The following is a 57,671-nucleotide window of genomic DNA, read 5'->3' as shown; positions in this document are numbered from 1 at the left end:
TGGTACACAGGGTTTCCGGCAGGACATGTCCTGCGGTGAGCAGGAACCACATGGCGACGAACTGCATAATGATGGGCATGACGAAAGCGGGGCGCAATCCCTTGGGAATGACGCGGTACTTGCCGCCCATGGCGAACATGCCTAAAGGGGCGCCTAGAGCCAGGGCGATGTTTAGGCCCAGGCTGGGCAAAAAAGTAATTGCACCGATTGCTGCAGGAATAATCATAACTCCAAATATAGTAACCCCAAGTAGGGGTACAAAAAAAGACGCTCTTCGGAAAAAGGAGGTAACCAAAGAGCGTCGAGGGAGTGTTTGTGTTTGGGTACCGTTAAAGTACATATTATTCCGGATGGAAAACATCTAAAACGTATTTTTCTTGGTTACCGAAGTATACAGGAATATGCCTCGAAAATGGTAAAACATGCGGTTTTTTAGCTAAAAAAGCCATTTTACTTGAACGATTCCGTGTACGGGGTGGAACTCTTTGTTCCGTATTTTCCTAAATGTGACCAATAATTGACTTTGGATATGGTTGGTTCCGACTGTGGTTTCCGTACGGATTTGGGTGTTTTTCCGGGGGGATCCCTTGGGGAATTGTAGGACCATACGGGCCTTGATTTGGTCCGCCGGATGGTAAGTCAAGTATACCTGGGACTGTGGGACGGAAAAGCCTTCGCCTCGGGTATGGCGACTCTTGATGGCCCCTTCCAGAGTGAACTGCTGAAAATATCCGGAGGTGAGTTTTACCCGCAGGTCGTTTTCCGGACAGTGACTTTCCGCCTCCAGGCATGTTATGCTGAACAGTCCCCGCAGGGCGTCAGGGCCAGACTCGGCGGAAACTTTCAGTCGGCCTTTAAGTGCGTTCGTCGGGATGTCCGCCCGCCCTTGGCTTTTTCCGGTGGCGTCGTTTTCCTGCGGGATGGAGACTTGGGCGTTGGCAGTCAGCCTGCTGTTCCATAGGGCGGGAACGGTTGCGCTGACCTGCTGGGTTCCGGTGAACTCGTTCTTCAGGAGAGTGGGGGAGAGCCTTGCGATTTCAGGAATGTCCGTCCCGTGATAGTAGGCTGTCGTCTGCCAGGAAACCTTAACGGCAGGCGGCTTCCCGCCGGTTCCGACGGTAGATGACTTCCCGTTGGTTCCGCCGGCGGACTTGGCGGTTGATTTCTGATGGAGCCGTAGTTTCAGGAGGGGAGCGTCCTGCCCCCGCTGGTACCAGCCTGCAAAATCCAGCCAAGGCGTCTTCAGCTGGATTCCGCCCAACGCAAGTTCCCGTGGCCTCCGGAAACCATCCCAGTAAAATAGGCTTGCGGTGACGTTCTTCTGGAATTTGTACCCTAGGGAGGTGTTCCAATGGAGTGCTGTGTCCAGCGAGGCTTGCAACTGGAATTTCCCCACCGGATAGAGAATGCCTGTACCCCACAAGGTGTCGGTGGGAATCTGGCTGTGTAATTCTCGGGTGGAAATCTGCCCGAAATAGGCTTCGCTACCGTGGTTCTTGTAAGCTAGCTGGGAGTGGGTTCCCAAGTGCAGGGAATAGCGGTAGAACCGTATGTTCAAATCCGTGAAATGCCGCTCCAGCATTCCTAACGAATCCATTCGAGCTGTCCAGGAAACGTAACCCTCCGGCGTAAGGGAGGGCGCGATTCTTTTCTGTACGGTCTTTTCCTCTTCGCATGATTCCAATGCAAGCGCTTGGGACAGGAGGCATGCCTCTTCAAAATTCCCGTCCTGAATCAGATCCAGAAGTTCGCCTGCCTCTTCTGCCGTAATCAGGCCGTCGTCCCACCAGTCAAAAATCTGGGATTCCTGAAGGGGGGTGTGGTCAGCGGTTGCCCAGGTCGTGAACATTAAAGTAACCAGCAGGATTTTCTTCCGAAATTTCATTTTGCAAGTCCGTGTACAGTCGTTCATAAAAAACCTCTTCCTATACACGTTCTTTTGCCCCCATTTGTACGAAAAATTTTCGTAAAAGTTTCGGGATTTCTACTTTTGGGACATGGCAAATTCAAACTGGTCAAAAAAATCTGGAAAGTCCTGGAGTAAAATTCCTTCCCGCATGCCTGCCCGCGGTGCAGATGCACTGGGTAGCGCCTTTGTGCCACACATGAAGGCTCCCCGCACGGAATTTCCGCTGTTCAACGGCAAGCGCGTGAAGCCTTCCCTGGAAGGTCTGGACAAGCTTCTGCATTACTATGGTGTGGAACTTCAGGAAGAAACTCTGAAGCAAATCTGGGAATACCACCAGTTGATCCGAGCCAACAATGAAGATCAGGATTTGACTCGCCTGAATGCTTTTGAAACGATGGTGGAGCGCCACTATGCGGACTGTACCTTGATCAACGCCTACGTGGAAAAGTGGCCCGCCCGAATGATTGACGTGGGTAGTGGCGCTGGTTTCCCGGGGATTCCCCTGAAGATCGTAAATCCCAAGATTAATTTGACGCTGTGCGAACCTCGTCCTAATCGAGTGAATTTCCTGAACATGGTCATCGAGAAGTTGGGGCTTACAAACATCGATGTCTTTGGCCACAAGGTTACTAGCCATAGCATGACTATCCCTGTGGATGGCGTCATTAGCCGAGCCTTTGAACTGATGGAAAAGACTTTCCCTCGTCTTCAGAATTCCCTAAAGATAGGCGGTCGCGTATTCTTTATGAAAGGCCCCGCTGCTGCAGATGAACTGAAGGCTTTGCGCCCCGAGGATTATGGTTATAAACTGCTGGAAAAGCATTTCTACACCATCCCCAACAGCACCCAGGAACGCTCCCTCGTTATCTTTGAAAGGGTTAAATGATGCAAGGGGACTTTGTCCCCCTGGACCCCCTAAAAAAGAATTCGGCCTTCCAAGCAACGCTTGGTTGGCCTTTTCTTTTTTGAAGAAAATACTGCGGCTCGGAAAAGCGTGTGCAAGCACCCGCACTTCACTCGCCTTACGTATTTTTGCTTGAGCGCCGCTGAAGCGACTCCTCAAGAAAATTCGGGGATTATAAATCGGGATTGCGAAGATGCAGGGGGCAGAGCCCCATTCAATAAACTCCACCAGAAGTTCAATACCATAACAAATTGAGGAGGTACTTTAGTACCCCTCAACGAGCGAGGCAAGGAAAGCAAGTGCAGAGCACTTGTGAAGCCGCAGACTAGCGACGGGGTTCCAAGGGGCAGAGCCCCATTCAATAAACTCCACCAGAAGTTCAATACCATAACAAATTGAGGAGGTACTTTAGTACCCCTCAACGAGCGAGACAAGGAAAGCAAGTGCAGAGCACTTGTGAAGCCGCAGACTAGCGACGGGGTTCCAAGGGGCAGAGCCCCATTCAATAAACTCCACCAGAAGTTCAATACCATAACAAATTGAGGAGGTACTTTAGTACCCCTCAACGAGCGAGACAAGGAAAGCAAGTGCAGAGCACTTGTGAAGCCGCAGACTAGCGACGGGGTTCCAAGGGGCAGAGCCCCTTGCGTCATTATTAGAATTTAAACAGCATGCCGAAGCGCATCTGACCGTCGCGAACACCATCGTTATCGCCTACGTCCTTGATGGTGGCGAAGTCGAACTGAAGCATGTCAGACAGCATAAAGCCGAAACCGAAGTCCACTTCGTTACGTTTACCGGTTCTATCGTACAGGTAACCTGCGCGGAGAGCAATGGTATTTGCGTAGGTGAATTCAGCACCCAGGTTGAATACGCCCTGGAGAAGAGAATTCTTGGCGGTAGTCAGGCCTTCGCCTCCGCGTTCGGGATAGAGGATAGACTTCCAGCAGGAAATGTAGAAGGGTTCCGGATTGCCCTTGTTGTCATCGTACACCACTTCGCGGTTGTAGTCGGCTGCAATGACTAGCTTGTAATCTGCAAGTGCCAGCACTTCGTAGGAAAGTCCCAGACGCCAAGTCAGAGGAATGGGGTCTTCGATGGTCTTGTCTACGTAGTAAACGCTAGGGCCGATGTTTGCAAGAACCAATGCCAGGTTCAAACCATCCACAATCAGGTTCTTCTTGAGTACGCCAACGTCGAAAGCGTAACCGAAGGTGGTTGCATCCTTTTCACCGGTGGAGGCGCCGGAGCTCAAGTCGGAGTAGAAGAACTTGATGGAAAGACCCAGACCCCAGTCACCGGGGAAGCGGGTACCATAGCTGAAACCGCCTACGATTTCGGAACTGTTGTAAGCCACCAGGTCATCTGCGTCCACATCGCCAGAGGCAACTGTGGAACCGAAGCTGACGAAGTTCACGAAGAAGCCCATGGTACCCCAGTCGTTCAGAGGAACGGTCATGCCGCCGTACAGGTGGTACAGGTCGGGGATGTTCAAGATGGGCAAAAGCTTTTCGTAGAAGGCACTCAACTGGTAGTCGGCATCCTTGAACTGTTCCATACCGTTGGCGGTACTGAACCAGACGTCGTTACCTTGAGGGAGAACGGACCAGACCTTGTTTACGGAGAGACCGTTGCCAGAGTGATAGTGAACCCATTCGTCCTGGACTTCACCGCTGGCTTCTTCTTCGGCGGTGCGTTCCAATTCGGCCTTACGACCGCTGGCGGTTGCGTAGTTGGGCAGGTGGCGCCATACGCCCTTGTCGGTGGCGATCCAGATGCCGCCCTTCTGGTCTACGGAAATGTCGTTAACGTTGTTGTCTGCAAACTGGACTTGTTCCCACTTGCGGAGGTTGAAGTGGGAGAGTCCGCCCTTATGGGCTGACCACACATGGCCGGAACTATCCACGGCAAGTGCGGTGGGATTCAAGTCCATGACGCCGTCTTCTTCGGTGAACAGGCTCCAGCGGTCCTTGTCGTTCACGCTCTTCTTGGGAACCAGACGTGCAACACCAGCACCGTCTGCAGCTACAAAGAGTTCCTTACGGCTTTCGGACCAAACCAGGGCCTTGATGTTCTGGCTGGGAAGGACCTTGCCCTTCTGTTCGAACTGGCCGTTACGGTAAACGAAGAGGCCGTTGTCGGTACCGATCCAGATGGAGGCGCCCTGGCTTACCAAGGCGTTCACTCGATGAGAGCCCAGCTCACTGTCGTAGTTCTTCCAGCCCTTGCCGTCGAAACGGTACAGAGACTTGGGGGTACCTACCCACAGCTTTTCGGTGCGATTTTCGTACAGGATGGCGGTGATGGTGTCCTTGACGATCAGGTTCCAGGGCATCTTCACTTCGATGACGTGCTTTTCGTCTTCGGCAGTCTTGATGTCGTTAAAAGCCTTTACCTGGCGGAGGTTTTCTTCCAGACCACGTTCGGAACCAGCGTAGACCTTCACGGCGTCCTTCACCTTGGCGTTACCCTGGAGAGTGATGGAGTGGTAGTTCACCCATTCTTCGCCATCAAATTTCAAAATACCTTCGGCGGTGCCAGCCCACAGCTCGCTCTTGCTAAAGAGGCCTGGTTTGGAACGGGAGGCCATGCGGGTAAAGTAGGGAGCAGTCTTTGAGTCTGCCTTGTAGCTCATGCGCCATTCGTCAGCCAGAGGGCCGAAAGCCAGGCCTGCCGGGTTGTAATACATGGCGGTTGCGTCATCTGCAAGGGCCGCACCTGCTTCACCCATACCCAGCTGGCGGGCGCCAACAGGCATTTCAAGAGTGATGATTGCAGAACCTGCAGAGAATGCCAGGGCCGGAGCCAGAAGAAGAGCAGGAAGAAGTTGTTTACGCAAGGTGCCTCCAATCCGGTACGTCGTAATTGCTGCCGCGGGACGGAACCACAGCCTTCCAGCCGGACTTGCTGGGATTTTCCCAGGGCTGCTTGGGCAGGAGTCTGCAGTCGCAACCAAGAACATAGGGCGGAAGAATTTCGGCGTGGTTTCTGATCTGTTCGCGGGTAATAAAGTTGTCTTCGCTGACGAAGTGGCAGTATTCCTTGCCCTTGGGCCCCAGCTCGATGCGGTAAGTGGCGGTTCCGTTCTTGTCCCCTTCGTCCACCGTGCGGATGGTTTCTTCCATGGTGGCGTTCCACTGGGCAATCAAAGCTTCCTTCTGGTCGGCACTAAGATTCTGAGTGTCCAGCCAGGAGCGGAGAGACGCTTCCGAGGGCTTTACTGCAGTCAGGGATTCCCTGGCGGGGCGAACCACCACAGCGTACTGACCAGACACGTCGATCACAGGCTTGGGTTCGTCTTTTTCGTTTGAACTGTGGATCACCACGTAGGCGCCGATGGCGGCCAGGATGATGGACAGCACGATAATTGCGATAACAATGACTATTGATAGCATATTCAATTCCGTTTGGGGTTTTTCCCGTACTCTCAAAAACTAGCATTTTCTATTTTGTGGGATAGGAGATTATATGCCGAAACTAAAGATTTTTCTTGTACTGTTGATGAGTTCCCTGTGCTTTGCCGTCCCGTTTAAAACGGAAACCGTAAAGGAAGGCGCTGGTGATCCCATTCGTTCGGGTCAGCTGATCAAGGTACACTATAAAGGTTACCTCTATCTGGATAGCGCAGCAATCGCTGCCGAAAAGGCTCGCCTGGTGGATTCCCTCCGCGTTGCAGATTCCCTTCGCCTGGCAAATGACCTGAGTGCGGAACAAATTGCTGGAGTGTCAAATCCTGACAATTCAAAAAAGAAGGATGCTAAGAACGCTCCCGCCGATACCGCCAAGACCGAGGACACCTCTGCAGCAGTAGATACGGCCAATGTGGGCAACAAGCTGTTTGCCGATTCCTACGAAGGTGGCGAACCTCTGGAATTCACTCTTGGTATGGGCCAGGTGATTCCGGGTTGGGAAAAGGGCCTTGTGGGCATGAAGGTGGGTGAAGTCCGTAAGCTTTACGTTCCTTACCAGATGGCCTATGACGGAAACTCCCTGGATGGCATTCCCGCCTATTCCGACCTTTACTTCGAAGTGGAACTGGTTGCCGCCGAAAAGCCCATGGAACCGGATGTTTTCCCCAAGAATGTGGAAGGCCTCAAGTGGCGTGAAGTTGCCAAGGGCTTGAAGATTAACGATGAGAAGGTTGGCTCCGGAAAGCCCACTGCCATTGGCTCCGTTCTCAAGGTCCACTATACTGGCTGGCTCCTCTCTGGCCGTAAGTTCGGTAGTTCCAAGGACATGGGTAAACCCCTGTCAGTGATTCTTGGCAACGGCAAGATGATTAAGGGCTGGGAACAGGGTCTGGATGGCATGCGTGAAGGCGGCGTTCGCTGGTTCCGTATTTCTCCCAATATGGGTTATGGTGCTCAGGCTTTCTCCATGATTCCTCCCAACTCCACCTTGATTTTCCGCGTGGAATTGATTTCCTCCGAAGTGGATGAAGAAATTGCGGAGATGATGGACTTCTTCCCGGATACTACGACCTTGAAGATTGAAAATGGCTCCGAAGGTCTTCGCTACGCTATCATCAAGGAAGGCGAAGGCGAACCTGCCCAGAAGGGCATTAACGCCAAGGTCCATTATACCGGCTGGCTTACCAACGGTTACAAGTTCGATAGCTCTCGCGATCGTGGCCAGCCCTTCGACTTCCCCCTGGGTGGCGGCCGCGTGATCCGTGGTTGGGATCTGGGCGTTCAGGGCATGCTTCCGGGCGAAAAGAGAATCCTTATTGTACCTCCGGGACTGGGTTATGGCAGCCGTGGAGCGGGCCCCATTCCGGGCGGATCTACCCTGATCTTCGCTGTGGAATACCTGGGCGAGTAAATTCATACAAAACCTATAGCATTTCAAGGAAAGGACCTTTGACGGGGTCCTTTTCTCTTTTTACTTTTGTAATATTGAAAAGAGGTTTTCATGAGAATTTCTACAAAGGGTCGATATGCTTTGAGAGTCATGGTGGACTTGGCCAGACAGGGTCGGGAAAACTATGTAAAGCTACAGGCTTTGTCTGCAAGACAGCAAATCTCTGAAAAGTACCTGGAAGGAATTCTTGGAACGTTGGTCCGCGCCAAGGTCCTGGAAGGCTCCCGCGGCAAGGGTGGTGGTTACCGCATGCGCTGTGAACCCACCGAATGTACCGTGTGGGACATTTTGAAATTGACCGAAACCTCTGTGGCGCCTGTGGCTTGCCTAGATGATGAGGAAAACCGTTGCGAGCGCGCCTCTACCTGCATTACTCTTCCCGTGTGGAAGGAACTGGATTCCCTGATTCGGGGCTATCTGGAAAGTGTTACCCTGGATCAGTTCCTGAGAAACTTGCCTGAAAATGAAGGGGTAGTTCCCGATGGCAAGCAGTGGAGTTGCGGATTGTAGTCATGGAACAGACCTTCGTCTTTTCAACAGTTCTTGTAGCCAATTGCTTTGGCATTTTCCTGATTCTGGTCCTGATCGCCAGTAACGCCTGGCGCCTTAAGGATAAGACTCCGGAAAACCGCAGCATTGTTGCCTTAAGCGGGCTTGCGTTCCTGGGGTGTATCCTTGATCCTATCGTCTGTTGGCTGGATGGTGTTCCCGGATTTGTTTCCCATTACGTAAATTACATTCTGAATGGATTGTTGTACTGGGTCGACATGCTTAGTGCTTTTGCCTGGTTCATGTTCATGGTTAGCCACATGCAGTTCCGCCTGAAGTTCGTCCACAAGGCTATCTTGGGGGCGTTCCTTGCTCTAGGCATCTTTGCCATGATTGTGAACTGTTTTGTTCCCATCATCTTCTACGTAGATGACAATAATCGCTATGTTCGTGAATTTGGGTACTACCTGTATGTATTCATCTGTCACGGATTTGTGATTGATAGCATGATTCTTTACTTGATCGCTCGCAAGAGAGGGGGATTGCTCAAGATGTTCCCCTTCTGGATTTACATCATGCCTTTTGTGGTAGGGACCGTTTGCCAGTCACTCTTCTATGGGGTGTCTGTTCTTTGTGCTAGCTTCGCTGTGTCCATTGCGGGTGTGCTTGCAAGTTTACAGAAAAACATGATTTACAAGGACGATCTGACGGGGGCTTTCAACAAGGCATATCTGGATTTCATTTCCGGCCAGTTCGGTAAGGAGAAGAACAAGATGGTGACCGTGATTCTCCTGAACATTAATGGTTTCAAGACGATTAATGAAAATCATGGACGTGATGTGGGGGACCGTGTTCTTCGTTCTCTGTCCCGCCTGCTGAGCCATGCCGTCGGTGAAACAGGAAACGTCATTCGTTATTCCGCTGATGAGTTCATCGTGCTAATGCATTCTCGTACGGCTATGGTGTCCAGTGTAAGCATTGCTCGCATCAAGGCGAACATTGCGGACTATAACAAGCTTCGCGACTGCCCCTGCAAGATTACGGTGCGTATGGGTGCTTTCGAAATGGATTTCGGTAAGCACAGTATCAACTCTAAGTTAAACGAAATGAGCCAGGCCCTATCATGACTTTACTTCCTGCTGATATAGATCGTCAATCATTCTACCAGTCCAAGTATCGTTTCTACAGGCGATTCGCTTACTGGGTGGTGTTCCTGTCTGTGATGTGCATGCCCATGTACTTCGTTTCGGACTGCCAGCTCTTTGGACGTATGGCTTGGGAAACTCTTCCCGCACGTCTGGTTCCTTTCCTTGGACTGCTTATTTTCATCAAGATTGCCCGCAGTACCCGTTATTACAAGCCCATGGTAGTTGCATCCTATGGTGTGCTTCATATGATTCTGCTCTGTACCATGTGGGCTGTCTATTTCCTTCCGGACAAGACTCATTTTTCTGAAGGGGCCTGCATTACTCAGCTGCTGTTTTTCGCGGTAGGCTTCGCTGCTCCCTGGGCTTATTCTACCATAGCTCATACCCTGGTTATCGTCTTCATTCTGGTGAGCCATCCTATTGTTCAATACCAGAATCTGGATATCATCTTGTCCTTGAACGTTCCCTGCTGGATAGGCATTTGCGGATGTCATTTCTTTATGGAAAAGCTATACGTAAAGCACTATACTATGTCCGAACGTCTGCGTTACCTGTCCCTCTACGATGAACTTACTGGCGCACATAACCGCAACGTGACAAAGACTCTTATTCGTAGGGATGGAACTCGCTTTATCGACGAATTTGTGGAACCTGTTAGCCTAGCCATGTTCGACATTGACCATTTCAAGCAGGTGAATGACGAGTATGGTCATCCCTGCGGGGACCGTGTCCTTAAGGAATTTGCGGCTACCGTATTGGAATCCATCCAGAAGAAGGATTGCTTCGTTCGCTGGGGTGGTGAGGAATTCATCTTGATTCTTCCCCAGACGTCTATTGAACGTGCCCATACCTTTGTGGATGATATTCGCCAGAAGTTCCAGGACAGGAACAATGGCGTATGCCCCGTAACGGTATCTGCAGGTATTTCTGGTTATGATGGTGAGAATTACAAGCTTGCCATCGATAATGCGGACAAGGCGCTCTACCAGGCAAAAAATCAGGGCCGTAACCGTGTGGTGGTTTACGACCCTTCCATGAACTAATTCAAAAGTTCTTTTAAATCACTAGATGCCGTCGATCTCGACGACTTTCTTGTTGTTTGTACTTCCCAGCACAACACGAACGTCGCGCTTTTTCACCTTGAAGTGTTCGGCCAGAAGTTCGCAGATGGCTTCGTTAGCGGCGCCTTCTACGGGAGGTGCCTTTACTTCTACCTTGAAGCTTCCGTCAGGCTGGGGCGTGACGGACTCTCGCTTGCTGCGGGCGTGTACCTTGATGTTGATCTTCATGGTTGTCGCTCTTGAAAGGGCGGCTTAGGCCAGTACGTTACCGGTAGGGGGAACCTGTCTTCTGGGCTGCTGCTCCAGGGCTTCCAGTTCACGCTGGTCGTTTTCCATAGCGGAAAGCAAGTCTTCCTGACCCTTGATGAGGGAGCGGCAACGGATGAAATAGTTGGCGCGGATCTGCTTCAGCTGTTCGATTTCCATACGGAGTTCTTCGGCTTCGCGCTTGGTGCTCTCCACTTCGCGGACGGCGCGGGCCTTGGCTTCGGCGATGATGATTTCCGCTTCCTTTTCGGCAGTGGCCTTCACTTCGTCGATGGTGCGCTGCATGGTAACCACGGCGTCCTGGATGGTCTTTTCAATCTGGCGGTAGTAATTGACTCGTTCTTCGGCTACCTTCAGGCGTTCGGTCAGGTCGGTACGGTCTCTGGACATTTGTTCGAAGGCCTTGGCTGCTGTGTCGAGGAAGGCTTTCACTTCGGCGGGATCGATGCCACCGAGGCTTTTCTTGTGGAAAGACTGATTTCGAATGTCAAGAGGTGTAAGTTCCATATTAGACCTGCAATTTCTGAGCCGAAGCTATTTTGTGGAATAATATAATAAAAGCCAGAAAGTGCCGCACGGGATAAAACAATTTATATTGTATCCAAAGGAGAAATATGGGCACACTTAAATAGTTTATCAAACAGCAGCAGACTTTGGAGCGTCGGCTGTTCTGGTCCATCTTGGTTGTGGTGACCTTGGTGGCTACATCTTCTGCGGTATTTACCATATTCGAGGGGTTGAATATGACCGCGTCCCTTTGCAGCATTGGCTGTGCGGCGGTTTGCTTGGTGGTTGCATTGGTTGCGGTGCGAACTTCCCTCTATGACCAGTGTTACCTGGTGCTTTGCTGCGTACTGACCTGTTTCATGCTGCCTTTGCTGTTTCTATTCTGCGGGGGCATTACTAGCGGCATGCCACTCTACTGCATTACGGCTACTGCACTTTTGGCCTATGCAAAGCGCGGGTACCCTAAACTGATTGCGTTCCTTGTTTCTGTGGCGGTCCAGGTGACCACACTTGTAGTGACCTGGCGGCAACCAGAGCTAGTGTTTATGGAATTGAATAGGGATGACTCCTACTTGGACATCCTAGTGACTGTAATTCTTACGTCCATTACGCTTTTTGCGGTGGGCGCTGTGGCCATGCGCTCTTATGCCGTGGAACGAGAGTCCAAGGAAGAACTGCTGGCCAAGCTGGACTACCTGTCCATGCGAGACCCGCTGACGGAAGTATATAATCGTCGTTACCTGATGACCTTCCTGGAAAACGAGGTATGGCGTCGTAGGGATTCCTACTTCTTGTTCATGCTGGACCTGGATGGCCTGGAACATCTTAACTATGGCTATGGACATGCCTTTGGGGATCGCGCCTTGTGTGCGGTAGCCCAGCTTCTTATGCAGAAGAAATCCTCCTCGGGGAAGGAATGCGTGGCCCGCTGCGGAAGTGGCTCCTTTGTGTTCGTGATGGAAGATTCCTCGGAAGGGGAGGCCCTTGCCCGTGGGGAACAGATCCGCCGGGATGTGGAAAACATGCGCTTTGAGGAAAATTCCATGGTCCACTTGACCATTTCCGCTGGGTTTGTGACTTGTGGTAACCGCAGTCTCCTGAATGCAAAGCTTGCTCTGGATAAGGTGATGGAACTTCTTCAGGTGGCGAAGTCCCTCGGGAAGAATCAAATCCGCAGTATGATGGACGGCTAGGGCGAAAAATAAAAATGTTTATAAATTGTTGATAAGGTGAAAGGGTGGCTGTGGAAGACCGAAATTCGGCTGTAAAAGTTGCTTTTATCAAGATTCCACCCCTTGATTTATCATGAATAATTACTAACTTTGCAAACCGAAAAATTTTTTTGGACTTTTAATAAAGGTTACTACAATGAAAAGAACTTTCCAGCCTCACAATCGTAAGCGCGTCAACAAGCATGGTTTCATGACTCGTATGGAAGACCGTTGGGGTCGTGCTGTCCTGAGCCGTCGCCGCGCTAAGGGTCGCAAGCGTCTGACCATCAGCGACACTATCTACAAGAAGTAATTTGGGAATTGGCTCGTGGCCAGTCTACGTTCTTATAGGCTGCCCAACCAGCCCGCTTACCGGCAAGTAGCCGTCCAGGGAAAGTACGTCCGCGGTTCATCGTTTTCGATGAGGTGGATTGACAGTCCGGACGGTTTTTGTCGTTTCTGCTTTTTAGCAAAAAAGAAAAACGGCAACGCCGTTTACCGCAACAGGTGCCGCAGGTTATTGCGACCGCTGTTTTATGGGATGGTTCCCCATATTTCAAAGCCCGTCTGGGCGATGATCATCGTGAACGATAAGGCCGAAGAAGTGACTTCGGAACGGTTCCGCGAAACAGCCGAAAAAATCTTCAAGAAAATGGAATGGAGCCAGAATGCAGACTCCGCCAACCAGAATGGATAAGATCCGTAATATGGCTAGGGGCATGATGATTGCGCCTATCCGTCTTTACCAGGTTATTCATCCTTATTTTTTCCATGGCGTCTGTAGGTTTCAACCGACCTGTTCTCAGTATGCAATTGAGGCTATCCGGGTACACGGAATCCTCAAAGGTTTCTATCTTGCGGTTTTTAGAATTTTAAGGTGTAACCCCTTCTGCAAAGGCGGTTACGATCCCGTACCTCCTAAAAAGGAAAGAAGATGAACAAGAATACCCTCGTCGGAACCATCCTGGTCGTAGCGATCATGGTTGCCTGGTTTGGCTTTGGCCTTTCCGGAAAGCAGGCTCCCGCTAAAGAAGCTCCGGCAGCCCCTGCTGCTGTCGCTGCTCCCCAGAGCGAGACCTTGGCTCCTGCAGCACCCGCTGCTGTTGCTGCTGCGCCTGCAGCTGTAGCACCTGCTACCGCTGATTCCGCAGCCTCCGATTCTGCAGCTGCAGCACCGGTCAAGGTGATTGAACCTCGTACCATCGTGGTGGAAACTGAAAAGTTCATCATGACTCTTACCAACAAGGGCGGTAAGGTCCAGAGTGTTGTGGCTAAGGTTCTTCCTGATTCCACCGGCGCTTTCCCGGAACTGATTCAGGATACCAACCTGGGTGCTTTGAACTTGAAGCTTGGCGCCTTTGACCTGGGCTCCGTTCTGTTTGACGCTGGCGATGCTCCCGAGAAGATTGTGGTGGAATCCGATACTACCGTTCAGTTTGTCTTTACGGAAGGCAACAGCAAGGTGATTCGTTCCTTCGGCTTTACTAAGGATGGTGTTGCTGTTCGTCAGGTAAACAAGTTTGTTGGCTTCCAGCCCCGCGGTTATGAACTGGCCATGGACGGTGGCCTGAAGGAAACGGAAGTGATTCCCTCCGGCAGAAGCCTGGGTGGCAACTCCTACTTCTTTAGCGAAATCATCTATAACAACACCAAGAACGTTGAACGTGAAATGAACAAGGATGGCGTACTGGAAAACGAAACCGGTCGCGTCAGCTGGGCAGGTCTTCGTCGCAAGTACATCGCCATGACCATGCAGTTCGATACTCCGGTGGCCGCTTCCATTAGCGCTACCCCCATGAAGGTTCTTGAAAACGATGCTGATCCGGGTACTTACAAGCTTACTCTCCGCGACGAAGTTCGTTCCGACTCCCTGGCATACAACCTGATGGTTCTCCCTCTGGAATGGAACCAGCTGGAATCTCTGGACAAGGACTACGAGAAGGTGATTGTCAGTGGTTGGCGCTGGTGCGGTGCTGATGTGTGGTTTGTCTGGATTTGCAAGATGTTGCTGAAACTCTTGAACCTGTTCTACAGCATCATTCCTAACTATGGTATTGCCATCATTATCGTGACCTTCATTGTCCGCGGTATCACCACTCCGTTTACTGTCAAGCAGATGAAGTCTACGGGTGCCATGAGCAAGCTGAAGCCCCAGCTGGACGAAATCAACGTGAAGTATCGTAGCGATCCTCAGAAGAAGCAGGCCGCTATTATGGAACTGTACCAGAAAAATGGCGTGAACCCCATGGCTAGCTGCACCGGTGGCTGCTTGCCCATGTTCTTCCAGATGCCGATCTTTATGGGCTTGTTCTTCGTGCTGGGTCGCGCTATTGAACTGCGCGGTCAGCCCGCCTTCCTGTGGATCTCTGACTTGAGCCGTAGTGACGTGGTGCTGAGCGGTTTCAGCATTCCGTTCATCATGCCTGCGGGTCTTGCCCTGCTCCCCATCATCATGGTGATCACTACCTATTTCCAGACCAAGGTGACCATGGGCTCTAATGCCGGTATGGATCCTGCCCAGGCCAAGATGATGACCTGGATGATGCCCGCCATGATGTTCCTGTTCAGTGCTGTGATGCCCTCTGGCTTGGTGCTCTACTGGATCGTTTCCAACATCTGGAGCATTGCCCAGTACAAGATTATCCGTCGCGATCAGAATGGTTCCAACACCAGCAAGACCGTGAAAGGTAAGAAAGTTCAGGATGCACAGATCGTCAAGTAAGAGTTTTTAGGTGAATTCTTAGAGAGCGGGTCTTTTTCGACTCGCTCTTTTTTTATTTTGTAGCTGATAAATAACAACACGGGGTTAGTTATGAATAACAAGGCTCTTAAGTTTTTGGCCTCCGCAGCTGTTGCTGCATTTTTTGTCGGTTGTTCTTCCGACAGTCACGCTCCCAGCACTCCCAAGGACGAAGCTCCCGCAAGTAGTTCTTCTGTGAATCTAGATGAACTGCTGGGCCTGAGCTCCAGTTCTGCAGAAACTCCCTCTGCAAAGAGTTCTGCAAGTAATGCAAAGTCTTCCAGTTCTATCGAAGGTGCTTCCAAGGTAAGTTCCTCCTCTAAGGAATCTTCTGTGGTTAAGCCGGTGGAATCGGATATTGAACGCTCCGCTTGCGACAGCAAGATGAGCGATGTAGAATTGCAGGCTCTGGATGCAACCAACTCCAAGGCGTTTGAATTGTTCAAGACTCTGGGCAATGAACGTTTTGCTGACGCTCAGGAATTGAGTGCCGAAGTCAAGCCCATGTATGCCAAAATCCTGCAGAAGTATCCCAACAGTTGCGGTGCTCAGCTGGGTTATGCCGTTTCTAGCCTGGTGGATTTGATCAACAATCCGGAAGTTAAGAAGTTCGTCGAGACGATTAACGACGCTGACGAAGCAACCTGGCTTTACGAAGGCACCCTCAAGACTTCCAAGTTCCTGAAGAGCTTTGCGAATAGAGCGGGTGAATCCATTACGATTAATGCCCAGAACATTATTGCAACTCAGGTCCTGCCTGCCCTGGATACCTCCATCGCCTATATGCAGAATGTCCTTGCACAGGATGATTACACCATGCAGTTTATGGCGGATGGCAGAAAGCGTGAATTGGACAAGAGTGAATTTGGCCCGGCTCTTGGCGCGATGTTCGGCGCAAAGGCTGTGTTCACGATGGCTGTTAGCCTGAACTTCGAATTTGACGAAAATGGTTCCTATGACTGGTTCGCAAATTACACGGACGTTCGCCTTACGGATGTGGGTGCTCATTCTGCAAAGCAGACCGCTGCTATCCGTTTCCTGAGCAACTTGCTGGGTAGAAATGGCGTGTTCTCTGCTGTAAATCCGGGTTGGGAAAAGCAGTGGAATTCTGTTCCCGCCTTGCTGGATAGCGCCCTTCGCGAAACTCGCGCTGGCTTGAAGTATGGTATCAACGAATCTATGGATGAAGGCTCCCAGATCTACGACATCTACGTTGTGGGCGATGGTGCCGATGCTGACGTAAGCGTGAAGGACTTGCAGGATGCGGTAAGTGCCATTGACGTAATCCTGAACGAAGTCCTGGATGGTCCTTATATCATTGACTTTGGGGATGTCAAGGGCGATCTGGATTACAAGCTGACCGTGGATATCAAGAAACTCTTTGAAAATACCAAGGGCTACGAACCGTTCCTTCCGTATTATTCCTTTGAAGATCCTTCTGACTTTGGTACCTTCTACTTTACGGATGCCGAGGGTAACAAGGTTTCTACCCTCCGGGATTTCCAGGGCGATAATACTCACTTGACGGAAGCTAACGTCTACAACAAGCTGTACTTCCCGGATCCGTCCTTTGGTGGAATCTTCCCCAAGTTCAAGACTCAGAAGGATGTCTGGGATTTCCTGATTCAGTTAGATCGTCTGTAATTTTCTCTGCATGATGAAAATTCTTCTCGGTTTACTGCTCCTTGCTGTGAGCAGCTTCGCCTGGAATACAAAGGCCCTTGTGGATTGCAACGGCCTTTTTTTGCTTGACCAGAAGGAACGAAAAATCAGCGGTTCCGCTTGCATTGTTTCCGATTCCACCCAGGTGAAAAACTGGATGGTACAGGGCGGCTTTGTCCATCTGGGATTTGAGGGCAGCTGGAAATATGATGGCATGAACGAGTATTACACCTGGACTCTTTCCGGAAGCAAGGACTTGAATCTGGGATACGCTACCATACAGTCGGATTTCAAGCATGTCAACTTTCGCGTGGACGTAATGTCCTTGCCTCTTTTTGTGGCATCCACCCACTGGGACACCTTTGACTCTACGGTGTTTGCTGGCGCCTACTATGGTCGCGGTCGTCTGGACTCCGTCAACGTGAAGTGGAAATCTGCTGCCGCCTTGAATATTATTCCCGTGGTGGAAGGCGCTTACGAAAATACGTTCCAGTTTAGGCGCTTTACCCTAGGTTCAAAATTAGGTAACCATCAGGTTGATGTGGGCTTTACCTATGGAGATACTGATCCTGTTACAAATCGGGAAGGTTATGTGTTCAGCGACTCGTCCGAATTCTGGGCCGTTGATCCTTCCTATTCCTACAGGAACTTTCCTCATGAGTTCTCTGCAGACTTCATCTACATTTACGCTGACCAGCATTTCTTTGGCTTGCTGCGGGAAGACGGAAGTGAAAAACGTTTCTTCTATCTGCCTGCAGGACTTGATGTAAATTTGCTTCACCTCAATTACAAGCATTATTCTACTGCGGACCCAAATAGGGATGCCTATTGGGAAGCCCGTGGTACTTATGCCCAGCTGGACTTGAACATTCCTTGGGAGGAACGCCGGTTCTATGAGACGATGGCTCCCAATCGTGCCTTGACCAGTTCCATTATCAAGACTCTTTCCTTTAGCGTGTTTACCCGAAGTTTCCGCGTGTATGGAACGGGTTCCATATACTTCGGGGATCTAGGTTACGAATATGACTGGGACATTGTGAAAGGTGGCTGGCATTTGAAACCGCGGGTAGGCATGGATGTGTTTTATGCGAATGCTCATGCAGAATTACGCAAGCGTACGGAAACGTCCAATGTACTTTACGCCAGCCATTACACGGATACCTTAAGCTGGGATATTGATGTGGTGGGCTCCTTGGTCTCTTTGGGCTTTGGCTTTGAAACTCCCAAGGAACATTTCTTCTCTTCCATCGATATTTCTCAGGTGGTTCCCTTCTATTACAATCTTGAAAAATATCCGCCGGTAAAACAGAAGGTTGTGATTCCGGAAGATAATCCAGAAGCCCCCGTAGTGGAAGATGTCCCAAACGTAAGAGAAGATAACGTCTCTAATGTGAATAAGTTCTTCCAGCTTTTTAGAAACGGCTTTATGATAAGAGTTAAAGCTGGTTTGTTCTTCTAGAATGATTAAAGTGCTAAATGCAAAAAACTCCCGAGTGTGAACACCCGGGAGTTTTTGATTGAATTGAGGAGGATTACTTGAATTTCATTACCTTGGAGGTATTGCCCATGCGAACCATGTAGGTACCGCTGGTGGGAACAGTGAGCTGTGCACCATCGGTGAGCATTCCCTTCTTGATAAGCTGGCCCTGCATGTTGTAGATTGCATAGCTCTTGCTGGAGGGAGCGCTCTTTGCCATGGAGCCGATTCCCATGACAGCCTTCTGAAGAACCTGGCCTGCCTTGAAATTGACGGTAAGTTCGTTAATTCCGTTCAGGAGGATGGTTGCTTCGTTGGAGCTTGCGTTCAGGTCCTTCGGATCCAAGAAGACGTACAGAGTGTCAACGCCATCGTTTCCAATGATTCGGCTTGAACCATCAACACAGAGGTATTCGTCCTCTCCGATTTTTTCGTAGAGATGAACCCTAGGATTGTCTGCATCGGCGAAGTAGGTTATTCCTACGGCATCATCAATACTTAGATAAGCATGATTTTCTGTATCGTCAAGAATTGTGGAAATGTAGATCGGGGTGGGGACACCTGCGACAATTTCCGTTGTGGCCGTGTAGTGGAGTCCCTTTAGCTGATTGCCGTTGGAGTCCAATACGTCGGCTTCTGCTGTAGCCAGAATGTTGACACCACCTGTAGAACGGAATGTTTCCATTTTTTTTGTGCGACCATTGATGGATACTAACAGAGTCCATCTGCCGGGTTGAATGGAGAGTCGTTTCTTGTTCACCTTAGGTTCATAAGGGTTGGTCAAGTCGATTCCGGGTACACTTTCCTTGCCAGAAGTAAGATGTGTTGTTTTTCCTGTATTCCAGTCAGCGTTAGATATCAGATAGTACTCAATATTGGAACCCACAAGTTCTTCTATGTCCTTGCCACATGCGGTTTCATCAAACGTGCTGTAGCAAATATCATAGGCTGTTGTATTTTCCGATACATCACGATGCTTATTGACAGTGATTGCAACTTTGTTTTCGTCACTGCAGTTCCCATCAACAAAAGGATCGAAGGTATACCAGCCAATTTCTTCGGTACCATCAAGGAGCTGATCCTCGTCTGAGACGAAGTACAGGGTTTCCTTATCGTATGCTTTAAAGAGCGAGGCCAGGGGAATGGCGGTCACAGCGGAACTGGATTCCCAGTTCCCCTTTAGACCGATCACGTTATCACGATTTGCATCGTTGCTGGGGTAAAAAACGACGTTGTCTGAAACTTCGCCTTCAAAAGTGTAGGTAAACCAGCCGCACCTATTGGGAATTTCGGTCATGGCCTTACCGGTCACGCCTCCATCCATTGAAATCATAGGTGTCTGGGATTCCCAACTTTCATTGTCGGAAGGAACGAGTACGTTGATTGTCTTGCCGGCAAATGCGCTTGTTGCGCCAGCGAGTAATGCAGCAGAAACTGCAAAAGTTCTATATAACTTCTTCATATAGCCTCCTAATGTTTTTTTATCAGGAACCCAACCTGATAAACAATGGATTATTTCCCATCATTGTCAAACATAATGTTTTTTTTAACAAAGACAACCGGTTTTTCCGTTTTTGCAAAATAGCGTGACATGTATAACGAAAAAACGGATCCTTTGGGGGATCCGTCTAGAATTATTTGTATTCGTCGCCTTCGAGCGTCTTGCCTAACAGTCTGTACTTTGTCTTGATGGCCGTTCGAAGAAGGGGCCAGCCCACCTTCTGGAAAGGTTTTTCCCATAATAGGTCCGCCGTTTTCTGTAACGAGCTGTTGACAGGGCGGGGGAGCCATTCCTCCTTGAAATCTTCTGCTAGGCCTGCATCCAGAATGTGCTGGATGTAATCTGCATTGAGGGAATCGTAAGCATCCCGACGGATAAAGTGGACCTTTTCCATAAAGTTGAAACGATTCTGCAGAAGCTTCCGCTTGACGAAACCCGCTCCCTGGGAGATGATTTCGGGATAGCAGAACATGACGGGACCGGTCGTCTTGTACAAGGCTTCCATCTGGATTTCTGCCTCATCGAATGTATTGGCGAGACCGATTTCCAGCTTGTGGACTACGTCATAGAAGTTGTCCTGCTCGGGAATTTCCATCATGTGGAGGTAGAACGCACCTAATGCGGGTTGCTTCATATATAGGAAGAAACTCTGGAGGTGCGGTCTCACTTCGTTGTTTTCCGTCAGGGAGACTACGTCAGCCGGGCTAGCTTCTGCCCTACGGATGTAATCGCCAAACTTGTTCTGGTAATACACCATGGAGTCGTTGATGAGCAGGAGGCGCTCCAGGGATTGCATTCCCATGGGGGCCTTGTCCTTCAGGTAGCGTCGCCACATGCCAAAGTCAAACCCGTGGTTTTCCGTCAGGTACAGTTCGATTTTCCGTTCGGATAGAAAATCCAGAGTGTCTTTGGAAAACTCGCGCCTGTTTGTCAGCAGCACTACATGAAAGCCAGTCTCTGCCAGATGGGTAAGCGCAAACTGGACATAGCCGGGGAGGGTATCCCCGGTTTGATAGCTGGCATATAGTGCAAGTCTGGTGATGTTGACCATGGTGACCCTAATTAGCGACGACCGCGCTTCTTGTTTTTAAGCCTTGCGGCTGCAGACATGCCTACCTTGCCGCCACGAGAGGAGCGAGGTTCTTCGTCGCGACTTCTGGATCCACGGCCCCCGCGGGAGGATTTGCCACGGGCGTCACGACCAGAACGTTCAAAGCTAGGTGCGTCTGCGTCAGATCCGCGACGGCCACGGCGACCGCGGTTCCCTACGGAGGTGAATGCCGGTTCGTAATCGTCATCATCGGGCTGGCTGACGTATCCCAGAGCTTCTGCGGCTTCGGCACGGTCCATACGTTCGTTGAAGTTTCGTGCGTCGTTGTCCACATCCTGGCGCGTGCGGCGCTGCTTCTTGGGCTCGGGAGAAAGCTTTTCGATGAGGCTAAAGTCTACCTGGCCGCGGAGAGGATCCACACGGAGTAACTGGACCATCACCTTGTCGCCACGGCGGAAGGTGCGACCGCTGCGCTTGCCGAATGCAAGACCCTGGTCAGCGTTAAATACGTAGAAGTCATCGCCGGCGATATCGCGGTAGCGCACAAGGCCTTCGGCAATGGGATCTGCGATGGAAACGTAGATGCCCCATTCTTCAATGCCGTTGACGGTGGCTTCGAAGTTGTCGCCAATACGGTTGCGCAGAATGTAGCTGCTGCAGACCTTGATGGCGATACGTTCAGTCTTCATGTTCTTGATTTCGTTTGCGGAAATCAGGTCACAGACTTCGATAACGCTTTCCTTACGTTCTGCGGAAATTTCCTTGCCCTTACGAGCCAGTTCACGATGGCACCACAAGTCGGCATAACGACGGATGGGTGAAGTGAAGTGGCTGTAGTCCTGCCAGTTCAAGGCGAAGTGGCCGAAGCTATTGGAGTCGTAATGAGCCTTCTGCATGGAACGGAGAATTCGGTTGGTGAGGGTTTCATCATCACCCGCTTTCTTAATCAGATGTTCGTACAGCTTAAAGGCGGTGGGATTCAAGTTGGTATCGCCACTGCGGGGCTTGCCCAGCTCGCGAAGCATGACGGGAGAACCCTGGAACAGGTTGGGGTACATATAGTACAGTTCCATAATGTCCTTGGTGTCCGGAGCTTCGTGAATACGGTAGATGCCCTGGAGACCGCGCTTCTTCAATTCCTTGGCGCAGCAGTTGTTGGCGATCAACATACATTCTTCCACCCAGCTGTTGGAAATGTCTGTGGTGCGGGGATAGATGTCGATGGGCTCGCCCTTTTCGTCGAAGTGGCATCCAAATTCCGTGCTCTTGAATTCCAGCAGGCCATCCTTGGTGCGGTTCTTTTTCAGCTTTGCCGTCACTTCTGCAAGGTCCTGCATATCCTTGTCGCCCTGTTCCCAGAGGGCCTTTGCCTGCTGGTAAGTGAGGGAACGGGTAATGCGGACGATGCTGCGATGGAAATCCCAGCTAAGTACGTTGGCGTCCTTGTCCAGGATAATCATGCAGGTGTGTGCACAACGATCCACGTCTTCGTGGAGGGAGCAAATGTCACTGGACAGTTCATCGGGAATCATGGGCACTGCAGTCCAGGGCAGATACTGGGTGTAGCTACGTTCCATAGCTTCGTAATCCAGAGGGCTGCCTTCCGGTACGTAGTAGCTCACGTCTGCAATATGGACGCCCAGCTTGTAGCCGCCGTCTTCCGTACGTTCCACAGAGATGGCGTCGTCGTGGTCCATAGCCCCTTCCGGGTCAATGCAGAGAATGGTGGTCTTGCGGTAGTCCACACGGCCCTTGAAATCCTTGGCGGTGGGAGCCTTCAGGCCGGCCACGTAGTCGCGAATTTCCTTGCTGAATCCCTTGGGAAGGTTGGCGTCATCCTGGAACTTCTGGGTGATTTCCTGCCAGGTCATGGATTCCAGTTCTGCGGAATGATCCACCTTTGCCAAATAGCTGTGCTTGCGTTTGGGATGGGGATAGAGGGTGAAACTGATGGTTTCCCCTTCCTTGCCCGGAGCCTGCTTGCGGTGGCACATCTCGAATTCTTTTTCCGTTTCCAGTTCCGTGACGATCCAGTCTTCTTCGCCTACCTGATGGAGGATACCGCGGCGGACGCGGGTGCTCTTGTCGTCGGTGGTCTGGCGGCGGCTACGGGCTGCCGGACGGCGGTTGTCCCCGTCGCTGATTTCAGCCATCTTTTTCAGGCGCTTTTCACGCTTCTCTTCCAGAGATTCGCCATCGCCGGGCTGGTATTCCTTGTTGCTGGTGCGCTTCAGGAGACCCTGCTCCACCATTTCGGCAAGCAACTGCTTAAATGCAACTTTCTGTTTCTTGGGCAAGCCCAGGGCGGCGCGCAGGCGGCTGCCTACCATAGGTTCGTCGTGGAGAATGGCGAGGATCTGATCTTCGCTAGGTAACTGCATAGCCATTTTAAGCCTCCTTTTGTGCATCGCTTGCACATGCCGCCTGCTTGTAGGGCAGGGCGGACTCAATCAAATCTTGTACTTCATCCCTCAATTCGGCCATGGGTTTATCGGCATAATCCTCAGGCTTGATGAGGGGATGGATGACCACCTTGATCTGGCCCGGATAAATGGCCCACTTGACCTTTGGCAGTATTTTATTTACATCTATTAATGTAATTGGTAAAATGGGAAAATGGTACTCTTTCGCCATGCGGAATATACCATTTTGGAATTTCAGCAGGTGACCGTCTACGCTGCGGTGTCCTTCGGGGAAAACGGACATGTTGTAACCCTTTTCCAGACGGCTGTTGACCATCTTGCCCATGCCTGCGTTCTTACGGGGGTTGGTGTGGACCGGAATGCATCCGATGGCGCTAAGCATTGTGCCAAACACGGGTGCCTTCCAGAGGGCCGCCTTGGCAATGAAAATCGTGGGGGAGACGGCTAGCCACAGGACGCTAATGTCCATAAAGCTGGTGTGGTTAGCCACCATGACAAAACCCTTCTTTTCGGGAATGTTTTCTGCCCCTTCCACTGCGATGTCGATGCCGAACAGGCGATGAACCTTTGGCAGATAGAAAACGCAAATCTTGGTGATGTCACTCCATTGTCTGCGGATAAAACCCTTATAGATGAGATAAGGGATCCCGATGACGCACATACCCCCGAAAACGAGGACGTAATAAAGAATTGCAAGTAAAAAACGCATGAAGTTCAATCCTAATTCAAGGATAATCTATATAAAAAAAGCCCGCGGGAACACAATGCTTGTGATTAAAAAAGTTTGAAAAATAGGTCGGACAGGTTATATTAAAAAAGATGACTCTTTCCAAGGAGATGCCTATGTCAAAATGCAGATATTGCAATTCTTCCAGCTATGGTTCTGGCTGCCCTTATAGCCCGACAAAAAAGCATGAACACAATGATGATTCCTCTCATTGTGAGTTTTGTGGTTCGTCTAGCTATGGATCAGGTTGCCCTTACAGCCCGGTCCGCGTGCATCGTCATGGACGTGGTGCAAAATGCATTTGGTGCGGTTCGTCAAGTACCGGTTCCGGCTGTCCGTATAGCCCCACTCGAATGCATGAACGTTAATGTTTAAACAAGAAAGTCCGCATGAAGCGGACTTTTTTTGTGATTACTTAATTTTCCAGTTCAGCTTCTGGCCGGCTGCTAGGGGGACGACTCCGTTGACGATTTCGGGAACGATCCAGGATTCCTTCACTACTTCAATCTGCTGGGTGGTGCGGGGCAGACCGTAGAAGTCTGCGCCGAAACCTGCGATGAAGTTGGGGAGCTTATCCAGGGCGTTTGCGTTTTCGAATTCCTGAACCAGGAGCGGGATTGCTACGGGGGCGCTGTAGACGCCAGCTGCCCCGCAAGGACATTCCTTTTTACCCTGCTGGTGCGGGGCAGAGTCCGTGCCCAGGAAGAACTTGGGATTGCCGCTGAAGGCGGCTTCTCGAATGGCGGCACGGTCTTCAGGCCTCTTTGGCAGGGGCTTGCAGAAATGATGAGGCCTGAGGGCGTCTCCAATGACGTCATCCAGCGTCATCATCAGGTGATGAACGGTAAAGGTGGCTGCCACATTGGCGGGAAGGCGCTTCACTGCCTCCACTGCCTTTGCGCTGGAAAGATGCTCGAAGACAATCTTCAGCTTGGGGAACTTTTCTGCCAGAATTTCCACGCGCTTGATGAAGGCGGGTTCACGATCCAGGCAGAATTCGCCCGGTTCTTCGCCGTGAACGCACAATACGAGACCAAGCTTTTCCATCATGGCGACAACCGGGAATACGGCTTCAAAATCGCTAATGCCATCGGCGCTGTTGGTGGTGACGCCTGCGGGATAGTACTTGCCGGCGACCACGCCTTCTGCCATCATATCCTTCAGGTCCTGTTCTGTGTAGTTGGGATTCAGCTTGAAGGTCATGAGAGGCTTGAAGTCCGGACGGACTGCAGCGGCGGCATCCAGAATTTCCTTCTTATACTGGGCGATAGATACTGCGGATGTCATTGCAGGAACTGTGTTGGGCATGATGATGGCGCGGCCAAACTGGCCCACCAGATCACGAACGTAACCGGGCATCAGGTCGCCCTGACGAAGATGTGCATGGAAATCGTCTGGTAAAGGTAAGAACATAGCTTGAATGAAGAATGAAAGGTGAAAGATGAAAAATGAAGGGTGAAATTAATGGAGGGCGGAGGATTGCTGGGTGCGCATTTCGCGGAACAATTCTCTAGAAATTTCACTATCGGATTCAACCCAGTAGTCAAAGCTTTCGGGTGCGGTCAAGACTTTTCGATGGAGGAAGCAGATATTGCAGTTCAGTTCCTTGGCCATCAAAAGGTCGTGGGTCACGATGATGATGGTGGTTTTGAACAGAGTACGCATGTTGTCAATCAGCGGTAGCAGGTTGCGTCGGTTGTAGTTGTCCAGACCTGCGGTTGGTTCGTCCATCAGCAGCAACTTCGGGTCCATTGCCCAGGAGCGGGCGATGGCCACACGCTTCTGCATACCTACAGAAAGCTGGTGAGGGAACAAATCCGCTTCGTCACGGACTCGCATCAAGTCCATGGCCATGTTAATTTTTTCGTCGATTTCCTCGGGGGAACCCATGCGGTGGTAACGGAGGGGCAAAGCAATATTGTCTCGAACCTTCAGGTTGGAAATCAAGGCTCCGTTCTGGAACACTAGACCCACCTGGCGTTTCGCCACTTCCAAAGCGGTTAATCGTTCCGGGGGGATGTATTCACCGAAATAATAGATGTTTCCTCTGGAGGGTCTTACCAGACCTGCGATAATTCTCAGGAGGGCGCTCTTACCCTGGCCAGAACCACCGCCAATACACAAGGTCTCGCCCTTTGTCACCGTAAGGTTTGCCCCTACGATCAGCTCATTCTGAGGGTCGTTTTCATCCTTGCTGAAAAATTCTAAGGCGCGGGGTTTCGAAAAGAACGTGCCCGCTAGGTCCTTGTATGCCAGGTGAATATCTTCCAGTCTTAGTGCTTCGTCAAACATTAGATGAGGTTGTTAATGTTGTTCATGTAGTCGACAAAATAGAAGATGGAGAGAATCACGTCAGCGCACACAATGTAGAGGAAAGACTTAATCACGGAACGGGAGGTTGCCTTAGGAACCTGTCTCACGTCACGGGGAATGTTCAGTGCCTGGTAGCAGGCGTTGGTGGTGACAATTGCACCGAATACAATGGGCTTCAAGATGATGAAAATAAAATCACTGATGGAAATCGCCTTGATGATTTCCGTAGTCATGTAGCTCCAGGTCAACTGCAAGTTCAGTGCGTTACCTGTCAAGAGAATGGCTCCCTTTGTTGCCAGGAATCCGACTCCAAGTGCGGTAGAACTGAAAATGATGTTCATGAACACCATGGCGATACAACCGCCAATCAGACCCGGCATCACGAGAAAGCGGATGGGGTTCACGCCCATGGTGGCCAGGGCGTCCACCTCGGAGTTGATCACCATACTTCCAATATATGTGGTCAGGGAGGACCCGCTTCGACCCGCAATTAAGAACGCGGTAAGAATGGGGCCAAGTTCACGAATGATCACGATGACCAGCATGTCACCGATAATATCGGAAAAGCCCATCTTGCCCATCATGGTCATGACTTCAATAATGACCGCGGTTCCAAACAAGGTGGCCACCACAAACAGCACGGGAAAAATTTCCACACCCGTAAAGAAGGTCTGGGCGATGACGTTTCTTGCATCGGTCTTGAAGTTTCGATTCTTGGAAAAAATGCTAGAGATTGCACGGCAAAACAGTGTAAACTGCTGACCAAGGGGGCGTCTCAGGATAAACATGCCAAGACCGTGGAAGATTCTTCCCGGCAGGCTAAGCTTGAAACGTTTTTTGGTCTGTTGCGTCAGCATAATTACTTAAGTGCTTCTAGGATGTCTTCCCAAAGATAGTCAAGTCCAATTTTTTTGAGGGAGCTGACGCAGAGCGGGTCGGCATCCAAATCGAAATTTTCGCGGATTTTCTTCATTCCCTGGGCCAGTTCGGTCTTGTTCACCTTATCCAGCTTGCTGGCGATGATCAAAACGGGACATCCGGATTCGCGAATGCTTTCGACGGTCTCGATGTCAATGGCGTGACCGCCGTGGCGGATATCTACCAGATAGATTAGACCCTTCAGGTCCTGGCACTTCTCCACGTATTCGCGGATGAAGTCGGACATTTCGTCGCGCTTGTTGTTGCTGACCTTGGCGTAACCTACGCCCGGAAGGTCCACCAGATAGAATTTCTTGTTGACACCGAAGAAGTTGATTTCGCGGGTCTTACCCGGAGTGGAACTGACTTTCACCAGGTTCTTGCGGCCCATGAGAGCATTCATGAGGGAAGACTTGCCCACGTTAGAGCGACCCAGGAATGCTACCTGGGGGAGGCGTTCCTCGGGAAGTCCCTTCAAGCTGGTGGCTGCCTTTACGAATTCGGCGGAGGTAATCTTGAAGTTGCCGATTTGGACTACAGCTTGGGCAGTCTGCACTTTAGGCGGTCTAGCTTTTTTACCCTTCAGCTTGGGGGCCATGGGATGTAGCGTCTTGGCGGGCTTGGCAATTTCTGTCATAAGGATACTCTCCCTTCGAAAGCTCGTAGCATGGTGACTTCATCAACAAATTCAAGTTCGCTGCCCATGGGAATACCGCGGGCCAGGCGGGTACGCTTTACGCTGGTATTCTGGAGCATGCGGTCAATCATGAGTGCGGTACTGTCCGCTTCCGGACTGGAACCTAAGGCGAGTACCAGTTCCTCGATGCCTTCGTCCTGAATGCGCTTTACCAGGAGGGGAAGGTGGAGCTGCTCCGGACCGATGCCGTCCAGCGGGGAGATGACACCGCCCAATACAAAGTACAGCCCCTTATGGACGCCAGAGCGTTCAAAGGGGATAATGTCGGAACTCTTCTCGACGACGCAGATGGACTTTGCTCCAGTTCGTCCCTTGCAGGTCTCACAGATTTCTTCATCTGTAAAAGCAAAGCAGTTGGGGCAATGATGGACCTTGGTGACGGCGCTAATTAGGTTGTCCGCAAAACGTTCCACGTCATCCTTGCGCTTGGATAAAATATGGTAAGCCAGACGTCGGGCGGTTTTCTGCCCGATGCCAGGAAGGCTTGCAAATTCCCCAATAAGGGTGACGAGGCTCTGCGGTTCTGCGTTCATCTGTTAGTTCTCGGCCCAGCTGTAGGATTCGGTAATGCTGTACTTCAATTGAATAGCGGAAATGCTCAGCTCCGTAACGATGGACTGGATTGCCTGGCTGTCATCCAGTTCCACGGCGTCTGCCAGCTGGAGGAGCTGTCCCAGACGTCCGGTGCGGTTCAGCAGGGCTTCCTGCATTTCATCGTCGGTAGGTGCGTCGGGAAGGATGGTTTCCAGCGGGGCACGGACCAACGCGTCCATACGGCTGAGCAGACCCACCATAAATGCCTTGGCGCAGAAGTCGTCGTTTTCCGGATCCATCTCCCGGGCCAGGGTTTCCAGGAACTTGGCTCGATGGCTGGCGTTCTGGAATAGGGGCGATGCCTGAGGGGTCATGCCCAGCTCGGGACGTGCGTACAGCATGAGCATCAACCATTCCTGAATGTTCCTCATGCCCACCCAGACGATGGCGTCCTTTACGGTTTCAATTTTACTGTGCTTGGTATCCGTGTTGGAGTTGACGAAACGCAGCAGGTTGGTGGCGATGTCCTGATTCTTGTTCAGGTTGTCGCACAGGTCTTCCAGAGAAGGGCGGGAGCGCAACAGCAGAATCAACTGGAGGATTGCTGCGGAGGTTGCGTCGATCTTGCGGCCAGTGACCAGTTCCGGCTTGGCGAAGAAGAACCCCTGGAAGTAATCGTAGCCTGCATCCTGACAGCGCTTGAAGGTAGCTTCGTCTTCCACCTTTTCTGCCAGAAGTTTGATGTCCAGGACCTTAAAGAATCCTGCGGCCTTGGTCATGTCTTCCAGGCTGTTGTCCACCACGTCCATTTTCACATAGCTGACGTAAGGGAACAGAGGCTTGAATCGCTGTATAAAGTCTTCGTTAAAGATGAAGTCGTCCAGGGCGATTTCAAAACCCAGGGCCTTGTATCTCTGAATGGCCTTCACAACGGCTTCGTCCACATCCACGTCTTCCAGAACTTCCAGCACAAAGCACTTGGGGTTCAGGAGTCCGAACAAATTGTCCAGCAGCATGTTGCGGCTGCAGTTGACAAACGCCTTGTTGTTGCCAATGAGACGCTGGATACCGATGTTGTTCAGTACGTTTTCCAGCACCTGGGCTGTTGCTAGGACGTCGCTGGCAATAATCGCCGTATCGCTGGTCGGAGAATCTCTGAACAGCAATTCATAGGCGAAAATCTTCCCGTCCCGATCAAGGATGGGTTGGCGGGCTAAATAAGCGAGTGATTCCATTAAATGCGAGCGGACTTGATACCGAAGAGCAGGATGCTGCGTGCACCTGCGTCCCACAGCTTATCCATGATGGCGTTGGCATCTTCCTGGGGCACCATGGCCTTTACGGAGTACCAGTCGCGACCGTGGAGCTTGGCGACGGTAGGAGCGTCCAGACCCGGGGTGAGGGCTACGGCCTTGTCCAGCACTTCGGCGGGGCAGTCGTATTCGATCATCATGTAGGACTGGGCAACCAGCTTACCCTGGATTCGGCGAATCAGAGTGTTGACTTCTTCAAGATCGGTCTTCTGGGGGTTGCAGTAAAGGGCTGCATTGGAGCGGAACAGCGGTTCGCCGATAATGCGGAGGCCTGCCTGCTTCAGAGTAGTACCGGTTTCCACAACGTCTACGATAGCGTCGGCAACGCCCAGGCTAACGGAGATTTCCACGGCACCTTCCAGAACCACAAAGTTCATGGGCTTCTTGTAGTAAGCTTCCACGATGTTGGGGAAGGAGGTGGCGATGGTGGAGTTCTTCAGTTCTTCCAGAGACTGGATGGGGCTTTCGTTAGGAACTGCGGCACACATCTTGGAGGCGCCAAAGGGCAGGTCCAGAACCTTCACTGCCGGGCTCTTTGCTTCGGCGTTGAAGTCGATGCCGGTAATGCCAGCGTCGATGATGCCGCGGCCAACGTACATAGGAATGTCGCTGGGGCGCAGGAAGAAGAATTCGATACCGTTCTTGGTGTCGATCTGAGTCAAAGTCTTGTAGGGCTTGGATGCCTTGTAACCGCAGGCCTTCAGAAGTTCCTGGGTGGGTTCAAAGAGCATGCCCTTATTCGGGAGAGCTACCTTAATCATAGTTTAGCGTACACTTCTTCGAGGGTGAGACCTTTTTCTGCCATCATGCAGGCTACATAGTATAGAACCTGGGAAAGTTCCAGGCACTGGTCGTCGCGAGTTTCGTAGCGAGCAGCCATCCAGCTTTCGCCGGCTTCTTCCACCAGCTTCTTGCCGATGCCGTGAGCACCCTTCTTAAAGAGTTCAGTGGTGCTCTTGCCTTCGGGCATGGTTCTCTTGCGTTCGCAAACCAGCGCGTAGATTTCTTCAAACGTCATAATTGACCTCGTTTAGTTATTTCTATACGAGACGAAATTTAGAAAATCCGCAGGATGGGGTCGCTTGTGATTTTGCGATTTAGTCCTTATAATAGTTCCATTGAGTGTATGGGGTTGGTTAATCCCATTCCCTCAAAATGGTTGTGGCTCCGTCATGGGGCATTTGCTCCGGGTAATCCTTTTCGTTTCTAATGTTCTTTTCTCTCTGGATTCGATCGGTCTCGTCGTTTTCCATATCGTAGAACCTGCTGAATATCCCAGTCTTTGTATCGATTACCCCATGCATATGCAAGTGGTCTCTGTACATGACGACTTCCTGGAATCTTTTGGCCATATGAACCTCCTTTAGGGATACTCATATAAACTAAATGTTCTGAAAATGGGTGGGGTCGCTTTGAAAGCGACAGCGTTCTGGGGACGGAAATAAGCTTTAAGAACAAAAAACAACCCGTCCTTTACAGGCCGGGCTGTTGCCAAGTTTTTTGCGGTTTGTTTTAGAACTTTGAGATTTTTCCGCTGGAAATCATCTTGCCGTTCAATTTCACCTTTACCATGTAGGTTCCCTTAGGTAAGAGTTCCTCATGGACCTTGAATATGGATTCGCCTGCAGGTACGTCGGCGGAATGCCCGACACGCATGTTGCCTAGCATGTCGAAGTAATAGACTTCGGCAAAGCCCGCTGTTGCTGTACGGAGAACTCCGGTATGGACGTTGTAGCTGTTGATTCCCTGAACCTTGGCGGCTTCTATCGCAGTTGGACCTTCAATGTGATCACGATAGAGACAAATGTCCGCTTGGTCGAAATAGAACAGGTCTATGTTGGGGCCGCCCAAGGCAGAAGTAGATGTCAGCTTGATTACGTTCTTGCCTTCCACAAAGGTCACCTTCACTTCTGTTTCCGCCCAGTTGGTCCAGCCATCCGTGGAGCTGAATTCAATTTCGCGAACGTCCTCGCCATTGACGGACAAGGTCATATTACGTGGGTCTGCGCCGCCGTTTGCAAAGCGGATGGTTACCACGACATCTCCGGCTTTCTTGGAATACAGTTCCCATGTGCCGTAGCTTCCAACTGCGTTGTCGGAATTGAAGTAACCGCTATCCAGCCAACCTGCATTATATTCTTCATAAACGCCCTGCATATCGTCCGGTACCGCGGCGTTCACTTCGGAAGGATAGTTCGTTGAAACTGTCGGCTTGCCGCCCTCGCTGCTGGAGGATTCCTCGGGTACATAGACACTGCTGGAAGATTCTGGAACGGAGGGGTCCGTGACCACAATCTGACCCGAGAGAGATGCTGCGTCACCAGTACCGCCAACAGTTGTAGCCGTAAAGGCGAACGTGCCAACTTCCGTAGGAGTGCCGGAAATATAAATCTTCTTGTCGGTGGTATTAAGAGTTGCTGTCACGCCTTTAGGAAGGCCTTCTACCTTAACGCCTGTGCAGTTGGTGTAAGCGTAAGCGAAGTCAGCGATGGCGGTGCCTAACACCACCGTCTGGCGGCTAGATCCAGCGCCATTCTTTGTGATGGTTGCGGCCGGCATGACCACTTCACCAGAGGTAGATACGGTGTAAATATCTGGCTGCTTCAAATTTTTCACCATATCCGGCAGGTAGTAACCTGCGTGAGGCGGCTGGTTATAAGCCACATTCTGCCAAGCAACGCTTACACGGTACTGTGAATCATGAAGCAGTGTATATAGGCGAAAATCAGTCTTTACCGGAGTAGAGAAAATGGTCAACAAGGAAGGGTCTGCGCTGGAGCGTGCAATAAATTCTTCGCGCCAGTCACCGAACAGGTCCGCAGAAATACAAGGGTTGGCTTTTGTTGAATTATTCAGGGTGGAACTATTTACGTTGTAGAAACTGAAATAGCGGTCCACTGCCTTGGAAGTAGAATTCCACTTTTCAATCTTGCCACCGCTGCCGCCGCTACCTGTGGCGTCCAACAGTTCATCCTGCAGGTCGCCATCAAAATAAATGCGGAAATTGACAGAAGGCTTGTTGGTGCCAAGCAGTTCGCCCTTGACGGTACGGACGCCACCGCTTGTACCTGACCACATTTCAAAACCACGATTTGTTGAATCAATATCTGCGGCAAGACCGCGGCCGTTGTCCACGCCGTCGCCGGTTTGTTCCGTACCCCAGATTACCTTGCCATCGGGGCCGCGAAATTCTTCGGAATACTTGTTTTTCTTTTCTTCGTGAACACTGTAAACTTCAAGACCTGTACGATCCGGATCCATGTCGGAAAGATGCATGGCATCGCCGTGACCAAAGCCGGTGCGATACAGCAAGGTTCCGTCGGCTTTCAATGCTCCAGAACCGTAAACGATTTCATCCTTGCCATCGCCATTGATATCGCCAACGGAAAGATTATGATTGCCTTCGCCATAAAGGCCCTGGCCTGAAGTGGTTGCGGAATACTGCCAGCGGTTTACCAGCTTTCCATTCTTGAAATCGTAGGCGGCAACGAATGCCTGGGTATAATAACCTCGGCACATGATCAAGCTGGGGTGTTCCCCGTCCAGGTATGCAATTGCTGCAAGCATGCGGTTGTCTCGATTGCCATAAGTGTCGCCGGTAATCTTGCCACGGGCGGGCCAGTAATCGATAGTATGAATTGCGGCGCCAGTAGTTCCGTTGAACACCGTCAGGAATTCATTACCACTCATAATGGTTCCGGTAGAGGTGCGGTAGTCCTTGGACGCGTCGCCAATAACCTTTCCTGCACCGTCAACGGTTCCATCGCTGGTCTTTGCGGCAATTTCTGCAATGCCGTCACCATCCAGGTCATAGACCATGAATTGGGTGTAGTGAGCGCCTGCGCGAATGTTGCGACCAAGATCAATACGCCACAACTTTTGTCCATTAAACTTATAACCATCCAGATATACGTTGCCTGTATAGCCGGACTGTGAGTTGTCCTTGGAATTGCTGGGATCCCATTTCAAAATGAATTCCAGTTCACCATCACCATCCAAATCACCCACGCTCATGTCATTGGGCGTGTAACTGCATGTGGTGCCGTCTGGCATGGTCAAGTCCTTAGGAACATCCACAGAAAGATTGGCGTAGGGGAAATAGGTGTTGCCAAACTTATAGGTTTTATCGTACACGAAAGATAGACCCTGGGCCTTTCCCTCCACTCCATCCACCACGGGGGCGACCGTATAAACGGAAGTTGCCTTGCCGGAGGCATCCAGATAATTGGTTGCCTGGGTTCCACTCACTGTGGCGATTTTAGTGCCGTCGCGATAAAGGTTGAAAGCGGTCGTCGGTTTTTCGGTGCCCAAAAGGCGCCAGCTTACCAGCATTCCGCTATTGACATTTGCAGCCACCAGGCCTCGGCTCAGATTTTCCATCTGTCTAGCCGCATTTACCTGCGTAGCCAAACCAAGCCCTAGCCCAAAGGCTAAAGCGGTCTTAACGAATCCATATCCCATAAACACACTCCAATTGGGACTTTGGTCCCTAATGATTACAGGAAATCTACTCTTTTTTATAGAATTGTGCTTCTTTTGGAGTGAATTTTTGTTGTCTTGGGACAACGACTGGGCTGGCGATATCCCGTTGCCAATCAAAACTGCGTGGACAAAACAGCGCCCTTGTGGTCGTCATAGGCGATGGGGACGATGATGAACTTTGGGGCTTCGCTCAGGATGACACGCGGAAATTACATCTGTTCCTTGATGAGGCCCACAATCTTTGCGATTGCAACTTCGGGATCCAATTCCGTGTCGCCGCCGGCAGCGCGAACGTGGCCGCCACCGCCAAAGTTGCTGACCACCTTGTTTACGTCTACGAAGTAGTTGGAGCGGAGGCTGATTTTGTACTTGCCGTTGACGGGATACAGGAAGACGGTGACTTCGGTGCCGCTGACTTCACGGAGGGTGTCCACCACGGTGCCCATTTCAAAAGGCTTCACGTCGTAACGTTCCATGTCGGCGGGGGTGACGTAGGAATAAACCACCTTGCCGTCCAAAGCTAGCTTGGATTTTTCCAGGGCGAAGCCGGTAATGAGCGTCTGCTTGTAGCTGCGGGTGTAGTAAGTTTCGTTGACGATCTTTGCGAAGTCGCAACCCTTGTCAATGAAATCGCCCACGGCGTTCATGGTGCGCTTGCTGGTGCAGCTGAACTTGAAGGCGCCTGTATCGTGAACCACGCCCAGGTACATGCAGTTGGCAGCGTTCTTGCTGATCTTATCCTTGTTCAGCTGGTAGAACAGAACTTCGCTGGCGGAACTTGCTTCCGGTTCCACGATGTTCACGTTACAGAGGTTCAGGGGATTGCTAATGTGATGGTCGATATTGCAGGTGAACTTTGCCTTGGCCAAGCATTCTGCGCCCTTGGCGCCGCAACGTTCAAAGCTGGGGGTGTCCATCAGAAATGCCAGGTCGATTTCGCGACCGTCGTATTCCAGCTGGGTCTTATCCGAACCGTTCAGCAGGCGGTAACTATCGGGGAAACCTTCCACAAAGACAGTGACGTCAATTTGGGGGTAGTTATCCTTGATGTAGTTGTAGAGACCTAGGGTAGAACCGATGCAGTCTCCGTCGGGGCGGACATGGCCAAAAATTGCAACAGTGCTAGCCTTTTCAAGCATTTCGTCAATCGTCATAAAAACCTTCTTTTTGATGATATATAGAAAATTGTATTTTTAGAAAAAATAACTGAGGACTTTCATATGCAGAATGAAACTCTAACGACCCTGGAAACCCGCCGTAGCTGCCGTAAGTTCAAGCCGGATATGATCACGGACGAAGAATTGGAAGCCGTGATCCGCGCAGGTACTTTTGCGCCTTCCGGAAAGAACCAGCAGTCTTCCATTATCATCGCGGTTACCAACAAGGAAATGCGCGACCAGATTGCGGAGGAAAATCGCAAGATCGGCGGTTGGGATGAGGGGTTCGATCCTTTCTATGGAGCACCCGTTATTCTTATCGTAATTGCGGACCGAGATGCAAACAACGGTTCCGGAACTTACATCAATGACGGAAGTCTCGTTATGGGCAACTTGATGAACGCCGCCGCTAGCATTGGCTTGGGTAGCGTCTGGATCCACCGTGCTCGCCAGGAATTCGAGAGCGAGTTCGGCAAGTCCATTCTGGAAAAGCTGGGCATCAAGGGAAACTACGAAGGCATTGGCCATGTGGCTCTGGGATATCGCTTGACTCCCGTCCCCAAGGCTCTGCCCCGTAAGGAAAATTACGTTTATTATATCCGCTAATCTTCGCTGGGCTTTGCCACGAACCGGCAGAACCGAGCGATCAGATCGTTTTCCACGTACTCCTCCTGAATCTGGAGGAGTCTTTTTTCTATACCGTCAATAGGGCTATTGGCTCTTTCGTAATAGAGATCCGCTTCCTTTGGAAATTCCGGATGGAACTGTACGCCCCAGCAGTTGCGGATGCGGAAGGCGTGATGTTCTTCCTGTTCGCTGGTGGCGAAAACCTTTGCTCCCGGGGGAACTTCCTCGGCGCATTGGTAATGGACGCAGTAGAAGGGAACCTCCTTCTTGCTGTATCCTCCAAAGATTTCGTCGTCGCTTACGATGAAGGAGATTTCCTTAAGACCGATTTCCGGGCCTTCGGGCTTGGGGGCGGCCTTACCACCCAGCAGGTGAGCCAGGAGCTGGTGACCATAACAAATTCCAAAAACGGGTAGGAAGGGGCGGGCTTCCAGCAGGTCCTGCAGCGTATCAAAGCAAAGCGCATGGTCTCTATCCGGATCCGTGACCATGTCGTGGGAACCGGTAATGATGATTCCTGAAATTTCGTGAGACCTGACGTAACGAGGTAAATCCTGGTGGGACACGATGGCGGTGGATGTTTTCAGTTCCTCGGGAACTCTTTCATAAATCCATTCGGAAAAATCCCCAATGCGTTCTACAAGATCCGCATAGGTGCTGCCCATGTCTAAAATTATCAGGTTCGTCTTCATACTTGCGAAGTTAGGAAGGGCCTATTATTTTGGAAAGTGGCCAAAAAATGTTTTTTTACGGATATTTTTGGCGGAAAAGGACTTTTCTTTACACTTCTTTTCTATTTGGGGGATTTGTTGATTTTTCTGTTCCAGAATGTGTAATTGTCATTTTTTATTTTATATCCGTATGAAAAAGATTTTGATTGTTTTTGCCTTGGTGATTGTTGCTGGTCTTGCCTGGTTCTTGATGCCTTCCAAAGGAACTTTGGAATCCGAGACCTTGGTGTCAGCGGGGTCTCAGGAAAAGGAAGTGACGTTGTTTTCTGTTGCCGCTGATGCCAATATGGTGATGGTTGCTTCCGTGGGGTTGGGGAAAGAGGAACGTCGCAAGGTGATTAGCGGCCGTCTTTACGAAAATTTCGTACAGCTTTTGAAGACGAATGGCGGGTGGGCCGCTCAGGATACCTCCAATACGGATTGCAAGGTGGGTGCTCGTTTGGAGTTTTACCGCGATACGGTCCTGTTGGGAGAATTCCGTCTGACGGACCGCATCCGTCGCGATGATGTGTTGGGCGCGTGGGTTCCTCGCCGCATTGCCAAGATCCACAAGTTTCTGAAAGATCAGGGTGCCCAGTTTATGGGCTGTGGGGACAACGCTCCCGCCGAAAGCGAACTTCAGGACTCCGCCGGAAGTGCAAGGCCTGTGCTGACCATGCCTCAGTTTGGCGCTGCCCGCAAGGCAAAGAAAAATATGGAGCGTGATTCTATCCGCAATCGTGTGGCTCAGTCCGCCTCTGAAATTTCAAAGCTGGATTCGTCCGTAAAGGGCATGTCTGAAAATGCAGTGAATATGCTGGAAGAAATGATTCTTCCTGCGGATACGGCTGTCGGTGAACCTTTGGCAGAACGTTTTGCCCGCTGGAATCGCGTGGAAGTGGTGTTCTTTGATTCCAGTATGGCAACCCAGGCGGAAAAGTCATTTGCTCTTGATGAAAAACAAATGCAAACTCTTGCGGGCTTGCTGAAACGCCCGACTCTGGAAACCTTCGCCATGAGCGAAAGAGCTCCTACGAAAAACGATGTCGTGATTACTTTGTACAAAGACTCCGCTCCCGAAATGGAACTGTGGGAGATGAATGACCAGAAATTCAACGTTTTGCTGAAGCGAACCATTCAACCTTCGGGCTATACCGAAAATGAAGGATTCTGGATTTCCTCGGATCCGGCTGCCCTTCAAGCCTTCTTTGAGGGATTGAAATAAGTTTCTCTTCTTTACGATAGCTTTGTTCTTTCTATATTTCGCCCCGAATTAAGAGGTGAAAATAATGAACAAGTTTATCAAGACCGCTCTCGTCTCTGCCGCTGTGGTGGCTGCCAGCTCTGCTCTGGTTGCCTGCGCCCGTGGCAATCAGATGAATAAGCCTGAAACATTCCAGAACAAGACTGGTGTCATTGGCGTATTCCGTCAGGCTGCTTTCTACTGTTCTGATATTGCTCCCCAGTATATGACCTTGGGTGAATCCAAGATTCTTGTGAAGCCTAGCTGGAGCAACGAACAGGATAACCTGTTCTACAGCGAAATGAAGCCGGGTATTGCCACCCTGTATTCCTACGAATATACCTGCTCCAATGAAGAAAGCAAGCTGGTGCTGGATACTGCAGACAATGGCAAGAAGGCATTCCCCGTTTCCGTGAAGATTCCCGAATCTGGCTTCTGCAAGATTGTGATTTCCTTCCTGGAAAATGACAAGCTGTTCAATCATGATGACGATTTGCTGTCCGAACAGTTCATGCAGAATGAAGTAGCCCTGAAGTATGGTGATGTTCCTTACTGCGATGTGATTGACACCAAGGGCAACACGGTTTCCTTCATGGATCGTGACTCCCTGAATCGCGCTAATTACGAAACTGCTCTTGAAGCCTCTCGCAACTTGACTGCTGAAGATGCCTACCCGCTGGTGGCTCTGGATGGTCGCGGTCTTGCTCAGACCAGCGGTGACAACTCCCAGGTGGTGTTGGTCTCCTGGCACAATGATGCGAACAAGTATACTGACAATTCTACCGTCAAGCTGGATGGCGAAACCCTGTGGGCATTTGCCGACAAGGAATTCCTGAAGTGGTTCCAGGAAAATAACGACAAGGTGACCAACTGGAATCTGCGACTGAAACAGCTCTTCGGTAAATCTCCGGATTTCGATGCTGGTTATTTTACTGTTTATTGGGCTAACGTGAAGGATGTGTTCCGCCCCGCCTATGTGCCTGAAACGGGTGACGTGATGATGAATGCCGCTTTCTCTTCTAGCTTTGAAGAAGACACCAGCGATAACGCCATGTGGTTCAAGAACTGGTTCCAGGAAACGGAACACAAGGCAAAGTCCAGAGATGGTGGCTTTATGTGGACTCGTTTGGGTTACACCTATGACTGGGGCCGCACCGATGGTGGCAAGTATGGCCTGACCGAATTCATCGTGAGGGATGGTGCTGAAATCGAAGTGAAGTTCACTCGCGGTACCAAGGGCTTCCTGAACTGGATCAAGGATCGCAAGTTCTAATTAGATCCCTGAGTTTGCCGGAGGGCAAGATTACTTTTGGACGAGGACCCGCCACAACTGTTGGCGGGCTTCTTTGTATTTGCGCTCGAAGGCGGTTTCCGGATGGATCGGCTGGAAGGCTTCGCAAGTGATGGTGGGCAAGATTGGTGAGTCGGCCGAGGCGTTGCTGTCTGCCAGGATGCGGGCGGCTTCTGCAAATTCCCTGGCGTAGATTTCCCAGTTGGTACGTAACTCCGTGACGTGTCCCAAGGCCATCATGGTGGAAAAAATGGGATGGAGGTGGAACCTGCGGGTGGCTTCACTTTCCTTAGGCCAAGGATTGGGGTAAAAGACTGCGTGATGCGGGATGGTCCAGCGGCCAGCCTGTACTTCGTCCAGCGCCAAGCGCCAGAAATCCAGAAGTTCTCCGCGGACCCAGAATGCATTGGCGGGTACCGCGAGATTCTCTTTGTCATTCTCGCGAAGGCGAGAATCTAGCGGTGAAACATTTTCTAGCTGATGTTCGTTTCCCGCCTTATTCAGACGGACGGCGGACTTGTCGATCCCGATGACGGGTACGCCTGGAAACCTGCGGGCCAGATGGAGGGTGCTTTCTCCCGTGCCGCAACCGGAGTCTAGAATAACGGGAAACGCTCCCTTCGCGATTGGATCTGTAAGATCCCCGGTCGAGCCGGGGATGACAACTGGAATTGAGCCGGTGGTCTCATAAAAATTCTGGACGAACTGTCTTGCGGACTCAAAAGCCTCGCGGGTATGGTCTGCTACCGGGCGTAAAAAACGGGTGGCTGCATACTTGCGAACCACCTGTTCAAGATTTTTATAAATGTCCGTCTGGTTAGATGTGACGGCTTTGGGATTGTAGCTTTGGCTGCAATCTTTATCGCTCATTAGCGTGCCCAAATCTGCTGGCGATCGCCGCCAATCAGTTTGATGTCATCCAGCCACAGCTCGCTTACGGGCGTGTCTTCGCCATCTGCCGGTTTAACATACTTGAAGAGCCATGCAATCTGGGTAGCGCAGGTCAAACTTGTACCAGGTTGTACATGTTCGGCGATGGGCATGGTAAATGTACTCCAATCATCGTTGGGTTTGAACTCGCTTTCGAAGATGACATTTTCCTTGTATTCTTCGGTAGAGTCTCTGTCGGGAATGTGCATTACCTTAAATACGAGGGTGGCTGCGCCCTTGGCTCTGAAGGAAACGGATTCAACGGAGGAAATGTCGTTACATAGCTTCTTGTCGCTCTTGCCGAGTTCTACTCCTATAAGTGCCCATCCACCATTGTTGATAACCATTTGAACGTGGGCTGCGATGTTGCCGTTTTCTTCCTTATCCAAGGAGATGAGACCGTCTTTAGTCAGGTTTTGCGCTTCAACAGCGTCTTCTTCCATGGTGAAATACCACCAACCACCGTCATAGGTGTGGGGCAGCATAAAACGGTGCTGGTAATTGCTGTCCTGGAAGTCTTCCAGGAGCAATGCTTCCTTTTCTTCTGCAAAGGACTTTGCTTCAATTTGTTCGCCGGCTTCCACTGCCACATAGGACATGGAGGTGTCGATGGATTCACTGGGAACGAATACCAGGCTTATGGCGCCTGCAGGTAAGGAGTTGATTGTGAAGTTGCCATCTACAACGGGGGCGGAATGGTCCATGCCGCGAATCTTGATGGTACCGTTACTTTCGCTAACCTTACCAGAAACACTGACGGTTTTTTCCAGGGCGGCAAGACCTAATTCCTGCTTGTTACCATCGTAGTCAATACTCATCTGGAGCGCTTCATCACCTTGGGTTGCTTCCAGAATGTAGCTACCCTTTGGCATATCGGGAATGGTGATGTTGCCGTTACGATCTGCTTTGACGATGCGTGCACTAGCTGCGCCATCCAGGCTTTCGCTGTCGATAATCTTGATCTTTGCCGAGGTGGCAGGCTTTGCGTCTGCGGTCAAAAGCTGTGCGGTAATGGCGTTGCCCGCTTCGGAACCGGAGGGACCGCCACCTGCGACTTGGCTATCAGAACATGCTGAAAGACCAAGGCCAAAGCCAAGGACTGCAGAAACAGCTAATGTTCTGTAAGACTTATGCATGTCCAAAAGATATAAAAAATCGCTGAAGTGTCTCATTACGCCCCCTTCTTAGGAGGCTCAGAACCCGTGCAGGGGTCGTCCACCTTGTTGGACAGGGGGTACATTGCGATGTTCAGTGCATAGACGCGATCGGCACGTTCGCTCTTGCGGGCAAACTGCAGGAGGCCACGACGGAATTCCTCGATACGATGGCGGATTTCCGGAAGGTCGGACTCATCGGCGGTAAATACCACGCTGGAGATGTCACGATCGTCGGGCTTATGACGGTCAATGGATTCCAGTGCCAGTTCCAGAGTGCGTCTGTGGAAGTCTCGGACGGCAGTGCTCTTCACTTCGCCGCCGGTACTTACGATCTGGTCTGTAATGTTCCAGCCGCCGTTTCCATCGGGGACAACAAGGCCCAGCTGCTTCATGACGCCCAGTGCATTGCGGGCTTCGTCCTGAGAAATAGCCGGAGTCAGGTTGGCTGCCAGCTTGTTCAAATCGCTGGTGTCCTTGGTAATGCCAATGAGGGCGCGGAGAGCGGCGCATGCCCAGCTACCGAAGTAGGAAAGTTCCGGCGTAGAAAGAACGCGGGTTTCCAGGGAGCGCAGTTCCATCAGGCGGTAGTACAGTTCAGAAAGAGCCTGCTTCGCCTTGGTCTTGTTAAAACGGTAAAGAGTCTTGAAGTATTCGGCACGACGGTCGTCCAGACCGCAAAGGCGGATAAACACCGGCAGGGTGCTTTCGTTCAGGTGGCCTTCCTTCTGGAATACACGAACAAGCCAGGCCGGGTCAACGCCGGTCTTTTGGCCGAGATAGCGGTATGAGGTGAACGGATTGTCCTTTTTAGTCTCGACAAACCAATCTCTCAAAAATTCGCGATATTCTAGATACTCTAATACTTCAGGCATGTTCATAAATTTATACAAAAGTAGTTATCTAGAGTTCAACCTTAAAGGGGGTGTTGAGAAATGCCGTTGAAATTTTTTCAACAGGTGTTGTAAAACCCGTATTTTACGAAAAATGGCGATTTTGTTGAAAAATCGCCATTTTTCAAGACGCAAGGGGCTTTGCCCCCTGGACCCCCCAGGACATTTGCTACGCAAAGTCCTGCCGCCTCGCGTTCCACTCGGCGGTTTAGAACGTCTAAATGCCTAGGCGAGCGGGCGAAAGCCCGCAAAGCCATCTCGACAGCCTTTGAGGAGGCGCTTTAGCGCCCCTCAAACACAAAAGGTCTGCGCCCCCCCCCTACATCATTATAATCCCGGTTTCGCGTTCCGTAACTGTACAACAGGCGTCGTCGAAGGCCTCGGGGGTGGCGATAATGACCACTTCTTCCTTGGCGCGGGTGATGCCCGTGTAGAGAATCTGGTTGGTGAGCAGGGGGTGACCCTTCTGTTTGGGTAGGAACATGGTTACGTGCTTGTACTCAGACCCCTGGGACTTGTGGATGGTAATGGCAAAAGCCGGTTCCAGGGAGTCCTCGGGCAGCAGGGAGAGGGGGTAAAAGACGAAATCGTCCTTCTTCAACATGAGGTAGGGACGTTCCTCGTGGAAAATCACCACTCCGGTGTCGCCGTTATACAACTTGTACATGGCCTGATTCTGGGTGAGGATCAGGAGCTGTCCCGGGAAGTACCTGCTTCGCGGGGGGACGAAATCCGGTGCGAATCGGCGGCAGTAATTGATCCAGTGACCGCGAATTTTCTTGCAGGCCACCTTGTTGAGGTTTTCTACCCCGCAGGTGCCTCTGCGTTCTGCGGAAAGTAATCGCAGGGAGAGGGTCAAGTTCCAGAGTTTTTCACGAATGCTGTTTTGTTCGTCTCTCTGCTGTTCATTCAGGAGGGAAGCGTCGGGGATGATTTGTTCTGCAAGTTCCGGCAGGATGCTGAAGGGTTCCAGAGTTTCGCAAACCAGATTCTGGACCTGTTCCTCGAACAGCCCGCCCATTCCATCCAGAGATTTCAGCAGGATTTTGTCCTTGGGTTCTGTGCGGTTTTTGTGTCGGGCGGCTTCGCGGACTTTTTCCTGAATTTCCAGGAAGGAAACGGGACCGGTTTCGGATCCTTCCGCACGGGCCTGGATGGCGTGGGCTAGCTGCCCGATGTTTGAATCATCGGTAAAGCGGTTGGACTTCAAGAGCTTCACCACAAAATTGCGACTCCTATTTTGATGGGAGAGGATTTCTCCCAGAACAGCACCTGCTTCCACAGAAGGGAGCTGGAACGGATCGCCTAGAATGAAAATGCGGGAGCCCGCGGCAATGGCCTGCAAAAGAGCGGCGAACAGCGAGATGTCAATCATGCTGGCTTCGTCAATGACGAAAATGGTCCTTTCGCTGAATTGGGTTTCGCTATTGTAGTAGAACTTTCCTGTTTTGGGGAGGTACTTGAGCAGACGATGGATGGTGTAACTTTCAAGACCTTCCAACTTCTTGAATATAGGACTGTTCTTAAATTCGTCATTGATGTCGGCTAGGCCGCCTGCAATACTTTCGCGCATGCGGTCGGCGGCCTTTCCGCTGGGAGCTGCCAGCTTGATTTCCCAATCCTCAAGGTACTGAGGGTTGTTTTCCAGAAGATTCCACAGGATGTAGAGAACCACGGTGGTCTTGCCGGTACCGGGGCCGCCTGTAATAATTAGATTTTCCTTTTGCCCGCGAAGAATGGCCTGAGCCTGCTCTTCGTTAATTCGGAATTCTCCTTGAGGATTTTCTTCGTTGGTGAATCGCGGATTCTTCTTGTGGAGTGTAGCTACCTTCTGGGTGCATTTCTTTACGTCGGCTTCGGGGAAGTTCTTGCCGTCGGTAAAGTGAGTAGTGGCTGCGTTTTCGATGGCAACTTTTGCCTTGTAGTACTTGGTGGCGAAAATGAAATTTTCCTTCACCACGAAAAGTTTGGTGGTGCCGTTCCAATCAATGATGTTGGTGTACTTGTTTTGACGGATGTCTACGATGCCTTTTTCCACTACGGATTTAAAATCACTGGCGCTGGGCATTTCTGCGGCGTCAATGCTTAGCATCAATCCGTTCCACTTGGTTTCCCATTTCTTGTAGAAAATTTCGGGATCCAGGGAAAAACGGGTATTGCCCTCTTCCTGGAGGGATAAAAGCATCAGGAGATATTTCTGGGCGTCTGCGGAAATGTCGGGCTGTAAATCCTGTACGAACTTTTGAAGGTGCGCGTTAATGGCGGCGATACCTCGGGCCTCTCGCAGCAAGTCGAAGAATTGAGAGACAGAACCATTTGTGATGATATCCTTAGTCATTGTCTTCGTCTCCTTCCTGTGCTTTTTTCTTGGTCATCAGACTCTTAATTTTATCGAAGGCTTTTTGCAAATCGTCAAATGTTTTCCAGGTGTGGGCGTAAATGCCGCTGCCCTTGCCCTCGCAGGTGCCGCGAAGGAAGACGTAGTAAATACCACCGAAGTGCTGATTGAAAATTTCTTCGTCGGATTTTTCCGAATAGAATTGCTTGAGCCACTTGATGAGGCAATAGCTGTAAAGAACTCGCTGGATGGAGTAGTCCTCGTCTACCTTTGCCTGGACGGCTGCATCGCTGTAGATGTCGTTTTCAAGGACGTCGGATTTCCAGTCCAGAATGCTGTAGCGATTATTGCGGACAAAGACCATGTCCATAAAGCCCTTGAACATGCGGACGATATAATCGCTGGCTTCGCCACATTCTGCAAGAGTGGCATTCACGTTGAATTGACATTCCTTCTTGATACAGCTGGTGGGGATGCTTACCAGCGGGAAGGATTCCTCGGTATGCTCCCCGCCGGTAATGGCAGGAAGTTCCGCGTGAAGGGTGTTCCACACTATTTCTGCGGTATAGTCTGTCCATTCCTTTTGATGCTTCCAGATGGGGAGACCTTGTTTCTTGAAATGATCGTCAATAAGGTTCACCAGCTGGGCGTGATTCTTAGCGGATTCCAGAGTTTTAACGATCTGACCGAATTCCTGGAATTTCAAATTTTCAAAAATGGAATGGAGTGCGTTACCCAGCTTGTTGCCCTTGGGATATTTAATCAGGCTAGCTTGAATTGCTGCACCTTGGGCGTCGTTGCCGTCGTCCTTATTGGAACGATCTCCACCGGTTTCGCTGACGGATTCGTCGGCCTTGCCGTTCAATGTGGAGTAGGAGAATTGCAGAACACTGAGCTTGGCCATGTTCTTCTGCAGTTCATCTGCATAAAGTTCTTGCTGCTCACGGGAGCCTGCATCCTGTTCTCCGCGGGAGGAATCGCTGAGAGGCTTCAGGATTTGAGTCTTCACGATGTCACGCAACAGGCCGGGACGTTCTGGATTCCATTTGCATTCGGGAAGCGGTTCCGCATATTCCTTATGGTTGTCCCACAGGTTGTTGAACGCACGTCCCAGAAATTCAAATTCAGGTTTGTAAGCATCGCTGTCTTTTACATGCCATTTGAGATAGCGGGGCATAATCAGGACGGAGGAGGCGCGGGTGAAATCCACGTAGAACAGACGTTTCCATTCTTCGATTTCTTCGGACTTGCGAACAGCCTTATCCTCGCTTTCAAAACCCATCTTGGTGGATTCCCCTTCGTGATAGATGAAGGGTCCGCTGACGTTATCGTTAAACTGTTTGAAGCCTGCGACGGAAATGACTACGGGAAATTCCAAACCCTTGGATGCGTGAATGGTCATGACCTGAACGGCGTCGAAGTCCGTTCCCTTGGCCACCAGGTTGCCGTCTTCGTCATCGGTGTCGGCGTTGTCGTTACGTAGACCTTCCAGATGGCGGATAATGTCGCTGAGGCTTGCGTTATTCTGATAGAGGAATGCGATGCAGTAGTTACCAATCTGACGGAGCTTTGCCAGGTTCTGCAGCATGGAAAGATCCATCAGGTGCTTTTCTACCTGAGTATGCTCGTAGACCTTTTCCTGTAATTCTGCAAAACGTCTTTTTTCTGCAAGAGCTTTCCATTCCTGGATTCGCTGGCGGACAATATTCATGGGATCATCAAAGAGATCCTTTTCGGCGTCCGAAAGCTTTACGCGGAAAAAGTCCGTAATCAGAACTTCGTTTAAAAGCCTGCGGTTACGGGCTGTAAAGTCGTTGGCGTCGATGGCCTTGAACAACGCGATCCATTCTGCACATTCCCTGCCGTTAAACAGGTTGGTGTCCTTATAGCGGGCGAAGGGAACGCCTGCGTTTCGCATGACGTCTTCAATGATTTCCATTTCAGAACGGGTGCGGGCAAGAACCGCGAAATCCTTGAAGGTAACGTTTCGCAGTTCTTTGGGATTGTCCTTATCGAAAACCTGCAATGCGGTTTTGGGCGTGCCATCTACATTCTTGAATGTGCAGAACTCAACAATCTTTTCTACAGCCGCCTGAGCGAAGGCTGTTTCATCAATTTCCTTTTCGGGAATGATGAAGGGCAACTGCGGTTTGCCATTGAATGTGGGTTCTTGCTTGATGGCGCCTTCCGGGAAATGAGATTCCGTGAAGGTGATTGCGGCAACGTCCGGAGATTCTGAATTTTCCGGAGCTTCGTCGCTTTGAGTCTTGGCGAAAAAGTCCTTGCCTTCAACAGCTTCAAAAAGGTGGTTGCAACCTTCAATAATGCTCTTGGTAGAACGGAAGTTGTTTACCAAATCATTCTTGACGCCTACGGTCTTAATATGTTCAATAGCCTTCTGGTAGACGTTAACGTCTGCGCCCTGGAAACTATAGATGGATTGCTTGGGGTCGCCTACCACAAAGATGGGGCTGAACAACTGCTTGAAAATATCCCACTGCAGCTGGTTGGTATCCTGGAATTCATCAATGATCGCATAACGATACTGCTTGCGGAGTTTCTTGCAAAGCAGAGACTCGCCACCCTTAGAATCTTTGGCGAGAACTGCGTGATGCACCGACAAAATCATGTCATTGTAGGATTGACACTTGTGGGTGTCCTTGTAGGATTGCCACTTGCTGAACAAATCCGGAGTCTGCTCAAAGAGGAAAATGTTCTTGATGACATTCCCGATCTTTTTGTAAATACCAGCGGAATCGTCCAAGCCTTCGTAGAAAAGGTTCAGCGCATCGAAAAGTTCTGCAGGCTGGGCGCTGATCAGTTCGTTACCAAACTGCGGCGTGCCGAAAATCTTTTTGTCGCCGCTGCCGTCCCACACTTCCAGGGTTTCAAGGAATGCCTTGACGCTTTTGCCGTTTTTGGCTACGTCCTTATTCTTCTGGTGCTGAACTGCATCAAAGGTGGCGTCTTCATATTTTTTCAAGGTGAGATAAGCTTCGCCTACAGCCTTGATTTTCAGGAGCCCTGCAAAGCCACCTTGTTCCAGCATGGCACAAACTTCGTCACGGGTAGCGCTAATGTTGCCGAAGGTCAAACCCTTTGGCTCACTCAACTTGACGATTTCGCTTCCATTGTTGTCGGCGCCTTTATACATATTGATGGAATTGCAGAGCAATGCGGAAAGTCCGTCAATAAGGCTTTGTGCCTTGACGCCTGCGCTCAACAGGATTTGATAAAGCTGGTTGTCAAGCCATTTGCTGCGGGACCATTCCGCCACAATTCCTTCCACGAAGTTTTCGTCGATCATGGCCATGTCAAAAGGTCGGCCTGCGTCATAGGCGTTCTCGCGAAGTGTTTTTTGGCAGAAAGAATGGATGGTGAAAATGGGGGCGTTGTCTACTTCACGCAAAGCTTCTGCGAAAAGCTGGATGTCCTTCACCTTGTTGAAATCAGGATCGTCCTTGTTGTCCTTATTCAATCTTTGGGTGTCGAGAACTTCCTCAATTTTTTTGCGGATACGATCCTTCAATTCACCAGCGGCCTTTTCCGTGTAGGTGACAATGAGAATCTTGCTCAGCGGTGTGCCGTCGTTAATGAGACGTGCCACAATCTGCTGGATGGTGTATGTCTTGCCCGTTCCTGCGGAGGCCTCGATGCAGAGGCTCTTGGACGGATCGAAACTGTTGTTGGAACCGATGTTCAGACTATCAAAATTCATATTCCCCTCCCTTAGCAAACCACGTTCAACTTGATGAGTGATTGCTGATGTTCCCTGGCTTCATTCCATTCGCTGGGGAAGGTTTCTAGGGGAGTGAAGCCCACGTCTTTTCGCTTGTCGAACATGTTGCGCTTTCCGAAGAATTTCCAGACGTCAGAAAGATCCTTGGCGTAGTCACCAAAGTTACTGTATTCGTTGCCTAGCAAATCTGCGGGGGCTGCCTTGGAATACTGTTCCACAAATGCGGTGCTGTAGATTTCCTTCAGCAACTCCACTGCCTCGGAGGAAGACATGGAAACACTTGCTTCTGCAGGTTTCACTGCTTCCAGATCGGAACTGTAAATAGAAATCTTGATGGTTTCCTCCGCATCGCTCTTCTTTTGTGCGATGAGGGCAAGGGCCGCTACGTAAGTGTTCAAATACTTGCTCTGTTTGAAGTTGGGCGTCTTGGTGGGAGACTTGGGCTTGGTGGACGTGATGGACACAAGATGGTTTCGATCTGCGTTGCACCAGGGAAGAGTTCCCGAAAGTACCCAACGGATATCCTGACCATTGATATTCTGCAGGATGACAAGCTCCAGTTTTTCTTTATTACTCCAGGAATCAGACGCCTTGGCGGGAGCGTCTCCTTCTGTAGATTCCATCTGGCCAATAACCCGATTACACTTGTGTTCACAACTATCCAGAAGTTTGTTTCCGTACTTGTTGTCAGGCAGTTCGCCGTTCAGTTTCAGGTCGTGGACCAGTTTGTCCTTGTCGTCCTTGTTGCCTGTAACGGCTGCGGTTACCATGGCGTTGACTAGCACGCTGTTGCCCAGGTTGTTAAAATCCACAGGTTCGAAGTATTCTGATTCTGGATCCACATCGTCTTCACGTTCGTTAGTGTCCAGCATTCTTGTAATGCGGAACTGGAAGGGATCTTCCAGGAACTTCTGGATTTCTCGGAAACTTACGCGTTCTGGATTCTTGATGGTATTTTTATCACCCAGGTCTTCCCATTGCCAGTGGAAACGGGTGCGCTTACGGGCTTCTTCTGCATTGTCGGCGGGATTCACCATGCCGTCGTAAGTAGCGCGGTTACGCCATTCCTTGGGAGTGAACAGTTCGCTGTAGGGTCGCTTTTCATCCAGGGGAGTTTCTGTTTCGGGCCAAATATTCTTGATGGCGTTCTTGTTTTCTTCAATCCAAGTTTCGGCTCCGTCGCCATATTTCTCCTTGGCGGATTTCTTAATGGCGTTCTTCAAGAAATTTCGGATGTCGCTAATGATGGAAGAGGCGTACAGGTCTTCGTCCTTAGCGATGTTCTTGTTCACGTAGCTTAGGTGGAAACTACTGGAAGTACTCATCAGCTGGCACAGGAACGCATAACGCTTCTTGGCTACGGGTGTGTCATCGCCGGGCCAGGCCACCACATTGTTGCGAAGGTCCAAGGTGCTCTTGGGATTGTTCCCCGGGAATGCGCCAGAACTTGCACCGATAAAGAAAACATGCTTTACTGGGATAATGCGGTTGGGAATGAACTTCGCAAAAGTAACGCCGTTCACAAAAAGGTTCCCGCAGCTGTATTCCGTACTTTCGGCGGCGCAGTTCAAAGTCTGGATAATGCAGGGCCAGGAAATTTCCTTACGGCCTGCGTCAAACTGATGCTTCAGAATTTCAAAGCCGGTACTGATCTGCTTGTAGACGATGGTTTCGCCAGCGAATCCGTCGGGAGCGAACGGCATGGAAATCCAGTTGGAAAGCTTATCGATGACTTCGTCCATCAATTCCGGCGTCACGGCCTTGTGAGTCTTTGCGAAATCAATCCACTGGTCCAGTTCGTCAATGGTATCAGCGAACTTGCAGAGACTCTTGTTGTTGCTGCTGGCGATATCGGAGTAGGGACGAAGTTCCTCGCATTGCATAGAACCGTTGGGGAAGTCCTCATCCGTAAATTTGGACAGCAAAAGTCTGCGAAGACCATTCTTCCAGTCGCCCTGCTTTTCATTGCGGTCGCGATACATGTGGATGTTTTCGATCCAGCCTTCCCAAGCTTCCACATCTTCGTCGGTAATACCGCGGGTGTGCTGCACCACGGGATTTCTCATCAGGCTAAAGAATGCGGGCCTGTTGATGGTCTGAATTTCCGGATCCAAGAGACCGCAGAGAACCGCCAATGCATTTGCTGTCAAGGAGGCGCGGGCAGGGGAGTCTACGATGGAGAAGGGAATATGGAGACCATCTTTTGACGTCTGGTCGAACGCCTGGTAGATGGCGGTGCGGTAACTGTCCAAATCAGGAGAGAACACCATAATATCGCTAATGCGGTTGACGGGCTTCCCGTCGGCATCTCGTTCACTCAGCAACTTGCAAATGCGGGAATGCAACACCTGGATTTCTCTTTCGCGGGTGGGCGCGGAGGTCAAGGAGAATGTTGCGTCCTCGGCGAACCCACCGCGGCTCTTGCCTGCGTCAGCCTCGAAATACTCCAGCAAATCCTGACTGCTGTTTTTACGCTGGGCAATCATGGACTGTACTTGTTTCAAAAGACCGGCGCTGTTTTCGTCGGCGCAGTTCTCGCCAGATGTCCCCAATCCGTCTTCAAATTCAAAATCGTAATTGGCTGCTTGACACCACAGTTTAATATTGTCGCGACCGGAACGTCCCCAATTGCAGAGCAATGCGTTTTCATTCTCGGAATCTACGCCTTCTTCCACTTGAGCGCTGTTTTCCAATTCATCCGGAGACGCGTCGGAAACAGAAACGTGAAGACGTTTCTTTAGATCTTCGGGCAGGTCGTTACCGCCACTGGTCCAGCGGTTGCCGGATTTTTCCCAATGGTGGTATTTGCCTGGTGCCGCCACGTCTTCCCAGAAGTCCATACAGGGGTTCTGGATGAAGGCGTAAATGTCATGTTCTTCTGCAAACTTTTGCAGGATCACGCGATAGAACTGACCCATACCGCTCAGACCGAAAATAAATACAGGGAGAACGTTATCGCCGTCCGTAAAACTTTCGCAGTGGAATTTTTCGCAGGTCTTGTACAGGAAGGGAATGGTCAAGTAATTGACATTTACAGGGCCTTCCATGCCGGCATTCTTGCGGGCGTTCATGGCGTCAAAGGCGCGGGTCAGCAAGGAGGGCTTTTTCCCATCCTGATGGAAAATCTTGGAATAGAGCTTTCGCTGCCACTCTTCACGAGGACTGCCATCAAAGAAGTCCTTTAGATCACCCTGCTTCCAGCAATCCAGAATGCCTAGAGCCTTACCGTTTTCGTCGCACTTGCCTCCGCGAGTCAGTACAAACCCAGCAGGCCTGGAAGTCTCGTATTCCAGGAACATGGAGGCCATTCTCAATGATAAATCGAAAATGTGGTTTTCGTCTAGTTTGCCATCCACTTCCAAATAGCGGACCACTTCATCACCCAGGCTCTTGTAATTGGGCTGGGCATTTTCGTCCGTTTCGTAAAGGTAGGCGAGAATCACGCTCTGCAGCACATCGCTGTTCAGCTTCTGCTTGGTAATATCGTCACCGACTAGAATTTCCATGAGGAATCGGTCGATCATCATGGAATTAAAGTTGGCTAAAGTTCCCTGCTTTTGAACCCAGCGCAGGCGGAACCATTGTTCCATTTTAGGGTCAGGAAAGACAATGATGGGGGCCACAAAGGGATTTTTCCATGCGGCTTTAACGGTTGCCATCAAGTGATCGGCAAGGCTTTCAAGATTCAGAGCGAACTTTAAGTGAAGCATAGTGGCAATATATTTTTAAAAAGGAGATTTGTTCTTTTAGATTATCGTTTTTATCCCTCATTTTGTCAAATCTTTTTGTTTGCCATTGGATTCCCTCCCCTGGAAAACTATTTTTGCGCAAAGGAGAAAATTATGTGGTCTGCTCGAATTCCTCTTATTTACGTGGCTTCCCTGCTAGCCATGTTCTTTTTAGCCTGCGAAGATTCCACCAGCGCGTCCGGCGTCCGGGATTCTAAAAGTGTTGTAGATACGGTTTATGTCGTCGACACCATCTATAAAAATGGCGATTCCGTTGTGGTGACCAAGAAGGATACGGTGATTCTCAAAGCCGACACGGTCGTGGTCCGTGACACTGTTCTGAAAATTGAACGAGATACGATTCACGATACTCTCGATGCCCAGGGTAATGTGATTCCTTCTTGTGGTGATGTGGACTTTGATAGTACGAAACAGTTCTGTTACCAGGGAAAGGCTTACCCCTTGTGCAAGGGTAAAACCTATAACACCGACAGCGTGGTCTGCGTAAACGACATCGAAGTCGTGGGCTGTGGCGGAACGGTTTTTGATTCTACCAAGAGCATCTGTTATAAGAATAAACCGCATGAACGATACGTTCAGCTAGGCAATCGTCGATACGAATACTTTGTAGATGAACGTGATGATCAGTATTATCGCAGTGTAAGGATTGGCAATCAGGTATGGATGGCCCAGAACTTGAATTACAAGGTGGACAGCAGCTGGTGTGCCGGCGGTCATGTGGCTTCCTCTACGGAGAATACCTTGGGTGATTGCGAAAAGTACGGCCGTTATTATCGGTGGGCCGGAGCCATGAACATTCCAAACGAGTACAACTATATTAGAACCACCGCTGTCGTGGATACCACCAAGGATTACCAGGGCGCATGTCCCAATGGCTGGCATGTTCCCAATCATAAGGAGTGGTATGCCCTAGAAGATTATATCTACACGGTGGTGGATCCTGATTCCGCCTACTCCCTGGATGTGCATCTGAAGTCCGATAGTCTGTGGGCTGATGGATATGAGGAAGTTGATGGCGAAAAGGTGATGGTGCCCAAGGGCAGGAATACGGTTGGATTCAACGCCCTTCCTGTGGGCTGGCATTACATAAGCGTGAGAAATGATGGCGTTATCGTAGGTTCGCTCTTCTTGGACTTTACCCATGATACCCGATTCTGGAGCGTCAATGAGACTGGTGAAAGTAACGCCTTTGTGTATGCGGCGGATCATGATTATAATCGTAAAACTCTTAAGTATTACTCGAGCGTCGCTTCCGTAAAGCATGGTGGCTGGTCCCTTCGCTGCATCAAGAATGCTCAATAATTCAAAAATTGCTATTTAACAACGCATTTTTATGAAAAAATAGGGATTCCCGAATACGGAATCCCTTTTCTTATACTAGATTACAAGCTGCAAGTTTTTATCTAAAGATTTTATATAATCTGGAGCATTATTATGGAAATTAAGTGGAAAAATCCCGACGCAAAGTTTGACCGCCTCGTTCTCGCTGGCGATATCGGTGGTACCAACACCAATCTGGGTATCGTAGGCTATAAGGATGGCAAGTTCACCCTGATTCTGGAAACGGTCTGCCCCTCCAAGGATATTGACGGTCTGGATGCTCCCATTCGTGAAACTTTGAAGATTGCTGCCGAAGCTCGTGCAGACTTGAAGCCTACCCACATTTGCATTAGCGCTGCAGGTCCTGTTGCCAATAACAAGTGCGTCATGACCAACCTGCCCTGGTCTGTGGATGGAGAAGCTCTCTCCGCAGCAACCGGCATTCCTACTCTCGTGATTAACGACTTCATGGCCATTAGCTACGGCATCCCCACTCTGGATGTGGATGATCCGGAACAGATCCACAAGCTGGTTCATACCGATGGTAGCGTTCCCGCTCCCCAGGCTGCTACCAAGGCTGTGATTGGTCCGGGTACTGGTATGGGCGTTGGCTTCCTGGCATTTGACGGTCAGAAGTACATTCCCGCTTCCTCTGAAGGCGGCCACTCTACTTTCGCCCCCTTTGATAAGGACTCTCAGGAATTCCACGACTACATGGAAAAGAAGATCGGTACCGTTCCCGGTGTAGAACCGCTCGTTTCCGGCATGGGCCTACGTAACATGTACGAATGGTGGAAGGAAACCCGCGGCGTTCCTAACAATGAATACTTCCAGAAGATCGAAGAAACCGAACCCAACGATCGCCCCAAGTACATTTCCCGCGCTAGCGACAACGATCCCGTTGCTGCAGAAATGATGCGCCTCTTCGTGAAGATGCTGGCACGTTTCGCTTCTGACGCTTCTACCCTGTTCCTCCCGCTGGGTGGCTTCTACCTGGCTGGCGGCACCGTCCAGAAGGATCTCCGCTGGCTGGAACGCGATAACCTGTTCATGCAGTACTTCGAAAAGAACTACAATCCCAACATCCGCCCGCTGTTGAACAAGATTCCGGTGTACGTGATTAAGGATTACAGCATCAGCCTCTACGGCGCTGCCAACGCAAGCCTGAATCTGCAAAAGTAAATATAAGGCTCCTGAGCCTGCCGAAGGGCCGGCTCCTGCGAGTCATCCTGAGCGAAGCGCCGAAGGTGCGGAGCCGAAGGATCTAGCAACAAGTTCCCGATAGGTTTAAAACCATCGGGATTTTTTGTTTATCAGAATGGGTTTAAGCCAGGCAGTATTTCTGGCTGCGTCCGCCTTTCGGTGCGGCCTTGAAAACGCCCTTGGAGATCATTCCCTGAATTTCTCGGAGGGCGGTGTCGTGGCTGGCTTCCAGGATGAGGGCCACGTCCTTCGCTGAGAACAACTGAGGGAGTTTTCCGGAAAGAGCTGCGTCTAAAAGCATTTGCTGGCGGACACTTAAGGCGGCGCCGGCGAAACGCTGCTGTTGCTGGATCTGGCTTGCCTTCGCGGTAAGCGTCCGGAGTGTTTCTTCCATGGCATCCTGCAGTCGCTGGAGGAACCACAAAATCCATTCCGTAATGTCGCCACTGCTACGCTGGGCCTTATTTAGAATGCTCATGTATTCATCGCGGCGAGCAAGAATCTGACTGTTGATGGGGTAGAGGTATTTGCCGAAATCGCTGGAACGCACCAGCTGCATGGCGGTAATCATTCGAGCCAGGCGGCCATTGGCTTCCTCAAAGGGACGCAGGGTCAAGAACCAGAACTGGGCAATGGCGGCCTTTACTATTCCGTCCAGAGGCGAAGTCTCGAACCAGGCGATGAATTTTTCAACCAACTTAGCCAAACTCTCGTGATGCGGCCCCACAAAGGATAATTCCGCAGGAGCATTTCCGCTTGTGATTTTGTTGTCCGTATTGCGGAGTCGGAACGGATTCTTCTTGCTTAGCGCGCTGTGCCAGTTGAAAAGACGTTCCGTAGTGAATGCTGTACTTGCATTCTGAATTGCGCCAAGACTGTTGATGATAAAATTTCGAGATGCCTTGGCTCGCTTCTCCACATCGGCGCGGATGTCTTCCAGATTCAAATCGTGATGATCTATTGAAAAACTGGCTGCAATTTCCTGCGTAATAATTTCTGCTTCCAGTTCCTGGGCTCCGCAAATTTCTGCAAGGCCAATCAATTTCCCTTGGGTGCGTCGCACTAGCCCCAGCGCATTCATAATGGCCTGGGAATCGTATCGGAAATGGGTCCAGTCGGGATATTGATGAACGTATAGCATTGAATTCAAAATTAAAAAAAATTGGGGATGGAGGATTTTTCTATCTTGCGTACCTATGAAATTTGAAGAACTTCCTTTGGCACAACCGTTGCAGCGCGCCGTTCGCACTGTAGGCTACGAAACTCCCACTCCCATTCAGGAACAGTCCATCCCCAGCTTGCTGGAAGGTCAGGATCTGCTGGGTATTGCCCAGACGGGTACGGGAAAGACCGCCGCTTTTGCGCTGCCTATTCTGCAGCGTCTGTTGGACTCTGGAAAGTTCCGCCAGCCCAGAACCTGCCGCGCCCTGATTTTGCTCCCCACTCGTGAGCTTGCCATTCAGGTGGAAGAATGTTTTAAACAGTATGCACAATACACCGCAATTTCTACCGCCTGTATTTTTGGTGGCGTTAGCGATGTGAAACAGAAGAACGTTCTGGTTCGCGGTGTGGACGTTCTGGTGGCAACTCCGGGTCGTTTGCTGGATTTGATTGGCCAGAAGGCTGTGACCCTTAAGAATGTGGAATTCTTCGTTTTGGATGAAGCCGACCGTATGTTGGATATGGGCTTCATTCATGACATTCGTAAAGTGGTGGGAATGCTTCCGGGCAAGCGCCAGAACTTGTTCTTCAGCGCAACCATGCCTAAGGAAATTTCTGACTTGGCTGCTACCATCTTGCGCCCCAATCCGGTTCGCGTCGAAGTGGCTCCCCAGAGCACTCCCATTGAACGCATCCGTCAGGAACTTTATCGCATTGATAAGCGCCGCAAGGGCGCCCTCCTGAAGGAACTGCTTTCTTCCCACGAAGAAATGAAGAAGGTGCTGGTGTTTACCCGCACCAAGCACGGCGCTGACAAGATTGTGCGTGTGTTGGAAAAGGCTGGTGTTAAGTGCGCTGCCATTCACGGCAACAAGAGCCAGAACCGCCGTCAGGAAGCTCTTGGCAACTTCAAGAGTGAACAGATCCGCGTACTGGTGGCAACCGACATTGCTGCCCGTGGTATCGATGTGGATGATGTCACACACGTTTTCAATTACGATCTTCCCAATGAACCGGAAACTTTCGTGCATCGCATTGGCCGCACGGCTCGCGCAGGCAAGGAAGGCGTTGCCATTTCCTTCTGCGCACCTGACGAAGAACAGGATTTGCGTGCCATTGAAAAGTTGACCAAGGTGAAGATTCCTGAAGGCGACAAGGCTATCTACGAAAAGTTGCCCGAACAGCAGAAGGAAACTCCCGAAAGTGAAATGCGTAATGCCCGCGGACGTTTGCCTCGTGGCCAGAAGGGTGACCGTCGCAATGACCGTCGTGACAATCGCCAGGCTTCTGGTGAGGGCGAAGATCAGCAACCTGCAAAGTTTGATTGGCGTAAGCACCAGGCTGACAAGCGCAATGCTCGCGCAGCTGAACAGGCCCGCGAAAACGGCGGCGACCGCGGTGAAAACCGCCCACAAACTCGTGAAGAACGCCGTGGCAATCGTGCAGAAAAGTTCGGCCGCAAGCCGGAACGTCGCAATGGACAAAATGGTGAAGAACGCCGCGACGATAACCGCCCGCAGAATTTTGCAAAGAATAACGCCGCCGGCGATGACAATCTGAACCGCCGCACCATCGGCAAGAACCGCCCCGGTTCCCGCGCCCGCAAGCGTATGCGTGAGCAGGCTGCCGCCTCTGCCGCAGCTGCAGCTGCCCGCGGCGGAAAATAGCGGTTTCAAAACCTCTGACAAATAAAGTCAAAAAAGACCCCGACTCTTGCGAGTCGAGGTCTTTTAAATTGCTTGATCCCTCGACTCCGTCGCTTTCGCGACTTCGCTCGGGATGACACTGGGGCGCGCGAACGCCCTATTGTCCATTAAGCTTTATAATCAGCGATCTGATCAGCGGTCAGGTTCATGACAAAGTTGGAGTGCTTCATCACTTCTGCTTCAGCGAGGTTCAGGTAAACCTTGGCGCTCTTGCCGAACAGTTCTGCGTTTGCAGAAGCGTCGCGGATAAGGAGCT

At 50.7% G+C, this 57,671-nt stretch carries 49 protein-coding genes (1 of these 49 running past the window's edge); 19 read left to right on the top strand and 30 right to left on the bottom strand.

Annotated elements, in window-relative coordinates; translation table 11 throughout:
• Positions 1-226: the 5' portion of a hypothetical protein gene (locus BUB59_RS05510; RefSeq protein WP_073226705.1), read on the bottom strand. Its footprint begins 176 nt before the window's first position; 226 of the gene's 402 nt are visible here — the first part of the coding sequence; it begins with the start codon at positions 224-226; the stop codon falls past the left edge of the window.
• A 210-nt stretch (positions 227-436) separates the two neighbouring features.
• On the bottom strand, positions 437-1,885 hold the full coding sequence (locus BUB59_RS05505; RefSeq protein WP_073226702.1) for a hypothetical protein: 1,449 nt from the start codon (positions 1,883-1,885) through the stop codon (positions 437-439).
• Between the two features lie 112 nt (positions 1,886-1,997).
• Here BUB59_RS05505 and rsmG point away from each other — a divergent pair, with 112 nt between their 5' ends.
• A complete protein-coding gene (rsmG, locus tag BUB59_RS05500; protein WP_234979958.1) occupies positions 1,998-2,795 on the top strand; it encodes a 16S rRNA (guanine(527)-N(7))-methyltransferase RsmG in 798 nt (265 codons plus the stop codon).
• 673 nt (positions 2,796-3,468) lie between these two features.
• Here rsmG and BUB59_RS05495 read toward each other — a convergent pair.
• Positions 3,469-5,652 carry a PorV/PorQ family protein gene (locus tag BUB59_RS05495; protein ID WP_073226700.1) on the bottom strand — a complete coding sequence of 728 codons (2,184 nt, stop codon included), beginning with the start codon at positions 5,650-5,652 and terminating at the stop codon, positions 3,469-3,471.
• On the bottom strand, positions 5,645-6,208 hold the full coding sequence (locus BUB59_RS05490; RefSeq protein WP_073226697.1) for a hypothetical protein: 564 nt from the start codon (positions 6,206-6,208) through the stop codon (positions 5,645-5,647). Before BUB59_RS05490 ends, BUB59_RS05495 begins: the two co-directional genes overlap by 8 nt.
• A 73-nt stretch (positions 6,209-6,281) precedes the next feature.
• On the opposite strand from BUB59_RS05490, the gene BUB59_RS14960 reads away from it, so the two are divergent.
• The 4 genes from BUB59_RS14960 (at position 6,282) to BUB59_RS05465 (ending at position 10,353) form a co-directional block, all read left to right on the top strand.
• The gene (locus tag BUB59_RS14960) at positions 6,282-7,634 is read left to right on the top strand and encodes an FKBP-type peptidyl-prolyl cis-trans isomerase (RefSeq protein ID WP_234979957.1); all 1,353 of its coding nucleotides are present in this window, start codon (positions 6,282-6,284) and stop codon (positions 7,632-7,634) included.
• Positions 7,635-7,724: 90 nt separating this feature from the next.
• Complete coding sequence (locus BUB59_RS05475) at positions 7,725-8,183, top strand: RrF2 family transcriptional regulator (protein WP_073226694.1); 459 nt, start codon at positions 7,725-7,727, stop codon at positions 8,181-8,183.
• 2 nt (positions 8,184-8,185) lie between these two features.
• Entirely contained in the window at positions 8,186-9,289 is a 1,104-nt protein-coding gene (locus BUB59_RS05470) for a GGDEF domain-containing protein (RefSeq protein WP_073226692.1), read from the top strand.
• Positions 9,286-10,353, top strand: a complete 1,068-nt coding sequence (locus tag BUB59_RS05465) for a GGDEF domain-containing protein (RefSeq protein WP_073226690.1) — start codon at positions 9,286-9,288, stop codon at positions 10,351-10,353. Before BUB59_RS05470 ends, BUB59_RS05465 begins: the two co-directional genes overlap by 4 nt.
• Positions 10,354-10,374: 21 nt before the next feature.
• Here the strand turns inward: BUB59_RS05465 and BUB59_RS05460 are convergent, their stop codons facing one another.
• Positions 10,375-10,599, bottom strand: coding sequence for a DUF167 domain-containing protein (locus BUB59_RS05460; protein ID WP_073226688.1), 225 nt, complete (start codon positions 10,597-10,599; stop codon positions 10,375-10,377).
• A 24-nt stretch (positions 10,600-10,623) separates the two neighbouring features.
• Positions 10,624-11,145 carry a DivIVA domain-containing protein gene (locus BUB59_RS05455; RefSeq protein ID WP_073226685.1) on the bottom strand — a complete coding sequence of 174 codons (522 nt, stop codon included), beginning with the start codon at positions 11,143-11,145 and terminating at the stop codon, positions 10,624-10,626.
• 236 nt (positions 11,146-11,381) lie between these two features.
• Here BUB59_RS05455 and BUB59_RS05445 point away from each other — a divergent pair, with 236 nt between their 5' ends.
• From BUB59_RS05445 to BUB59_RS05415, 7 genes are all read left to right on the top strand, one after another.
• Positions 11,382-12,338 carry a GGDEF domain-containing protein gene (locus tag BUB59_RS05445; RefSeq protein ID WP_073226679.1) on the top strand — a complete coding sequence of 319 codons (957 nt, stop codon included), beginning with the start codon at positions 11,382-11,384 and terminating at the stop codon, positions 12,336-12,338.
• Between the two features lie 175 nt (positions 12,339-12,513).
• A complete protein-coding gene (gene rpmH, locus BUB59_RS05440) occupies positions 12,514-12,669 on the top strand; it encodes a 50S ribosomal protein L34 (protein WP_073157761.1) in 156 nt (51 codons plus the stop codon).
• A 15-nt stretch (positions 12,670-12,684) separates the two neighbouring features.
• The gene (locus tag BUB59_RS05435; protein ID WP_234979956.1) at positions 12,685-13,053 is read left to right on the top strand and encodes a ribonuclease P protein component; all 369 of its coding nucleotides are present in this window, start codon (positions 12,685-12,687) and stop codon (positions 13,051-13,053) included.
• A complete protein-coding gene (gene yidD / locus BUB59_RS05430) occupies positions 13,025-13,294 on the top strand; it encodes a membrane protein insertion efficiency factor YidD (RefSeq protein WP_369806266.1) in 270 nt (89 codons plus the stop codon). Before BUB59_RS05435 ends, yidD begins: the two co-directional genes overlap by 29 nt.
• Positions 13,291-15,078, top strand: a complete 1,788-nt coding sequence (gene yidC / locus BUB59_RS05425) for a membrane protein insertase YidC (protein WP_073226673.1) — start codon at positions 13,291-13,293, stop codon at positions 15,076-15,078. The genes yidD and yidC overlap by 4 nt, the downstream gene beginning before the upstream one ends.
• 90 nt (positions 15,079-15,168) lie before the next feature.
• Positions 15,169-16,740, top strand: coding sequence for a hypothetical protein (locus tag BUB59_RS05420; RefSeq protein ID WP_073226669.1), 1,572 nt, complete (start codon positions 15,169-15,171; stop codon positions 16,738-16,740).
• Between the two features lie 10 nt (positions 16,741-16,750).
• Positions 16,751-18,217: a hypothetical protein gene (locus BUB59_RS05415; protein ID WP_143160245.1), complete on the top strand. Its 1,467-nt coding sequence runs from the start codon at positions 16,751-16,753 to the stop codon at positions 18,215-18,217.
• A gap of 73 nt (positions 18,218-18,290) precedes the next feature.
• On the opposite strand, the gene BUB59_RS05410 is transcribed toward BUB59_RS05415, so the two are convergent.
• The 4 genes from BUB59_RS05410 to BUB59_RS05395 form a co-directional block, all read right to left on the bottom strand.
• The gene (locus BUB59_RS05410; protein ID WP_073226663.1) at positions 18,291-19,697 is read right to left on the bottom strand and encodes a T9SS type A sorting domain-containing protein; all 1,407 of its coding nucleotides are present in this window, start codon (positions 19,695-19,697) and stop codon (positions 18,291-18,293) included.
• 172 nt (positions 19,698-19,869) lie between these two features.
• Positions 19,870-20,787, bottom strand: a complete 918-nt coding sequence (locus BUB59_RS05405) for a rhamnan synthesis F family protein (RefSeq protein ID WP_073226660.1) — start codon at positions 20,785-20,787, stop codon at positions 19,870-19,872.
• A gap of 11 nt (positions 20,788-20,798) precedes the next feature.
• The gene (locus BUB59_RS05400; protein ID WP_073226657.1) at positions 20,799-23,174 is read right to left on the bottom strand and encodes a ribonuclease R family protein; all 2,376 of its coding nucleotides are present in this window, start codon (positions 23,172-23,174) and stop codon (positions 20,799-20,801) included.
• A 1-nt stretch (position 23,175) separates the two neighbouring features.
• The gene (locus BUB59_RS05395) at positions 23,176-23,919 is read right to left on the bottom strand and encodes a lysophospholipid acyltransferase family protein (protein ID WP_073226654.1); all 744 of its coding nucleotides are present in this window, start codon (positions 23,917-23,919) and stop codon (positions 23,176-23,178) included.
• Between the two features lie 134 nt (positions 23,920-24,053).
• Between BUB59_RS05395 and BUB59_RS05390 the strand changes: the two genes are divergently transcribed.
• Positions 24,054-24,305, top strand: coding sequence for a hypothetical protein (locus BUB59_RS05390; protein ID WP_143160244.1), 252 nt, complete (start codon positions 24,054-24,056; stop codon positions 24,303-24,305).
• A gap of 43 nt (positions 24,306-24,348) precedes the next feature.
• Here the strand turns inward: BUB59_RS05390 and pyrC are convergent, their stop codons facing one another.
• From pyrC to BUB59_RS05335, 11 genes are all read right to left on the bottom strand, one after another.
• The gene (gene pyrC / locus BUB59_RS05385) at positions 24,349-25,350 is read right to left on the bottom strand and encodes a dihydroorotase (protein ID WP_073226647.1); all 1,002 of its coding nucleotides are present in this window, start codon (positions 25,348-25,350) and stop codon (positions 24,349-24,351) included.
• Positions 25,351-25,398: 48 nt separating this feature from the next.
• A complete protein-coding gene (locus BUB59_RS05380) occupies positions 25,399-26,229 on the bottom strand; it encodes an ABC transporter ATP-binding protein (protein WP_073226644.1) in 831 nt (276 codons plus the stop codon).
• Positions 26,229-27,107, bottom strand: coding sequence for an MlaE family ABC transporter permease (locus BUB59_RS05375; RefSeq protein WP_073226636.1), 879 nt, complete (start codon positions 27,105-27,107; stop codon positions 26,229-26,231). Before BUB59_RS05375 ends, BUB59_RS05380 begins: the two co-directional genes overlap by 1 nt.
• Before the next feature lie 2 nt (positions 27,108-27,109).
• Complete coding sequence (yihA, locus tag BUB59_RS05370) at positions 27,110-27,805, bottom strand: ribosome biogenesis GTP-binding protein YihA/YsxC (protein WP_234979955.1); 696 nt, start codon at positions 27,803-27,805, stop codon at positions 27,110-27,112.
• The gene (recR, locus tag BUB59_RS05365) at positions 27,802-28,398 is read right to left on the bottom strand and encodes a recombination mediator RecR (RefSeq protein ID WP_073226628.1); all 597 of its coding nucleotides are present in this window, start codon (positions 28,396-28,398) and stop codon (positions 27,802-27,804) included. Before recR ends, yihA begins: the two co-directional genes overlap by 4 nt.
• Before the next feature lie 3 nt (positions 28,399-28,401).
• Positions 28,402-29,634 (bottom strand): EAL and HDOD domain-containing protein, encoded by a 1,233-nt coding sequence (locus BUB59_RS05360; protein WP_083540185.1) that lies wholly within the window; start codon positions 29,632-29,634, stop codon positions 28,402-28,404.
• Positions 29,634-30,473 (bottom strand): ATP phosphoribosyltransferase, encoded by an 840-nt coding sequence (hisG, locus tag BUB59_RS05355; protein WP_073226625.1) that lies wholly within the window; start codon positions 30,471-30,473, stop codon positions 29,634-29,636. Before hisG ends, BUB59_RS05360 begins: the two co-directional genes overlap by 1 nt.
• Positions 30,470-30,730 (bottom strand): phosphoribosyl-ATP diphosphatase, encoded by a 261-nt coding sequence (gene hisE / locus BUB59_RS05350; RefSeq protein ID WP_073157733.1) that lies wholly within the window; start codon positions 30,728-30,730, stop codon positions 30,470-30,472. The genes hisG and hisE overlap by 4 nt, the downstream gene beginning before the upstream one ends.
• Positions 30,731-30,848: 118 nt before the next feature.
• The gene (locus BUB59_RS05345; RefSeq protein WP_073226622.1) at positions 30,849-31,064 is read right to left on the bottom strand and encodes a hypothetical protein; all 216 of its coding nucleotides are present in this window, start codon (positions 31,062-31,064) and stop codon (positions 30,849-30,851) included.
• Between the two features lie 160 nt (positions 31,065-31,224).
• A complete protein-coding gene (locus BUB59_RS15340; RefSeq protein WP_073226619.1) occupies positions 31,225-34,173 on the bottom strand; it encodes a rhamnogalacturonan lyase family protein in 2,949 nt (982 codons plus the stop codon).
• Positions 34,174-34,403: 230 nt separating this feature from the next.
• Positions 34,404-35,348, bottom strand: coding sequence for a DHH family phosphoesterase (locus BUB59_RS05335; RefSeq protein WP_073226615.1), 945 nt, complete (start codon positions 35,346-35,348; stop codon positions 34,404-34,406).
• A 66-nt stretch (positions 35,349-35,414) separates the two neighbouring features.
• Here BUB59_RS05335 and BUB59_RS05330 point away from each other — a divergent pair, with 66 nt between their 5' ends.
• Entirely contained in the window at positions 35,415-35,957 is a 543-nt protein-coding gene (locus tag BUB59_RS05330) for a nitroreductase (RefSeq protein WP_073226612.1), read from the top strand.
• Here BUB59_RS05330 and BUB59_RS05325 read toward each other — a convergent pair.
• Positions 35,954-36,670, bottom strand: coding sequence for a glutamine amidotransferase-related protein (locus BUB59_RS05325; RefSeq protein ID WP_083540184.1), 717 nt, complete (start codon positions 36,668-36,670; stop codon positions 35,954-35,956). The genes BUB59_RS05330 and BUB59_RS05325 overlap by 4 nt on opposite strands.
• Positions 36,671-36,839: 169 nt before the next feature.
• Here BUB59_RS05325 and BUB59_RS05320 point away from each other — a divergent pair, with 169 nt between their 5' ends.
• Together BUB59_RS05320 and BUB59_RS05315 are read left to right on the top strand one after the other, a co-directional pair.
• Positions 36,840-37,913 (top strand): hypothetical protein, encoded by a 1,074-nt coding sequence (locus BUB59_RS05320; protein WP_073226606.1) that lies wholly within the window; start codon positions 36,840-36,842, stop codon positions 37,911-37,913.
• 64 nt (positions 37,914-37,977) lie between these two features.
• On the top strand, positions 37,978-39,204 hold the full coding sequence (locus BUB59_RS05315; RefSeq protein WP_073226603.1) for a hypothetical protein: 1,227 nt from the start codon (positions 37,978-37,980) through the stop codon (positions 39,202-39,204).
• A gap of 30 nt (positions 39,205-39,234) precedes the next feature.
• On the opposite strand, the gene BUB59_RS05310 is transcribed toward BUB59_RS05315, so the two are convergent.
• The 6 genes from BUB59_RS05310 to BUB59_RS05285 all read right to left on the bottom strand — a co-directional run bounded on the left by BUB59_RS05310 (position 39,235) and on the right by BUB59_RS05285 (position 51,986).
• A complete protein-coding gene (locus tag BUB59_RS05310; RefSeq protein WP_073226600.1) occupies positions 39,235-40,092 on the bottom strand; it encodes a methyltransferase domain-containing protein in 858 nt (285 codons plus the stop codon).
• Entirely contained in the window at positions 40,092-41,288 is a 1,197-nt protein-coding gene (locus BUB59_RS05305; protein ID WP_143160243.1) for a DUF4198 domain-containing protein, read from the bottom strand. The genes BUB59_RS05310 and BUB59_RS05305 overlap by 1 nt, the downstream gene beginning before the upstream one ends.
• Positions 41,289-41,323: 35 nt before the next feature.
• Positions 41,324-42,181 carry a TIGR02147 family protein gene (locus tag BUB59_RS05300; RefSeq protein WP_073226978.1) on the bottom strand — a complete coding sequence of 286 codons (858 nt, stop codon included), beginning with the start codon at positions 42,179-42,181 and terminating at the stop codon, positions 41,324-41,326.
• A gap of 337 nt (positions 42,182-42,518) precedes the next feature.
• Positions 42,519-44,537, bottom strand: a complete 2,019-nt coding sequence (locus tag BUB59_RS05295) for an ATP-dependent DNA helicase (RefSeq protein ID WP_073226595.1) — start codon at positions 44,535-44,537, stop codon at positions 42,519-42,521.
• Positions 44,530-48,255, bottom strand: a complete 3,726-nt coding sequence (locus BUB59_RS05290; protein WP_073226592.1) for a UvrD-helicase domain-containing protein — start codon at positions 48,253-48,255, stop codon at positions 44,530-44,532. Before BUB59_RS05290 ends, BUB59_RS05295 begins: the two co-directional genes overlap by 8 nt.
• Before the next feature lie 11 nt (positions 48,256-48,266).
• The gene (locus tag BUB59_RS05285) at positions 48,267-51,986 is read right to left on the bottom strand and encodes an exodeoxyribonuclease V subunit gamma (RefSeq protein ID WP_073226589.1); all 3,720 of its coding nucleotides are present in this window, start codon (positions 51,984-51,986) and stop codon (positions 48,267-48,269) included.
• A 132-nt stretch (positions 51,987-52,118) separates the two neighbouring features.
• Here BUB59_RS05285 and BUB59_RS05280 point away from each other — a divergent pair, with 132 nt between their 5' ends.
• Positions 52,119-53,327 (top strand): FISUMP domain-containing protein, encoded by a 1,209-nt coding sequence (locus BUB59_RS05280; protein ID WP_143160242.1) that lies wholly within the window; start codon positions 52,119-52,121, stop codon positions 53,325-53,327.
• A 132-nt stretch (positions 53,328-53,459) separates the two neighbouring features.
• Entirely contained in the window at positions 53,460-54,527 is a 1,068-nt protein-coding gene (locus tag BUB59_RS05275) for a glucokinase (protein ID WP_073226584.1), read from the top strand.
• Between the two features lie 142 nt (positions 54,528-54,669).
• Here BUB59_RS05275 and BUB59_RS05270 read toward each other — a convergent pair whose 3' ends face one another.
• Positions 54,670-55,689 carry a Fic family protein gene (locus tag BUB59_RS05270; protein WP_073226581.1) on the bottom strand — a complete coding sequence of 340 codons (1,020 nt, stop codon included), beginning with the start codon at positions 55,687-55,689 and terminating at the stop codon, positions 54,670-54,672.
• Between the two features lie 55 nt (positions 55,690-55,744).
• Between BUB59_RS05270 and BUB59_RS05265 the strand changes: the two genes are divergently transcribed.
• Positions 55,745-57,376, top strand: a complete 1,632-nt coding sequence (locus tag BUB59_RS05265; protein ID WP_083540183.1) for a DEAD/DEAH box helicase — start codon at positions 55,745-55,747, stop codon at positions 57,374-57,376.
• Positions 57,377-57,522: 146 nt separating this feature from the next.
• Here the strand turns inward: BUB59_RS05265 and BUB59_RS15695 are convergent, their stop codons facing one another.
• The gene (locus BUB59_RS15695; protein WP_083540194.1) at positions 57,523-57,663 is read right to left on the bottom strand and encodes an Acyl-CoA dehydrogenase C-terminal domain-containing protein; all 141 of its coding nucleotides are present in this window, start codon (positions 57,661-57,663) and stop codon (positions 57,523-57,525) included.
• Positions 57,664-57,671 lie beyond the last annotated feature (8 nt).

Source organism: Fibrobacter sp. UWEL, assembly GCF_900142535.1.
Classification (GTDB): Bacteria; Fibrobacterota; Fibrobacteria; order Fibrobacterales; family Fibrobacteraceae; genus Fibrobacter.
The sequence above is the reverse complement of the archived record's forward strand: the minus strand, read 5'-3'. Positions and strand labels throughout refer to the sequence as shown.

Bases quoted from the DNA above. Each gene is read 5' to 3' on its own strand.
- BUB59_RS05265 (WP_083540183.1), top strand. From the start codon at position 55,745: ATGAAATTTGAAGAACTTCCTTTGGCACAACCGTTGCAGCGCGCCGTT.
- recR (WP_073226628.1), bottom strand. From the start codon at position 28,398: ATGAACGCAGAACCGCAGAGCCTCGTCACCCTTATTGGGGAATTTGCA.
- yihA (WP_234979955.1), bottom strand. From the start codon at position 27,805: ATGACAGAAATTGCCAAGCCCGCCAAGACGCTACATCCCATGGCCCCC.
- BUB59_RS05390 (WP_143160244.1), top strand. From the start codon at position 24,054: ATGTCAAAATGCAGATATTGCAATTCTTCCAGCTATGGTTCTGGCTGC.
- BUB59_RS05395 (WP_073226654.1), bottom strand. From the start codon at position 23,919: ATGCGTTTTTTACTTGCAATTCTTTATTACGTCCTCGTTTTCGGGGGT.
- pyrC (WP_073226647.1), bottom strand. From the start codon at position 25,350: ATGTTCTTACCTTTACCAGACGATTTCCATGCACATCTTCGTCAGGGC.
- yidC (WP_073226673.1), top strand. From the start codon at position 13,291: ATGAACAAGAATACCCTCGTCGGAACCATCCTGGTCGTAGCGATCATG.
- BUB59_RS05375 (WP_073226636.1), bottom strand. From the start codon at position 27,107: ATGCTGACGCAACAGACCAAAAAACGTTTCAAGCTTAGCCTGCCGGGA.
- BUB59_RS05305 (WP_143160243.1), bottom strand. From the start codon at position 41,288: ATGCATAAGTCTTACAGAACATTAGCTGTTTCTGCAGTCCTTGGCTTT.
- BUB59_RS05455 (WP_073226685.1), bottom strand. From the start codon at position 11,145: ATGGAACTTACACCTCTTGACATTCGAAATCAGTCTTTCCACAAGAAA.
- BUB59_RS05420 (WP_073226669.1), top strand. From the start codon at position 15,169: ATGAATAACAAGGCTCTTAAGTTTTTGGCCTCCGCAGCTGTTGCTGCA.
- BUB59_RS05270 (WP_073226581.1), bottom strand. From the start codon at position 55,689: ATGCTATACGTTCATCAATATCCCGACTGGACCCATTTCCGATACGAT.
- BUB59_RS05470 (WP_073226692.1), top strand. From the start codon at position 8,186: ATGGAACAGACCTTCGTCTTTTCAACAGTTCTTGTAGCCAATTGCTTT.
- BUB59_RS05280 (WP_143160242.1), top strand. From the start codon at position 52,119: ATGTGGTCTGCTCGAATTCCTCTTATTTACGTGGCTTCCCTGCTAGCC.
- BUB59_RS05405 (WP_073226660.1), bottom strand. From the start codon at position 20,787: ATGGTCAACATCACCAGACTTGCACTATATGCCAGCTATCAAACCGGG.
- BUB59_RS05285 (WP_073226589.1), bottom strand. From the start codon at position 51,986: ATGCTTCACTTAAAGTTCGCTCTGAATCTTGAAAGCCTTGCCGATCAC.
- BUB59_RS05345 (WP_073226622.1), bottom strand. From the start codon at position 31,064: ATGGCCAAAAGATTCCAGGAAGTCGTCATGTACAGAGACCACTTGCAT.
- BUB59_RS05380 (WP_073226644.1), bottom strand. From the start codon at position 26,229: ATGTTTGACGAAGCACTAAGACTGGAAGATATTCACCTGGCATACAAG.
- BUB59_RS05295 (WP_073226595.1), bottom strand. From the start codon at position 44,537: ATGACTAAGGATATCATCACAAATGGTTCTGTCTCTCAATTCTTCGAC.
- BUB59_RS14960 (WP_234979957.1), top strand. From the start codon at position 6,282: ATGCCGAAACTAAAGATTTTTCTTGTACTGTTGATGAGTTCCCTGTGC.
- BUB59_RS05460 (WP_073226688.1), bottom strand. From the start codon at position 10,599: ATGAAGATCAACATCAAGGTACACGCCCGCAGCAAGCGAGAGTCCGTC.
- BUB59_RS05320 (WP_073226606.1), top strand. From the start codon at position 36,840: ATGAAAAAGATTTTGATTGTTTTTGCCTTGGTGATTGTTGCTGGTCTT.
- BUB59_RS05445 (WP_073226679.1), top strand. From the start codon at position 11,382: ATGACCGCGTCCCTTTGCAGCATTGGCTGTGCGGCGGTTTGCTTGGTG.
- BUB59_RS15340 (WP_073226619.1), bottom strand. From the start codon at position 34,173: ATGGGATATGGATTCGTTAAGACCGCTTTAGCCTTTGGGCTAGGGCTT.
- BUB59_RS05465 (WP_073226690.1), top strand. From the start codon at position 9,286: ATGACTTTACTTCCTGCTGATATAGATCGTCAATCATTCTACCAGTCC.
- hisE (WP_073157733.1), bottom strand. From the start codon at position 30,730: ATGACGTTTGAAGAAATCTACGCGCTGGTTTGCGAACGCAAGAGAACC.
- rsmG (WP_234979958.1), top strand. From the start codon at position 1,998: ATGGCAAATTCAAACTGGTCAAAAAAATCTGGAAAGTCCTGGAGTAAA.
- rpmH (WP_073157761.1), top strand. From the start codon at position 12,514: ATGAAAAGAACTTTCCAGCCTCACAATCGTAAGCGCGTCAACAAGCAT.
- BUB59_RS05415 (WP_143160245.1), top strand. From the start codon at position 16,751: ATGATGAAAATTCTTCTCGGTTTACTGCTCCTTGCTGTGAGCAGCTTC.
- BUB59_RS05400 (WP_073226657.1), bottom strand. From the start codon at position 23,174: ATGGCTATGCAGTTACCTAGCGAAGATCAGATCCTCGCCATTCTCCAC.
- BUB59_RS05290 (WP_073226592.1), bottom strand. From the start codon at position 48,255: ATGAATTTTGATAGTCTGAACATCGGTTCCAACAACAGTTTCGATCCG.
- BUB59_RS05310 (WP_073226600.1), bottom strand. From the start codon at position 40,092: ATGAGCGATAAAGATTGCAGCCAAAGCTACAATCCCAAAGCCGTCACA.
- BUB59_RS05315 (WP_073226603.1), top strand. From the start codon at position 37,978: ATGAACAAGTTTATCAAGACCGCTCTCGTCTCTGCCGCTGTGGTGGCT.
- BUB59_RS05490 (WP_073226697.1), bottom strand. From the start codon at position 6,208: ATGCTATCAATAGTCATTGTTATCGCAATTATCGTGCTGTCCATCATC.
- hisG (WP_073226625.1), bottom strand. From the start codon at position 30,473: ATGATTAAGGTAGCTCTCCCGAATAAGGGCATGCTCTTTGAACCCACC.
- BUB59_RS05300 (WP_073226978.1), bottom strand. From the start codon at position 42,181: ATGCCTGAAGTATTAGAGTATCTAGAATATCGCGAATTTTTGAGAGAT.
- BUB59_RS05275 (WP_073226584.1), top strand. From the start codon at position 53,460: ATGGAAATTAAGTGGAAAAATCCCGACGCAAAGTTTGACCGCCTCGTT.
- BUB59_RS05335 (WP_073226615.1), bottom strand. From the start codon at position 35,348: ATGACGATTGACGAAATGCTTGAAAAGGCTAGCACTGTTGCAATTTTT.
- BUB59_RS05475 (WP_073226694.1), top strand. From the start codon at position 7,725: ATGAGAATTTCTACAAAGGGTCGATATGCTTTGAGAGTCATGGTGGAC.
- BUB59_RS05410 (WP_073226663.1), bottom strand. From the start codon at position 19,697: ATGAAGAAGTTATATAGAACTTTTGCAGTTTCTGCTGCATTACTCGCT.
- BUB59_RS05505 (WP_073226702.1), bottom strand. From the start codon at position 1,885: ATGAAATTTCGGAAGAAAATCCTGCTGGTTACTTTAATGTTCACGACC.
- BUB59_RS05330 (WP_073226612.1), top strand. From the start codon at position 35,415: ATGCAGAATGAAACTCTAACGACCCTGGAAACCCGCCGTAGCTGCCGT.
- BUB59_RS05360 (WP_083540185.1), bottom strand. From the start codon at position 29,634: ATGGAATCACTCGCTTATTTAGCCCGCCAACCCATCCTTGATCGGGAC.
- yidD (WP_369806266.1), top strand. From the start codon at position 13,025: ATGCAGACTCCGCCAACCAGAATGGATAAGATCCGTAATATGGCTAGG.
- BUB59_RS05325 (WP_083540184.1), bottom strand. From the start codon at position 36,670: ATGAAGACGAACCTGATAATTTTAGACATGGGCAGCACCTATGCGGAT.